The 53,969-nt window shown below is 56.2% G+C and carries 47 protein-coding genes and 5 pseudogenes; 3 read left to right on the top strand and 49 right to left on the bottom strand.

Going from position 1 to position 53,969, the window contains the following annotated elements; genetic code table 11:
- Nucleotides 1-25: 25 nt before the first annotated feature.
- From AC27IT_RS24380 to AC27IT_RS24310, 15 genes are all read right to left on the bottom strand, one after another.
- A complete protein-coding gene (locus tag AC27IT_RS24380) occupies nucleotides 26-658 on the bottom strand; it encodes a hypothetical protein (protein WP_283858119.1) in 633 nt (210 codons plus the stop codon).
- Nucleotides 655-1,170, bottom strand: a complete 516-nt coding sequence (locus AC27IT_RS24375) for a hypothetical protein (protein WP_197186449.1) — start codon at nucleotides 1,168-1,170, stop codon at nucleotides 655-657. The genes AC27IT_RS24380 and AC27IT_RS24375 overlap by 4 nt, the downstream gene beginning before the upstream one ends.
- 13 nt (nucleotides 1,171-1,183) lie before the next feature.
- Complete coding sequence (locus AC27IT_RS24370) at nucleotides 1,184-2,284, bottom strand: pentapeptide repeat-containing protein (RefSeq protein ID WP_283858120.1); 1,101 nt, start codon at nucleotides 2,282-2,284, stop codon at nucleotides 1,184-1,186.
- A gap of 15 nt (nucleotides 2,285-2,299) precedes the next feature.
- Complete coding sequence (locus tag AC27IT_RS24365) at nucleotides 2,300-3,775, bottom strand: contractile injection system protein, VgrG/Pvc8 family (protein ID WP_283858121.1); 1,476 nt, start codon at nucleotides 3,773-3,775, stop codon at nucleotides 2,300-2,302.
- A gap of 46 nt (nucleotides 3,776-3,821) precedes the next feature.
- Entirely contained in the window at nucleotides 3,822-4,598 is a 777-nt protein-coding gene (locus tag AC27IT_RS24360) for a hypothetical protein (protein ID WP_025844505.1), read from the bottom strand.
- A gap of 38 nt (nucleotides 4,599-4,636) precedes the next feature.
- Nucleotides 4,637-7,291 carry an acetate and sugar kinases/Hsc70/actin family protein gene (locus tag AC27IT_RS24355; protein WP_025844506.1) on the bottom strand — a complete coding sequence of 885 codons (2,655 nt, stop codon included), beginning with the start codon at nucleotides 7,289-7,291 and terminating at the stop codon, nucleotides 4,637-4,639.
- A gap of 51 nt (nucleotides 7,292-7,342) precedes the next feature.
- Nucleotides 7,343-8,038, bottom strand: a complete 696-nt coding sequence (locus tag AC27IT_RS24350; RefSeq protein WP_035986449.1) for a hypothetical protein — start codon at nucleotides 8,036-8,038, stop codon at nucleotides 7,343-7,345.
- Nucleotides 8,029-9,306, bottom strand: coding sequence for a normocyte-binding protein (locus AC27IT_RS24345; protein WP_487092142.1), 1,278 nt, complete (start codon nucleotides 9,304-9,306; stop codon nucleotides 8,029-8,031). Before AC27IT_RS24345 ends, AC27IT_RS24350 begins: the two co-directional genes overlap by 10 nt.
- Entirely contained in the window at nucleotides 9,306-11,252 is a 1,947-nt protein-coding gene (locus tag AC27IT_RS24340; RefSeq protein ID WP_283858122.1) for a PP2C family protein-serine/threonine phosphatase, read from the bottom strand. Before AC27IT_RS24340 ends, AC27IT_RS24345 begins: the two co-directional genes overlap by 1 nt.
- 57 nt (nucleotides 11,253-11,309) lie before the next feature.
- Nucleotides 11,310-12,149: a PP2C family protein-serine/threonine phosphatase gene (locus tag AC27IT_RS24335; RefSeq protein WP_487092141.1), complete on the bottom strand. Its 840-nt coding sequence runs from the start codon at nucleotides 12,147-12,149 to the stop codon at nucleotides 11,310-11,312.
- A gap of 5 nt (nucleotides 12,150-12,154) precedes the next feature.
- Nucleotides 12,155-12,688, bottom strand: a complete 534-nt coding sequence (locus AC27IT_RS24330) for an FHA domain-containing protein (protein WP_025844513.1) — start codon at nucleotides 12,686-12,688, stop codon at nucleotides 12,155-12,157.
- 41 nt (nucleotides 12,689-12,729) lie between these two features.
- The gene (locus tag AC27IT_RS24325; protein ID WP_025844514.1) at nucleotides 12,730-13,287 is read right to left on the bottom strand and encodes an FHA domain-containing protein; all 558 of its coding nucleotides are present in this window, start codon (nucleotides 13,285-13,287) and stop codon (nucleotides 12,730-12,732) included.
- A 232-nt stretch (nucleotides 13,288-13,519) separates the two neighbouring features.
- On the bottom strand, nucleotides 13,520-13,984 hold the full coding sequence (locus AC27IT_RS24320; protein WP_340673886.1) for a DnaJ domain-containing protein: 465 nt from the start codon (nucleotides 13,982-13,984) through the stop codon (nucleotides 13,520-13,522).
- A gap of 82 nt (nucleotides 13,985-14,066) precedes the next feature.
- Nucleotides 14,067-14,492, bottom strand: a complete 426-nt coding sequence (locus AC27IT_RS24315; protein ID WP_025844518.1) for a hypothetical protein — start codon at nucleotides 14,490-14,492, stop codon at nucleotides 14,067-14,069.
- A gap of 144 nt (nucleotides 14,493-14,636) precedes the next feature.
- A complete protein-coding gene (locus AC27IT_RS24310) occupies nucleotides 14,637-16,805 on the bottom strand; it encodes a transcriptional regulator (RefSeq protein ID WP_283858124.1) in 2,169 nt (722 codons plus the stop codon).
- Nucleotides 16,806-17,354: 549 nt separating this feature from the next.
- Here AC27IT_RS24310 and AC27IT_RS24305 point away from each other — a divergent pair.
- Nucleotides 17,355-19,415 (top strand): vWA domain-containing protein, encoded by a 2,061-nt coding sequence (locus AC27IT_RS24305; RefSeq protein ID WP_025844521.1) that lies wholly within the window; start codon nucleotides 17,355-17,357, stop codon nucleotides 19,413-19,415.
- A gap of 9 nt (nucleotides 19,416-19,424) precedes the next feature.
- Here AC27IT_RS24305 and AC27IT_RS24300 read toward each other — a convergent pair whose 3' ends face one another.
- From AC27IT_RS24300 to AC27IT_RS24285, 4 genes and pseudogenes are all read right to left on the bottom strand, one after another.
- On the bottom strand, nucleotides 19,425-20,348 hold the full coding sequence (locus tag AC27IT_RS24300) for a serine/threonine protein kinase (RefSeq protein ID WP_025844522.1): 924 nt from the start codon (nucleotides 20,346-20,348) through the stop codon (nucleotides 19,425-19,427).
- Nucleotides 20,349-20,441: 93 nt separating this feature from the next.
- A complete protein-coding gene (locus tag AC27IT_RS24295; protein ID WP_051556832.1) occupies nucleotides 20,442-20,687 on the bottom strand; it encodes an isocitrate lyase/phosphoenolpyruvate mutase family protein in 246 nt (81 codons plus the stop codon).
- On the bottom strand, nucleotides 20,671-20,976 hold the full coding sequence (locus tag AC27IT_RS24290; RefSeq protein WP_420913692.1) for an isocitrate lyase/phosphoenolpyruvate mutase family protein: 306 nt from the start codon (nucleotides 20,974-20,976) through the stop codon (nucleotides 20,671-20,673). Before AC27IT_RS24290 ends, AC27IT_RS24295 begins: the two co-directional genes overlap by 17 nt.
- 14 nt (nucleotides 20,977-20,990) lie before the next feature.
- Nucleotides 20,991-21,710, bottom strand: a pseudogene (locus tag AC27IT_RS24285) (MFS transporter); the annotation flags it as partial.
- Between the two features lie 74 nt (nucleotides 21,711-21,784).
- Here AC27IT_RS24285 and AC27IT_RS24280 point away from each other — a divergent pair.
- Together AC27IT_RS24280 and AC27IT_RS24275 are read left to right on the top strand one after the other, a co-directional pair.
- A pseudogene (locus AC27IT_RS24280) lies at nucleotides 21,785-22,090 on the top strand (SgrR family transcriptional regulator); the annotation flags it as partial.
- Nucleotides 22,091-22,346: 256 nt separating this feature from the next.
- Complete coding sequence (locus AC27IT_RS24275; protein WP_487092140.1) at nucleotides 22,347-23,687, top strand: ABC transporter substrate-binding protein; 1,341 nt, start codon at nucleotides 22,347-22,349, stop codon at nucleotides 23,685-23,687.
- Nucleotides 23,688-23,763: 76 nt separating this feature from the next.
- Here the strand turns inward: AC27IT_RS24275 and nagA are convergent, their stop codons facing one another.
- The 30 genes and pseudogenes from nagA to AC27IT_RS24125 form a co-directional block, all read right to left on the bottom strand.
- Nucleotides 23,764-24,933 (bottom strand): N-acetylglucosamine-6-phosphate deacetylase, encoded by a 1,170-nt coding sequence (gene nagA, locus AC27IT_RS24270; protein WP_005831523.1) that lies wholly within the window; start codon nucleotides 24,931-24,933, stop codon nucleotides 23,764-23,766.
- Between the two features lie 49 nt (nucleotides 24,934-24,982).
- On the bottom strand, nucleotides 24,983-26,053 hold the full coding sequence (locus AC27IT_RS24265) for an NAD(P)H-dependent flavin oxidoreductase (protein ID WP_005831521.1): 1,071 nt from the start codon (nucleotides 26,051-26,053) through the stop codon (nucleotides 24,983-24,985).
- Between the two features lie 31 nt (nucleotides 26,054-26,084).
- On the bottom strand, nucleotides 26,085-27,125 hold the full coding sequence (locus AC27IT_RS24260; protein WP_025844532.1) for a VOC family protein: 1,041 nt from the start codon (nucleotides 27,123-27,125) through the stop codon (nucleotides 26,085-26,087).
- Between the two features lie 366 nt (nucleotides 27,126-27,491).
- Nucleotides 27,492-27,899, bottom strand: a pseudogene (locus tag AC27IT_RS24255) (ATP-binding cassette domain-containing protein); the annotation flags it as partial.
- A gap of 38 nt (nucleotides 27,900-27,937) precedes the next feature.
- Complete coding sequence (locus tag AC27IT_RS24250) at nucleotides 27,938-28,969, bottom strand: FecCD family ABC transporter permease (RefSeq protein ID WP_005831516.1); 1,032 nt, start codon at nucleotides 28,967-28,969, stop codon at nucleotides 27,938-27,940.
- A gap of 2 nt (nucleotides 28,970-28,971) precedes the next feature.
- Nucleotides 28,972-30,027, bottom strand: a complete 1,056-nt coding sequence (locus tag AC27IT_RS24245) for a FecCD family ABC transporter permease (protein WP_007785882.1) — start codon at nucleotides 30,025-30,027, stop codon at nucleotides 28,972-28,974.
- Between the two features lie 178 nt (nucleotides 30,028-30,205).
- The gene (locus tag AC27IT_RS24240; protein WP_327945339.1) at nucleotides 30,206-30,574 is read right to left on the bottom strand and encodes an ABC transporter substrate-binding protein; all 369 of its coding nucleotides are present in this window, start codon (nucleotides 30,572-30,574) and stop codon (nucleotides 30,206-30,208) included.
- A gap of 11 nt (nucleotides 30,575-30,585) precedes the next feature.
- The gene (locus tag AC27IT_RS24235) at nucleotides 30,586-30,882 is read right to left on the bottom strand and encodes a hypothetical protein (protein ID WP_005831508.1); all 297 of its coding nucleotides are present in this window, start codon (nucleotides 30,880-30,882) and stop codon (nucleotides 30,586-30,588) included.
- 208 nt (nucleotides 30,883-31,090) lie between these two features.
- Entirely contained in the window at nucleotides 31,091-32,101 is a 1,011-nt protein-coding gene (locus AC27IT_RS24230; RefSeq protein ID WP_487092139.1) for an ABC transporter substrate-binding protein, read from the bottom strand.
- Between the two features lie 242 nt (nucleotides 32,102-32,343).
- The gene (locus AC27IT_RS24225) at nucleotides 32,344-33,135 is read right to left on the bottom strand and encodes a DeoR/GlpR family DNA-binding transcription regulator (protein ID WP_025844541.1); all 792 of its coding nucleotides are present in this window, start codon (nucleotides 33,133-33,135) and stop codon (nucleotides 32,344-32,346) included.
- A gap of 259 nt (nucleotides 33,136-33,394) precedes the next feature.
- Nucleotides 33,395-33,532, bottom strand: a pseudogene (locus tag AC27IT_RS24220) (2-aminoethylphosphonate--pyruvate transaminase); the annotation flags it as partial.
- Between the two features lie 47 nt (nucleotides 33,533-33,579).
- The gene (locus AC27IT_RS24215; protein ID WP_025844545.1) at nucleotides 33,580-33,945 is read right to left on the bottom strand and encodes a hypothetical protein; all 366 of its coding nucleotides are present in this window, start codon (nucleotides 33,943-33,945) and stop codon (nucleotides 33,580-33,582) included.
- Complete coding sequence (locus AC27IT_RS24210; protein WP_487092137.1) at nucleotides 33,942-34,841, bottom strand: TOBE domain-containing protein; 900 nt, start codon at nucleotides 34,839-34,841, stop codon at nucleotides 33,942-33,944. Before AC27IT_RS24210 ends, AC27IT_RS24215 begins: the two co-directional genes overlap by 4 nt.
- Nucleotides 34,842-35,207: 366 nt before the next feature.
- Nucleotides 35,208-35,531 (bottom strand): antibiotic biosynthesis monooxygenase family protein, encoded by a 324-nt coding sequence (locus tag AC27IT_RS24205; RefSeq protein WP_025844549.1) that lies wholly within the window; start codon nucleotides 35,529-35,531, stop codon nucleotides 35,208-35,210.
- Nucleotides 35,528-36,238 (bottom strand): aspartate/glutamate racemase family protein, encoded by a 711-nt coding sequence (locus AC27IT_RS24200; protein ID WP_487092136.1) that lies wholly within the window; start codon nucleotides 36,236-36,238, stop codon nucleotides 35,528-35,530. Before AC27IT_RS24200 ends, AC27IT_RS24205 begins: the two co-directional genes overlap by 4 nt.
- A gap of 222 nt (nucleotides 36,239-36,460) precedes the next feature.
- Entirely contained in the window at nucleotides 36,461-37,363 is a 903-nt protein-coding gene (locus AC27IT_RS24195) for a sugar nucleotide-binding protein (protein ID WP_005828541.1), read from the bottom strand.
- Nucleotides 37,364-37,764: 401 nt separating this feature from the next.
- Nucleotides 37,765-38,712, bottom strand: coding sequence for a hypothetical protein (locus tag AC27IT_RS24190; protein WP_340673877.1), 948 nt, complete (start codon nucleotides 38,710-38,712; stop codon nucleotides 37,765-37,767).
- 79 nt (nucleotides 38,713-38,791) lie between these two features.
- Nucleotides 38,792-39,349 carry a nitroreductase family protein gene (locus AC27IT_RS24185; RefSeq protein WP_005828545.1) on the bottom strand — a complete coding sequence of 186 codons (558 nt, stop codon included), beginning with the start codon at nucleotides 39,347-39,349 and terminating at the stop codon, nucleotides 38,792-38,794.
- Between the two features lie 196 nt (nucleotides 39,350-39,545).
- Nucleotides 39,546-39,800, bottom strand: coding sequence for a hypothetical protein (locus AC27IT_RS24180; protein WP_005828547.1), 255 nt, complete (start codon nucleotides 39,798-39,800; stop codon nucleotides 39,546-39,548).
- Nucleotides 39,797-40,099: a GntR family transcriptional regulator gene (locus tag AC27IT_RS24175; RefSeq protein ID WP_283858134.1), complete on the bottom strand. Its 303-nt coding sequence runs from the start codon at nucleotides 40,097-40,099 to the stop codon at nucleotides 39,797-39,799. The genes AC27IT_RS24180 and AC27IT_RS24175 overlap by 4 nt, the downstream gene beginning before the upstream one ends.
- A 291-nt stretch (nucleotides 40,100-40,390) precedes the next feature.
- Nucleotides 40,391-41,128, bottom strand: a complete 738-nt coding sequence (locus tag AC27IT_RS24170; protein ID WP_005828552.1) for a PIG-L deacetylase family protein — start codon at nucleotides 41,126-41,128, stop codon at nucleotides 40,391-40,393.
- Between the two features lie 10 nt (nucleotides 41,129-41,138).
- Nucleotides 41,139-42,149 carry an N-acetylglucosamine kinase gene (locus AC27IT_RS24165; RefSeq protein WP_025844559.1) on the bottom strand — a complete coding sequence of 337 codons (1,011 nt, stop codon included), beginning with the start codon at nucleotides 42,147-42,149 and terminating at the stop codon, nucleotides 41,139-41,141.
- Nucleotides 42,149-43,657: an argininosuccinate lyase gene (gene argH, locus AC27IT_RS24160; RefSeq protein ID WP_005828556.1), complete on the bottom strand. Its 1,509-nt coding sequence runs from the start codon at nucleotides 43,655-43,657 to the stop codon at nucleotides 42,149-42,151. The genes AC27IT_RS24165 and argH overlap by 1 nt, the downstream gene beginning before the upstream one ends.
- A gap of 196 nt (nucleotides 43,658-43,853) precedes the next feature.
- Nucleotides 43,854-46,385 (bottom strand): NEW3 domain-containing protein, encoded by a 2,532-nt coding sequence (locus AC27IT_RS24155; protein ID WP_025844563.1) that lies wholly within the window; start codon nucleotides 46,383-46,385, stop codon nucleotides 43,854-43,856.
- Nucleotides 46,386-46,519: 134 nt separating this feature from the next.
- Nucleotides 46,520-48,182: pseudogene (locus AC27IT_RS24150) on the bottom strand (PIG-L family deacetylase).
- A gap of 270 nt (nucleotides 48,183-48,452) precedes the next feature.
- Nucleotides 48,453-50,180, bottom strand: coding sequence for an ABC transporter permease (locus tag AC27IT_RS24145; RefSeq protein ID WP_005828560.1), 1,728 nt, complete (start codon nucleotides 50,178-50,180; stop codon nucleotides 48,453-48,455).
- A gap of 14 nt (nucleotides 50,181-50,194) precedes the next feature.
- The gene (locus tag AC27IT_RS24140) at nucleotides 50,195-51,271 is read right to left on the bottom strand and encodes an ABC transporter ATP-binding protein (RefSeq protein WP_005828562.1); all 1,077 of its coding nucleotides are present in this window, start codon (nucleotides 51,269-51,271) and stop codon (nucleotides 50,195-50,197) included.
- Nucleotides 51,272-51,365: 94 nt separating this feature from the next.
- Nucleotides 51,366-52,496, bottom strand: coding sequence for an extracellular solute-binding protein (locus AC27IT_RS24135; RefSeq protein WP_007785871.1), 1,131 nt, complete (start codon nucleotides 52,494-52,496; stop codon nucleotides 51,366-51,368).
- A gap of 23 nt (nucleotides 52,497-52,519) precedes the next feature.
- Nucleotides 52,520-53,704: an ROK family transcriptional regulator gene (locus AC27IT_RS24130; protein WP_005828564.1), complete on the bottom strand. Its 1,185-nt coding sequence runs from the start codon at nucleotides 53,702-53,704 to the stop codon at nucleotides 52,520-52,522.
- 25 nt (nucleotides 53,705-53,729) lie between these two features.
- Nucleotides 53,730-53,969: hypothetical protein (locus tag AC27IT_RS24125; RefSeq protein WP_487092135.1), on the bottom strand; the 240-nt coding region annotated here is incomplete at its 5' end.

Genomic DNA, 53,969 nt, shown 5'->3' with positions numbered 1-53,969 from the left:
CCTTTCCCAATCAAGGACAAAAAGCTTACGCGCCCTCATTTACCCGAAGCGTCCGGATCAATGCGTTCGCCAAAGGCTGCCATAGCCACACTTCCCTTGCCGGAAAAACCATGCTGCCAAAAAAGGCTCTCCCCATTACCGAGGTCGCAAACATGATCTGATAATAGGCGCCGTCCGCCATCGGAACGACGTATTCGCAGATCGCTACCCGCAGCCCCTCATGCTCCCACAAATCGTTTTTCACGATTTGCAAGCCTGGCGTCTTCTTTTTGATCTGTGCCGTCATCGCTTGCAAAAAACTTTCGGCTTCGTTCATCGACAGCGGGTGAGCCATATGGTTAAGTCCCAGCAAAATCGTGCCTTCTTCATCCTGGCAAGCCAACTGCTCGTGTGGCTGAGCTGCACTGCTCTGGCTCATCAGCCCCTTTGGAATGAGTTGAAGCGAGCAAGGGAGAATCAGACGTACACGCTCGTCGAAAAACATTCTCTCGGCAAATTCGAGCGTGCAGCCATCGTATTCCATGCTGCCAAGCTCCGCTGCCGCCAAGCACTCTTCCCAGGTCAACTGCGGTTTTTGCTGATTCATTTCCTCCAGTTGCTGCCTAATCTGAATCTCATTCCACACGTCCAAAATTTTTTCGTCCCAGTAAGTTGTCATATCTCCCTCCCTGGCTCGATCTCCACTTTTTGCAGGACGAATCCAGTCAAGCCTCTACGCAGAAAACTTTCCGCCGCATCCAGACTCACCACAATGTACGGCTCCAAAATGCCTTGTACGGAAAAGAAATGGTGCTTCTTTGCCTTTTCATAGTCCAGCACCATCCTCTTCAACGCTCCATTCTGGTGAAACTCGCTGCTTTTGGCCAGGACGTCTACAGCGGGAACCTGCATGAGCCAGTACACATTCCGGTCGTTTTGTTGTCGGTCAATCAAATCGACACGCTTCCAGCGAATGCCCAGATTGTATTTTGCGGTAATGGATTTCATCCGGTCAGACAGCATAACTATCGGCCTTTCCAGCCAATCCGGGTAAGCCAAGACTCCCTCTGCCTGAACTTCCAAAACAGTTATAGGCAAAAGCGCCTCCATTCCCCCTTCCAGGGAAAGTCCAGAAGGCTGCACCTTCCGCGAGATACGCCTGTCTTCCGTGAGCAAATAGTAATCCCGCACAGTGATCGCCTCCTTACTCCGCTGTCCAGCGAATTTCTTTGCGTTGCGCTTCGGTCAAATCAAAACGATCCTGATCTCGTTCCAAGAACATCGCCTGTCGCAAATTTGCTCCGTAGAAGCTTGCCTTGTACAAGCGGGCATGGCGGAAATCCGCTCCCTCCAAATTCGCCTCATCAAAGCGAATCCCGAGCAAGCCGGGCTGTCGGTACAGCCTGTCATCGCTTGCCTGTTCATCCGCATAGGAAAAATGAACCCCGCGCAAATCACTTCGGCGAAAATCAGCATCGCACAGCAACGAATGGCGAAAGTCCGCGTTTGCCAAGCTACTGCCGCCCCAGCGCGTACCGATCAGCACACAATGCCGGAACTCGCTATTCCCCAGATCACTTCTGCTAAAATCGGTGTACCGCAAGTCCATCTCGTTTGCTTTGAGTTGTCGCAGGCGCATGTTGGCAAATGTTTCGTGCGTGCAAAACGAGCCTTTCGTCTGCTCCAGCAGCCTTCGCGCTTCCTGTTCTTCTCGCGGGAGACGGTCTTCCACATACACAGGCTCGCTGATGTCCTTAAACTCCCCCACGCGGATTTGGAAGCGCTGCGCTTTGTTCAATTGCTGATACTCCGGCAGCTTTACCACTTCCGGGATAGACAGACGGACAAGGGCGGTCACGAACTGGGCAAAAAAATCCAGTTCTTTGAGAATCAGCCGCTCCACATCTGGCGTATCCAGCACACCGATATACTTTTTGCGCTGCTCGTCCAAAAGCTGCAAAAGCGAAGGAATCCCTTGAAAAGCCCACCCTGCGTCGTAGCTGCCAAAGCACTCCACAGCTTCCCAGTACCATTTGTCCGTGTATGCCTCGATCAAATAATAGTTGGATCCGTCCAGCACCGCTGTGCGCAACAAAGAATAGTGGAGAAATCCGATGGCTGACATGGCGCCATGCTCCTGCATGGTTTTGATCTTGATGGCAATCTGCCGTATCGACTGTACAAAATCTTCGACGAGCCTCTCCTTGTTTTCCAGAAAAAAGGACTCGAGCGCCGCAACTCGTTCTTCCAATGCCGGCAAGCAAACATGCTCGTACAGGTGGCGGAGTGCCTCCTCTTTTTTCATGGCTGCATAAGCCCCCTAGTTCATCTTGATTTCCGAGCCTTTCAGTTCAATTTTGTCTTCCAGCGTAATCGTGTTACCTTTTCCGATAAGCTCTATTTTTTGGGCGTCGATGTGTATCGTGTTTCCGGACATGCTGATCTCTTGTCCAGCGGTAATGTTCACGTTTTGGTTGCTCACAATGGAGATCCCGTGCTGATCGCTGATCGTAATCGACATCTCGCCAGCGGAAATGACGATTTTATCTGGCGCGAGCATGATCTCTTTTCCATATTTCGTGCGAAACGTCTTGATCGCCGGATCTTTCATTCGATCGTTTCCACCGCCCCCTGCGACGGCAGCCCCTCCACCTGAACTGCCTGACTTTTTGGCGGCCGACGGTTTGGCATCCGGAATTTCTTTCAAAACAGAGCTGATGGCAATGCCGTCCTCTTCCTTTTTGCTCGGGAAATAAATCCGGATTTGATCGTTAACCTCTGGCATGACATACCAGCCAGTCTGGTTTTCGGACGTATAAATCGTCGAATACGGAAACCAATACGCCGTGCTCTGATCCTGCTGGTCATCCATGTCCAGCTTTGCCCGCACGTTGTCATTTTGTATCTGGATGACACGCCCCTGGATAGAAGCGCCGATGATTGCGTGATTGTACAATTTCTTCCGGTACAAGCCTTTGCGTGGAAAAAGCTTGTAGGTGTGCGTCAAGAGGCCGTCCTCGATTTCCGACACAGCTTCACCGACCACGAGCCGCCTGTTCTTGAACTGCACTTCATTTCCTACCTCCAGAACTTGCTCGCTCTCCACTTCATACACGGTATAGTCCTGCTCGTTGATTCCGGGAATTTTGTTCTCGGCATCACTTTGGTACTCGCCGACGCGCTTATGTACGGTGTAGTGGGCTGCCGTCAGCTTGCCTTTGTCCTGGCCACTGGGAAGGCCGAAGAAAAATTTGGGCAGAGGAAAAATAGTAGTAGGAACTAACCCTGTATAAAAACGCGAGGCCATCCTTTTGAGAAATTGCCAGTCTGTTTCCTCGTACTGCATGATAAATGTGCCAAGTGTTTTGCCGTTAGTAACCGAGTCGATAAAATCCGCTTTTCCATACGTGGACAGCACAGTCTTCACCAGATTGGCATACGTCATCGCCGGATTTTGAAAGGAGCGCTTTTTCGTTTTCACATCCAGCAAATAGGTGTAAGAAACAGCTTCGACCGACAAATAATAAACACCGCGGCTCGCTTTGACATTGACTCGCAGCACAATTCCCTCAAACCATGCTTTTGGCTTCCCTGTCTCGTCCGTTAAAGCGATTTTGATCGGTGTTTGCGAACTGGTCTGATTCACATAGCTGTCCTTTAGCTCTTCCGGAATGATGCCCGTGAACCAGAGTCGCGCGTGCTCATTCATTTTTTTCACGACTTTCAACGTTTGCAAATGAGTCAGCTCATATGGCGTCACCTGGATGTTTTTATAGGTAAAAAGCTGGTTGCTCATCGAATCCCCTCCTGTCTGGCTATACGTCCAATCTGTCCTGGCCTGCTTAATCCACAATCACCCGCTGCCGCCCAGACGCCCTCCACTCCTGTCTCGGCTTCTCGCCGTTCTTCGCTTCCTCCAAAATCCGTCCCAGGCATTTGACCATCTGCAGGGGGGAGCCGGGGCGATGGTTGCTTCCCAAACGGCTGCTTATATAATGAAGAATCAGGTTGCGTTCGACTCGTTCCGCATTGATCCCTTGCATGGCGAAGGCGAGGTCGTAGGCGTTTGTCGTCCCGGTTTTCAGCAGTTCGTAGGAAAAGTAGCGCAGGATCGCCGGGGCAAGCGTCGGCTGCTCGTAGCCTGCGTGCTCTGCGTGGGCGAAAATCCACGTGTTGTATTCGGTTGTCAAATCGAGAAAATACGGGTAGTCCGCGCGCAGCTTGGCTCCTTCCTTGAGCTTGAAGCGGCCCAGCTCGCGCTCATCCTCGCCAATCGTCGTCTCCGGGTCGAGCACGTAGGACGTCTCGTAGGAAAAAAAGTCGGTCAACGTCGCCTGCTCGGCAAAGCGGATTTTCAGCACCGTCTCGTGGCCTGTCGCCGTGTAGGGCAGGCGTTCTTCGCGCTCGAACAAATACACGCGGCCGCGATGCTTGACGATGCCCTTGCCGACGATGAGATGCCGGTCGTCTACCGTGACGTCCATGCCGGAAATAATGCCGTCGCTGTACATCTGAAAATGCAAGTCGACAAAATGTCTGGGGTAATCCCGCAAATTTTCAAGCATCTCCCGCTTGAGAATCCGCCCCTTGTGAAATTGGGGATGGAGATGGGAAAACACCGCTGTTCCCCCCTTTTTCGTTCGATATAGCTGCCTCTTTATTTCATCCCGTCAAAAAAATCGAGCTCAGACAGGTCGCTTTCAAACGCACAGAACACTTTTTTGCCCAGCAGCAACTGCTCGTTTTGCCGCGCGACCGGAAGCACATGGAAGCCCCATTCGCTGCCGCCGGAAAAGACGAAAAACTTGACTTCCCCGTTTTGGATGGAGTCGGTTTCCTCCTGCGGAATATGGCTGCCGTACTTGGCCCGGATGTCTTCGTAGAGCACGGGCTTGTAATGGGTCCGGTCGTCTGTGTACAAATAGCGCTTGCGCAAAAGTCCGTCGCTTTCCTTGAGGAAAAACTCCACCTCGCTGACTCCGAACGGGCGCGAGATGGCTCCGTGCACCTGGCTCAGCTTTTCCTGGCTGCGGATCAGCACCCGCTCCTGCCTGTTGTGGGTAAAAGCCGTCACGGAATACGGAACGACAGGCGCGTGATTGGTAATGTGCGCTTCGATGAAGCCGGCCTTTTTCGCGCTCTGGTAGCGCAACGCTCCGCGCAGGCAGGACAGCTTCAAGTCCGGCACTTTGCCCGTCTCCTCTGACCTTTGGCGAAACTCGATGCTGCGTCCCGGCACGAACTCTTTCAATGCTTCGCGGAACACGTCAATCCGGCACGACTGCCCGGTCAGCTTGATGATCGAGAAGTCCGCCAGCCTTCCTTCCTGGTAAAAGTCGTCCAGAAAGACGCGCAAAATCTCGTAAATGTCCGCCTTAATCAAATGATTGATCTCTTTGCTGTTGAACACGACGTCGGGAAAGTCGTACACATCGCGGAAGCGGCCGTCCTCGCGAATGGACAGCACCCACCGCTCCACTGCGGTCAGTTTCAAATCCTGCTCCTGGCGCTGCTCGCCTTCTGTTGTGAAGCGGTTGCGCAAAATGCCTGTCTGGCGGAAAAACTCTTTTTTCATCTGCTCGGCGAGGTCCCACAAAAAATGAAAGTTGTTGCGGACGCGTTGGTAGTCGTCGCGGCTCTTGTTCTCGTAGGCTTTGTAGCAGGTGGGCAAAATCGCTTCTGCCTCCCGGTACTTCTCTTCAAACCGTTCATAGACAGAGTCGACGCCGAACTCGTCCACATGCCGGAAAATTTCCGAGCCGGGAATGTCGATGAGTTGGTCGATGTCGGTCGTGTGGCGGCCTTTGCTGTAGTAGTCCGCAAAGACGATTTTCATGAACTGCATGATCCGGTAGGTGATGTTGTTGCCGCCAAAGTTCGTATCGCCGTTTTCGTAGGTCGTGCTGATGTCGATGCGATACGAAATGTGTCCGTCCTCGATGCGAAAGCGGCACGACGACAAGTCTGTCGTTCCTCCGCCGCAGTCGATGACGAGCGCCTGGTACGTCTCGCCGTCGAGGAAGCTGTCTTTGTCGATCTGATCGGCAATCGTGTTGAACAGCACGGCCATTCCTTCATCGAGCGCGTCTTCTGTTTCGATGCGATACTCCGGCAAAATCTCGGTAAACATCTCGATAAACTGTGTTTTCAACTTGACCGGACTGGTGATGTGCAGGTGGCGAAAACGGCATTTGAATTGATGCTCCGCCATCTGGATGACGTGGAGCAAATAGTGGCGCAAAATGTCGCTGCGCTTGACCATCGCGGTATTGCCCTGGCCGTCCATGACCTCTTCCAGCTTGTGATAGCTGTTCACCCAGCGTTTGATGCCCATGAACACAGTCGCGTGCGAGCTGTATCCGTTCTTTTTCATTTGGCGCAGCGCTTCATAGCCGATGTGGAAGCGGACGTCATGCGGCGAGGAGCAGTCGGCCACGCTGACGACTGTCGGCAGCACCTCGATCCATTCCTCCGCCTTTTGCGTCGTGTCCGGAAACGAGACGTAGTTGATCGCATTCAGCTTGATCCGGCCGTTCAGCAAATCGTTGCGGGAAGGGGCGGTGACGTACTGGTGGTCCAAAAAAGCGCCGGCGGTCGTCGAAGAGGTGCCAAAATCAATCGCCAACACCGCGTCCGTCTCTTCCAGCTCCCGGATTTCCAGGTCGGCGACAGGCACTTTGTAATAGTGCAGATTGGTCGGCGGCATCGGCTTGTCTTCGCTGTACGCTTTGTACAAGTAGTCCGAGTCCTGCTTGCGGAAAAAAAGCAGACTGTAGCTCTGGTTCACCGTTTTTCGCAACGGGATGTCCTTGTGCGCAAGCAGCCAGTAGTGGCCTGGCTTGTCGCCGTCTTTTCGCAACTGCAAAATTCCGCACAGCTCCATGTAGTCATTGACCAACAGGACATTTGACTCGGCCAGACCTTGGGCCGACTCCACCCGATAACCGTCCTGTCTGTTGACAGCCAGCCCGGCATACAACGTCATCCTGGCCGGAATTTTGATGGAGTCCGCCCCAGGCAGCGGCGTGTGCAAATACGTGTGCAAAGCCGCTTCGATCCGCTCAAAGCCACCCGTCACATCGGACTCGATGAACAGGCTTTCTTCGGCGCTGCGGAATCGCAGGATCGTGCGCAGCAGCCCTTCCCGGTCGAGATTGTTCACAACGGAGCCAACCAGCTTTTCCTTGTAGCAAATGTTGCGCAACTGAAAAGTCGTCATCTCCATCAGCTCATCCCGCGTATAGGTCGTTTCGCTCTGCTGGACGTCGCGGCTGCCTTTTTGGAGATAAAGCTTGTACGACATTTTACTCATGACAACGTTCCTCCCACGTCCACATGGCTTTCTCTCAAACTCTCGTGCAGTCTAGTACAGGGCGATGCTATCAATCTGCATGGTTTCCTCGACATCGAGGATGCCGAAGTGGTTGCGCCAATAGATTTCCGTCTGGAAGCGGACGGGCAGGAAAATATCTTGAATCAGCGCGAGCTTGGCGCGTGCCGCCGCTGTCTCCGCCTGCCCGACGTAGAGCAGCAGCTCGTCTTTTTCCTCGCAGTTGGCGTAGATGGTCGAGTAGGGAAAAATTTTGCGCATCGTGTCCTTGAGCAGATACACCGCTTCTCCCGTCTCATACAGCCGCAGCAGGTTGCCTGCGATGATTTCCTGTTCCTCCTGAGTGAACAGCCGGATATGTTCCGCCGCCTGTCTGCCGAACAGCCCCGCCTCCAGATCGCGCAAAACAAAACGGATGTAATATTCTCGCTTGTTCATCCCTTGCGTCAGGTCGATATCGGCCAGCAGGTGCATGACGATGTCAAACAAAACCTGGCGCAGCTCGGGCTCGCCCGTGTAGTTGACGTCAAACAGCTCGCGAAAAATTTCGTCAAAGCGGTAAAACGGGTTCACCTCGACCGTCTTGTCCACCGTTTTCGCGTTGATGGCCTCCTGGCTCAGCTCCATGTAAGGCGAGTACACTTTCGCCGCTTTGAACTGCAACTCTCCTTTGGCGATTCCGGCACGCCTGGCCTTGATGACCAGATCCCAGATGTAGTTCACGCCCATTCTCCTTCGCACTTGTATTCCGGGAAGTACATTTGAATCTCGGAGACGAGAAAGCTCATCATGTCTTCCAAAATAAAGCTGTCTGCCCCGCGCTTGCGGAAGCCGAGATGCATGATTTTTTTGTCGTGCTCCACGCGGACGTTGTCGCTGATGAACGGGTTCATCTCGTACGTAGCGGGGGTGTGCCGGCCTTTTTCGCGAATCTCCACACGCACAAGCTCCAGTTGCTCCGCCGCTTCAAACGAATGGACGATGCGGATGATCTCGCCCTTGGCCCGCACCGGCATTCCTTGCTTGCGCGCGAAGCTGCCCACAAAGCTGCTTTTTCTGCGGTTGGACACCAGCTCATAGTGCAGGCGGGACGTGGGAGTCGCGACAGGCTGGGTGATTTTGCAGACGTGCCAGATACCCGACTTTTCCTGGGGAGAAACGATGGTCAGCTCTTCCGCCGAACGTTTGATGTAACGGATCAACGCTTCGTCCCCGTCCACCAAATAGCCGTGCTGGCTCCCCGTCTTGCGCAGCGACAGCACATGTTCGAAGTTCACCCGGTCGGTTGCGGGCACGGGAAAGCCGATGTTTTTCAAGGCGAGTCGCTCGATGTTCCAAAGCGGGATGACATCGAGCTTTTTGTACGGCTCCCAGTCTTCGAGGTGAACTGTCACCTCCACGATCTCCTCGCCTTCGCCAAGCGCCTCCTCGCACGAGACGAGAACGACGTCGAAAAACTTGTTCGCGTACGGATGATTCACGGTTTTCCACGGCATGCCGTTTTTTTGAAATAGGTTGTACAGCTTTTCCAGTTCGTTGACGTACAGCTTGTTTGGCTGCAACCGCACCTCGATCGGGCAGGAACGCTCTGCCGTCGCCAAGCGCCCTTTGAATGTGCGGTTGCTGTTTGCTAGCGCCTGAATCCGGCTGTACTCGCACTCCAGAAAAATCGTCATGAGCACCGCTGCTTCCTGGCGGGCGAGGCGCTCGAACAACTCTTTGCGATCGAACAGCTTTTTTTGCTCGTCGCCGGGAATCATCGGGTACAAATAGTCGTGGATCGGATCGAAATCGTCGCGATGGCAGAGCGTCACGTAAATATCGTGCTTGTCTTCCTTGTCCTCAAACTCGGAAAAGACGCGCTGCTCCAGCTTCTTTTGCATCTCCTCCTGGTATTCCACGAGATGCAAAAAGACGCTGTTCATCATCTGCTTCAGCATCCTGCGCTGTTCCAGATCCTCCATTTTGTTCAAACGGTCCAGTACGATTTCTTTCATCATGGCGCGGTGGCAGCCTCCTTTTGCGCCGGATTGGCTGTTGGTTCAGCGGACTTGCTTCCGGCTGGCTGGGCGGGGGGCGCTGCCGGAGCGGAGTTGGCGGCATGCCCCGGATTGGTCATGGGTGACGGAACGGCGAGGGCCGGATTTGTTGCCGGAGCTGAGCTAGTACCATGCCCCGGATTAGACACTGGCGGCTGAACTGCGGGGACCGGATTTGCTGCCGGAGCTGAACTTGTCCCCTGCCCGGGATTAGCCGCAGGCGGCTGAACAGCAGGTGCCGGATTTGCTGCCGGAACAGAGCTGGCGGCCGCATTGCCCGAGTGGACCGCTGGCGCTGGTGGCGAAACAGCCTGCGGAGCACTTTGGCTCGCCGGCGGTTCGGCGGCTGCGGCTGGAACTGCAGCAGGCGGGTTCAGCTTTTCTTCTGCTTTGGTCACCTTGCGCTCCATCGCCAGTACTTTTTCCAGCACGCCGATTTCCTGGTACACCTCCTGCGCCATCGTGTACGATTCGATCGCTCCGGCAAAATCGCCCGAGGCGTAGCTGTCGTCGCCTTTTTTCTCCAGCTTGTCGGCCGACAGCATTTTTTGCTCCTTGTCGATGCCCGTCCGTTTCGACTCGACCTCGTCCAGCTTGGCCCGAATTTCTTTTTCCCCCGAGAGGAACGACGACTCCAAGGCCAGCTTTCTCGCTTTTTGGTAAAAGGCCGCCGCTCCCTCGTAATCTTGCGCCTCAAGCAGCAGGTCGCCTTCCTTCTTCCATTGCAGGACGAGCAAATACGATTCCGCCTTTTCCTTTTTGGCCGCAATCTCCGGCTCGTTAAAATCGTCGCGGCCTTTCATTTCCTTCAGCGCCTTGTCGTACTTTTCCAGCGCCTTCGCGTACTGCTCGTCCTTCATCGCCGTATCCCCGTCCACGATGAGCTGGGTAATGCGCTGCTTTTTGTTCAGAAGCGCGGCGTGAACCTTGTCCTTGACGATGTTCGCGGCATTTCGCGCCTCGCTGTATTCCTTCAGCGCCTTTGGGTAGTCGCTTTCCTCGATGTACGCATCCCCGTTTTGCTCGTGCTCGAACATGCCTGTCGCCGCGTCTGCGATTCTCTCCGCTTCCTTCATCTTGAACAGGAGCGCGCCGCCCCCGGTCAAGGCGAGCAGCAGGACAATGATCGCTACCCGCTTGATGATCCGCCATTTTTTCTGCGGGTCAATCTTGAATATTTTGTTCGCGAAAATGGCAGCGGCCGTGTAGTTGTTCACCACCCGCTGCTGCTTGCCCAACAGCACGTCCTCCAGCGTATCGGTCAGCGCAGCCGGGTCTTTTGCCTCCTGCAGCGCGTCCTGCATCTCTGCCGAACCGACTCCCTCCCACAAGCCGGGTGTCGTCAACAGCAAGACATCGCCGTCGTACAGCGGCAGCTTTTTCGAGATGTACGGGCGAAACTCGCCCGGCGTGCCCATATAGCTCAGCAGATTGTGGCGCTCTTCGTGATGGTCGAGCACGTCTTCTGCGATTTCTTCGCTATCTGCCATCTGCTGGGACAAACTCTGGTCCTTGCTGCGCAGATGCAGCCGCCCGTTGCGAAACAAGTACAGCCGCGTATGGCCCGCCACCCCGTAAACCACGCGGGCGTAGTCGGTGACGACGAGCGTCAGGCTGGCTTTCAGCCGCACCCGATGGCTTTCCTCTTTCAGCACGCGATGCGCCTCGTGCAAATAGCGGCTGATGCGATAGCGGGAGAGAGACGGCTTTTGCATAAAGTGTCCCAGCACGCTTTTGACTGCCAGCTCGGCACTCTCCACCTCCTGATCGTTGTCCAGGCCGCGGGCGATTACCCAGCAGGCGATATCATCCAGCTCGGTGTAGGCAAAGTAATCCTTGTTGCGCACATGCGTGCCTGACTCGGACAGAAACCCGGTTACAAAATCACTGTTGTCCCTTCTCATCCTTAACTACCCGCTCCCCCTTCTCGTCCGGATGCCGGATGCCAGCCGCCTGTGCCTTCACCAGCCCTTTTCCAAGATCAGGACCGTCGCGTTGTCCTGGTTGACTCTATGCTTGCTCTCCACCGCCTCGATGATCTGCTCGGCTGCATCGTGAGGGGGGATTTTCTGGAACAAAATTCGCTCCAGCTCTACCTCTGTCAACGTATCGTAGACGCCGTCACTGACCATAAGCACCTTGTCTCCCTTCTCCAGCGGGAACGGCTCGCGGCCAATTTCGATGTTTTGGAAGCCTTCGTAGCCAAGGTAGTTAATGAGCTGCTTTTTTTGCGGATGGCTGATCGCCTCGTTCTTGCTGATCTCTCCGGCGAGAAAGCGCTCCTCCAACACCGATTCGTAAATGTCCTTCTGGTTGATCGGGATAAATTCGCCCTTGCGAAAAACCGTCAAAATACTGTCGCCGACCGCTCCCCAGTGCAGCATGCCTTCGTGAACCACAGCCGCAACCAGCGTGGTCCCGCCGCGGCTTCCTTTTAGCGCCTGCAAAATTTCTGCATTCGCAAGCGAGGCGGCTCGGGAAAAGTAAAGCGAGAGGTGGCGCGGGTGATCGAGCTTGGAAAACTCGCGGATGAACGTGTTGACCGCAAGCGTCGAAGCCAGCCTGCCGTTGGCAAGGCCGCTGATCCCGTCTGCGAGCACGGCGATCGTGCCGTGCGAAGTCGTCGCCGTGGCGAAATAGTCGTCCTGCTCCTCTCTTCTGCCGATCGTCTGTCCATTGCCGATCTGCATGGCCGGATGCTTTTCCTGCCGGATGATCGCGGCGCGGAGCCGAAACAGCAAAGCGATGGCGACGATCACGGCAAGCACTACGAGATAAGGAATGGCCTCCTGTACAAACATGCCCATCATTCCTTGCCTTTGCCTGCGTTGTCCCACTCGAAGTGGACGCCGCACAGCGGGATGAAAATAAACGTGCTGCCGCCGAGCTGGATGACGTCATAGGCGGTCAGCTCGACAGGCGTGTAGACCGCTTCGTTGTTGTGGTAAGCCAGGCCCGATGCGTCGCCGGGGAGCAAGTAAAAATTGCGTTTTTTCGGATCGTAGACGATCACGGCGTGGTTTCTGCGGGAAATTTTGTTGTCTCCGATAATGCGGATGTGCATATCCTCGGCGCGACCGATGAAGTTTTTTTCTGCCATGATGCGGTAATCCTGGCCTTGCTGCGGGCCTTCGATACATACGAGCCAGCCCGTGACAGGCTCGATTCCTTCCGTCTCGCCCAAATAAGGCATGGTCTTGTCGTCGTCTTCTGCGCTTCGGGCTTGCGGCCTGCCCTCGGACTTCGCCGCTGGCTCCACCACCAGGCTGCAGTAGGGGCATGTGCTGCCGTGTTTTCTGCTGCTAAACATGTGTCCATTCGCGCATCTTGTCAAACTCATTGTGATCGTCCCCCGTTTCTTGTCTCTCCAGCTACTCGCCCCTACTTCAGCAGCAAGCGTGTATTTGCGATGTAAATGATGTCGCCCGCCTGCACCTTGTGCGGCTGCTCGATTTCCAGCCTGTTTTTCTCGCGGCTGTTCGGCTGCTTGATTCCGGTGCCGTTGCGGGAATGGATGTCCTCAATGAACCAGTTCCCGGACGCGTGGTTGAGCACAGCGTGCTGCTTGCTGATGAGAGCCGCGTACTCGGCGTCGGACAGGTCGATGTCCACTTCGTTCTGGCTCGTGCTTTTGCCGATCAACAGCGACGTCGCTCCCTGAATAAACCATTCCTTCACACTCTCGCCTTCCTCATCCAACAGCACGAGCTTGGAAATGCCCGCATCCTTTTTTTCCTCCGCCTCGTCTGGGCTTCCGACCTTGACGATGAACACGCCGAACAGGAAGAGGCCAAAGGCGATTCCGGTAAAAATTTTCAGAGCGTTGCTGTCCGTATAGCCAAAAACATAAATAAGTGCACCTATCGACAAACATGCAATGAACAGCTCGATCAGCTTCACTCTGCCTGATTTTTGGTAAGGCTTGCTTTTCTTTGCCATTTTCGCTACCCCCTTTACGCAAAAAGTGCCCCAAGCTTTGGGAGAATGGGTTTTTGCTGACATCCATCCAAAGAAAGGAGCAGGTTGCTGCTTCTATGTCCATAAAAGAGCTGCCATCCGATCTGTCCTCGATCCGGTTTTCTTCGTTTGCTGTCAGGATGTCGCCCGTTTTTTCCCTTTTCGGTATGCCGCCTGTTTTGGTGCGCCCGCCAGCTCCTGCGTGGCCGGGGCTTCATTTTTTCTTCATGCGGAAAAACTGCTCGAATAGGTCCGTCGTATCCAACGGATTTTTTTTGCCGGCATTCATGCCCTTCTGGCTGACTTCTCCCGTCTTCGGGTGAAAGCCAAAAAACCGTTCAAATGCACTTTCCAGATTTTCCATCGTCACGCCCTGATTGGCCCGCTCTTGCGCTGTCGTTCTCTGCGCACGTGCTCCCGCCTTGCCGGTGCCGCTTTTTTGCCGGGCTTGCCCTTTGCCTTGCACATAGGCTTCGTAGCGCGCGTCGTAGGCTTGCCGCGCGGACTCATCCTGCAGCGTCTGGTACGCCTCGGTAATATCCTTAAAAAGCTGTTCGGATTCCTTGCTTCCCGCGTTGACATCGGGATGGTGTTTTTTCGCCAGATGTCGGTACGCTTTCTTGATGTCGTTTGGGGAAGCTGTTTTCGCAAGCCCCAGAATCTCGTAATAATTTTTCATCCTCGCACCCCTGTCTGGCTTTTTGGGAAAACCGTACCTTGAACACGGCTTTCAAGGTACGGCTGATGTTTCGGTGCAAAAACTAGACAGCGTAGCCGCCTTCGATTTTGGCGAACTCGGTCTTGTCTTTCTTTTGCTTGATGAAAATGCTGAAGGTTCCTACGCCTTCTGTATCGCCGAAGCTCTCGGTGTAGTCCACGACGAAAGCGTTCGGGAAGTAGATTTTGCGGATCACCTGATCGGCAGCGATGACTTCCAGCGTCACTTTGCGGTAGCAGTCAGCTTTTTCTGCCGGAACCAACGACCACAGAGCCAGCTTCATCGTATCGTCAGCGCTGTCGCCGTCTGTGGCGGTGATGATTTTGCCAGTCAGACGCAGCGTTGCCCCTACGTCTGTGGAACGAGCGTTGGAATCATCCGGAGTATCCGTGTCGTACTTGACGGTCTGGATGTTGTCCATCCCCAGCTCAATTGTTTCAGAACCTTCTACTTTGAGTCGAAAACCCATGAAAAATACCTCCTTGGCATATATGTGTGCTCTCGAATGACCAGATGGGCTTCGAGGCTTATGTGTAAGGGTGCGCTTTGGAAAACACACCTCTAGCCACCTGCGCAGTGTGCGGAACCATTTCATAAAAGCTCTCCCGAAAGCCTACGCTTTGACGGGCGTCGTGCCTTTGGTGATCGTGACCTCCAGATTCTTCACGTTGCCATTGAAGATCAGGTCGATGTGGCACAGATTGCTCTTGTCGTCGATGATGTAGCTCATGTCGTCGCCATCCTGAATGATGGAGTTGACAAAGCCGCGCGTGCTGAGCCATTTGCTCTTTTGGCTGCTCGGGTTGTTGCTGAAAAACTTGACGATGTTGTCGTGCTTGAAATCGCCGGTCTGGAAGCGGAGAATCCGCTCGATGTAAGTGCTGACCAGCGTTTTGTAGATAGGGTCGAAGCCATCCTCGGCCATCGCCAGGCTGCGCGCCTTGTACACCGTGATTCGTTTGATGTCCTTGCCCTGGATTTGCGCGTTTTCCGAAGAAAAGACAAAGCCGAAGTTTTTGCGGTTGATCGAATCCTTGATGTTGTTCGTAAAGCCGGAAATTTCCTTGGCCATCGTCGTGACGGCGCGCAGGCCGTTTTCGCCTGCCTCGATGTCGAAGCGCACGCCCGGATATTCGCGGCTGACCACTTTGAATGCTTCGCGCAAATACTCGGGACATTGATACGCAGCCACAATCCCGGCGGCTACGTAGCTGGCTCCGACGTACACGCCCTCGATCCACAGCTTCAGGATGTCTTCTTTTTCCTGGGACAGCTTCACGCCGTCTTCGGTTTGCAGCATCCGGCTGTCGATGACCACCCCGGATTTGTCCTTGGGAATAATCGTAAAGTTCGGAATGCACGGAATCGCAAACTCGCTGAACTCTTTGCGGACCAGGACACCGCACTTGTCGATGTACTTGTCGATGCCGGCGGTCGCCATGCTGTTGAAGGTCGTTTCTTCGCCTGTGCTGAAGCTGAAGAAAATCTGGACCTTGAAGTCTTTGACCACTTGCAGCAGCATCGTCAGCGACTCCATCGTGTTGCCGTCCTGCTTGACGATTTTTTCGTTGCCGCGGAAGCGCTCGCGCGTCACCTTGGCTTTCGCTCCCGCCTCCATGTCGATCGACGGCACGATTCCGAACCAGATCGTATCGGTGAAATCGTTTTTCGCGTTGACGGTGTTCAAGTACGTCTCCAGGCGCGGGATGTTGCTGCTTTTCACCAGCATGTCCAGCTTGGTGTTGGTGATGAGCATCGCCGGCTGCATACCTTTGTTCTTGGTCACGTACTGGTCGAAGAACATCTTCACGCCGAGAATTTTCTCGACCAGCGGCTTGACGGTTTTCACGAAGTCGTCCTTCGCGTTTTTGTAAAACTCGAGGTACGTGTTGTAGTTTTGCACCTCTGTTTCGATGTCGATTTCGTTATGAACGGCAGGCAGCGGGCAGAAGGTGCGCACCACGAGGTCTTTGACGTAGGAGGACGGTGTTTCGCTAATCGACTCGTAATCGTCCGCGAATACGCCCATCAGGCCGCTGCCGCTGTTTTCGTCGAGCACCATCAGCTCGCGGCTGTCGCTCTTCGGCGCTTCGATGATTTTCAGCTCGCCGTTTTCCCCAATCGTCAGCATCCCGATCTGAATCGCTTCGGACTGGTTTTCCTCCTGCGCTCCGCCGAGCAGCAGGCGGGTTTTGATATCTTCAATGGCTAGCGGAAGCATCGCCATGACGTTGTTGTAGTTTTTGCTGGCGTCTTCGAACATGATGTTCAGCTTGTCGCCAAGGTCCAGCTTTTTCGGATCGCCTTCGTCCAGCTTTTCGTACTGGCCGTACAGGTAGTGAATTTCCTTGCGCACCTGGCGGATGTCGTCCATCACTTTTTTCGGGGAAATCATGTCCAGCAGATTTTCGAATTTAAAGTCGACGTTCGTGATTCCTTGGCTGCGCTTCGTATCAATCAGCGTGAACAGCATTTTCAAAAAGTCGTTGCTCTGGTCGATCTTGATCTCGGAGATCGCATCATCCGCAATGCCGTCGGGCTTTTTCAAGGTGTACATCACCTTTTGGTTCACGGCGTTGTAGAACGAGTAAACCGTAGGAGAGAACTTGTCCAAAAATTCGTCAAAGCTTCGCACGAGCAAATGCTCGTTGATCTCCTTGATCTTGTCGTCGCTCAGGCTGTCGATGCCCTTGACGTCACCTACGAGCGTAATCAGATCGAGCTTTTCCGGGTTAATCTCTTCGAACAGCATGGTTCTGTTGGTCTGGTTAATAATGTCCATAAATGACCCCTTCCTTCTGTCTTTCGTAAATGCTTGGTCCTAACGCGGGAGTGTATGAGTGCTACTTACCAACCAAATTACATTTTGTTACATAAATTCCAATAAAACCAAAATCTTGCTTCTAAATTAAACTCCTTCGCCATATTTTGTCAATCAATCGCCAATTACGACAATTTTCCTATACGGAAAAAGACCATTCCCAGTATTTAGACCCATTTTATTCCACTCGTCTTCCTTTTTCTGGTTTGGCGCTTTATGCTGAATCCAGAGAGCCTTCCTGCCTACTTTTCCCGATAAAATCAGCACCGCGCCTTACTTTGTCCCTACACCGCAAAGCCGAGCCGACCAACGATGGATACGCCTCTCGCCCAAACTGATGACAAGGATAGACAGATTTATACTTATTTTTACATAAAAGGATATAATTTCACTTTATATACCTCGGCAAAACAGCTCCCGCAGTTTAGTCGTACATTCATTTATAGGCAAATAGTCCTGTTGCGGCTAAATGTGAACATTTTGCAAACTTTTACAAAAAAGGGTGAAAACATGGACAAAAAAATGGCACGCTCCACCTCTCTCCTGCCGTTTTTCAAGCTGGGGATTTTGGGCTTGATCGTTCCTTTCCTTCTCTTTCTCTCGCCGCTTCCTGTCTGGGCAACGGGAACCGGCGAGGCGGGCATCGACGCGGTCTTTGTCATCGACACGAGCAACTCGATGAACCAGACAGACCCGGGCAAAACAGCAGCCGAGGTCATCAGCATGTTCATCGACATGAGCGAGGCGACCCGGACAAGAATCGGCTTCGTCGCTTACAGCGACCGAATCGTGCAGGCGCAGCCGCTCACCAGCATGGCGGAGAGCAGACAGCGCGAACAGTTGAAAAGCAAGATTCACGGATTGCGCTATGCGGGGTATTCGGATTTGGGGCTTGGTTTGCGAAAAGGGGAAGAAATGATCGCCAGTGCGAACGATTCGTCGCGAAAGCCGTTTTTGATTTTGCTCTCGGACGGGGGGACGGACTTGCGGCAAAAGGCGAACGGGCGCAGCGTGGCGGCATCCAACAAGGACGTGGAATCCGTCATCGCAAAAGCGAAGGCTGCGGGCTATCCGATCTACACCATCGGGCTGAACAGCGATGGCTCCGTACAGAAGGAACAGTTGAAAAAAATGGCGGAGGCAACAGGGGGAACTTCCTTCGTCACCCATAGCACGGATGATTTGCCGGAAGTTTTCAACCAGATTTTTGCGAAGCACATCCAGTCGCAGCTCGTATCCGTCGCGGCGATGACCGCGACTGGCAGCTTGCAGGAGGTCACCGTAACCATTCCGAACTCCAGCATGCAGGAAGCAAACATCGTGCTGTTGTCCAACGAGCCGCTGCTGGAATCACAGGTGTACTATCAATCGAAAAACGTGCATTTTATCCAATCGAAAAAATATTCGCTGATGAAAATCGAGCAGCCGAAAAAGGGCGACTATCTGGTCAAATTCAGAGGGCGGCCGGGGGATTTGGTCAAGGTCAATCTGCTCGGCAACTACAGCCTGAAAGCGGACGTCCAGGTTGCTCCCGAGCCTGTGAGCAAAGGGAATCCGACGACGTTCACGGCCTATCTGACCCACCGGGAAAACAATCAGCGGCTGGAAGATACCGATGTCTACTCCCAGATGCAGGCGGAGTTGATCGTGACGGATCTCGCGGGAAAACAGACGGCAAACATGCCGCTGAAAAAGGAGGGCACCCGCTTTTCGGCTGACTACGTCTTCCCGCATTCGGGACAGTACGAGTGGAAAATTTTCATGAGCGGCCCTGATTTTTACCGGGAGACGGCCGCCACTACGTTTGAGATTGCCAACCTCGCGCCCGTCGCCGTGTCGAAAAACGAGCTGACTGTAGAAAAGGAAGACGGCGAGCAGACGATTGACCTGTCCGCCTACTTTACCGATGCCAATCAGGACAAGCTGACGTTTGCCCTCGCCTCTGCCGCTTCTGCCGACGCGTTTGACGCGAGCATTCAGGGCAGCGGTCTGAAGCTGTCGCCGAAAAAAAGCGGGACTTCCGAAATCGCGATCACAGCCACCGATCCCGAGGGAGCAAGCGTGACAGGCTCGCTGTTCATCACCGTGCACTCCGTGTGGGATCGCTACATCACCATGGGACTGATCGTGCTCGCTCTGGCGGCGATCGCTGCTGGCGCTTACTGGTTCCTGCGCCCCAAGCCGAATTTTGTCGGACGTCTGGAAGGGTATTTCCTGCACACCGCAAGCGGCAACGACATTCCCGTGAAGTTTTGGCCGCTCGCCGCTTTTGGCCAAAAACAGCGGATCACGCTGCACGAGCTGTTCACGAGCCTCGACGTCAACGAGCATTTGCCGGAAGCGCAAAAAATCTACTTCCAGCCAGGAAAAAACCAGACGCTCATCATGACGAGCCACAGCCAGTGCACCCTGCAAAAAGGCAAGGACATTTTGCCGCGCCATAAAAAAGTGGTTCTCCACTACAACGACAAAGTGTACGTGACGTTTGAGGACCGCGTGACCGAGATTGAACTTCGCTTCAAAGAAAGCAAACCCAGCTCCGGACAGGCCGGGAGCTGGGAATCGGCGTAACGAAAACGATTAGTTTTTCCCCGCAAGGAAGGGGAGCGGCAAGCGCACCTTGCCCGTTTGCAACAGATGCTCCGCACGGACGGCTGCTTCCAGCACCCGCAGTGAGGGGCATCTTTTTTTCGGCTCGACGGCCATCCCCCAGGAGATGACATTCGCCAACAGCCGCGGCACAGCGGCATTCAGCTCGCGAACGGAAGGCAGCCGATCCTCAATCACCCGCGTAGCCACATCGGCAGGGCGCTGCCCCGTCAGGCAAAAATAGAGCGTGGCTGACAGGCTGTACACGTCCGAGAAGACGCCTTGCCGGGACTTGCCGGAATAAAATTCGAGCGGAGAGTACCCTTCCGTCGTCACGATCTGCCGCGGAGCGTGCATGTCGAAGCGAATTGCCGAACCGAAGTCGATCAGCATCGGCTTTCCTTCGTCCGTGACGATGATGTTTTGCGGCTTGATATCGCGGTGGATGATTCCTTGCTTGTGCAAGTAGTCCAGGCCAAAGATCAGCGGAAGCACGATCGTGTGCAAAAAGCTCCCCAGCTCCAGCTCTTGCTGCTTTTGCAAGTATTGATCGAGCGTCTTGCCCTTGCAAAACTCAATGACCAGATAGGCTGTCCCATTTTCGGCAAAATGGTCGACATAAGAAGCGATATGCTCGTGGCGAAGCTCCTGCAAAATCGCCGCTTCCTGCCAAAAGCTCTCCAGCAGCGCCGCAAAACGGCCTTTTGCCGACGGGGTGCGGCAGATGACGCTGCGGCGATCCAAGTCTCGCATTGCCAGCGATCGCGGAAAAAACTCCTTGAGAATCCGCGTCTTTTTCGCCCGCATCTCGCAGGCGACGTACACGTTGGACAGCTCGCTCGTGGAGATGGCTTTTTTGATCCGGTAGGCTCCTTGCAAAATCGTGCCTTTTTTCAGGCATCTCTCTTTGTCCATCAGCCTTGTTGTCCACTCCTTTCTGGCATCTTGTTCGCTCTCCAGAAACGATACCAAATACCGGGGGAGGATGGCAATATGTGGGGATTTTCCTTACCTGGCGCCCGCTTCGTACAGCAGGGCGGAGTCCCGATCTGCCTCGGCAAACGGCGCCTCCCGTTGAAAATATGTATCAATGCGCGCATTCACGTAAAAATCAGCGAAGCCGCGGCTGTCGAGAGCGGTCCTTACCATCTGCAAAAGCTTGGCGTGCTCCCGGATGTCGGCAAGCCCTGTGCCTTGTTTGAGGGAGTCTTCGATGTTGATTCCGGCGACGCCCAGGTCAGCCGTCCGCAGCACGTTCTCGACGATCTGTGCGGGTGTTGCCGCATAAGCCAGCTTCGATGTCCGCCGAAACAGGAATGTTCACGTGATCCACAATGAGCTTGATGATCGACAGATGCAGCCCGAAATCGATGTTTTCCCCGTCCTTGTAGCCGAGCGAGGCCGCGATTCCCCAGCTCGTCGTCCCGATTGCCTGAAAACCGCTTTGCTCAAGTGTGCGTGCAGAGAGGACATCCCAGGCATTGCCCAAAAACAACAGTTCGTCTGCATGGTGAAGCGCGTGAAAGTGCTGAATGTGTTGCATACTGACACCCCTTTTCAAATGATGGCTTGCGCCTCTTGCTCGCAGCCCTTGCTTTTTGGTTCCTTGCTGTTCATTTGCCGCTGTTCCCACAGTCTCTGGCCGCGCTGGAAGAACGGCAAGGCGAGGAAGGTCAGCAGCATGAGGATGGCGAAAAGGACCGGGCCCTGGCCGAAGCCCAATTGCTGCAGCAGCAAGCCGCCGATCCACGCGCAGACGCTCTGGCCGAGAAAGGCGAAGCCGCTTGCTCCGTAATAGGTTCCGCGCAAATGCTCGGGCGCGATCTCCCCGATCAGCACATCCCCGACGACGAAGCACAAAATTTCCCTGATCGTAAAGACGACCATCGACACTGCCAGCCAGAACAAGCTGGTGAAGAGTCCGAATCCGAACAGGCCAAGGCCGAACAGCAAGCATCCGAGCTTCAGGGCAGTCATGGCCGAGTAGCGCTTCATCAGCCTGGCGAGCGGATATTGGAAGACGAGGACGGACACGGTGTTCATCACGAACAGGAACGAGTACGCCTCGATCCGGTCGTGGCCGATGTACTGCGCAAGCGTCGTATCCAGGTGCGAGTAGGCTCCGGCTACAAACAGGTTGCCGAGCAGCAAGTAGAGGAACACTTTGTCGGTGAAGACGATCCGCGCCATTTCGCGCATCGTTACAGAGGTCGAACGCTCGCGCAGCTCTTGCTTGAACAGGAGCATGAACACGACCAGGACGGCCGCGTACACCGCTTCCCCATTCCTGTTTTTGGTCTGTCGTGTTATCTTCAGTATATTGATCCGACAGAGGGTAAAAAGGGTAAGCTTTGCGTGAGTTCTGTCACCTTTTTGCACAGGAAGGGGGGCTTTGTATCGTTACCGTTCTTTATTTTTTAAAGCTGCGCCAGTTTTTTCAACAAGAAGCAACGGCAAAGCCGTTCCCCGTCACGAATGAAAAGCTGAGCGGGCTTTGGCACTGCACGCCTCGCAACGCCAAGCTGATCGTGCGCAAGCTGGCTGAATTAAACTGGATCGAGTGGCAGTCCGGCCGCGGCCGTGGCCATGCCTCCGTCCTGACGTTTGTCGCCGATGCCGATGCGATTTTGCTGCAGGAAGGGAAGCAGCGCATGGAGCAAGGCAACGTCAAGGAAGCGATGGAACTATTGAACCGCTTCGGCAAGCCTGCCGTCAAAGAACAGTTCATGGAATGGCTGTCAGCAGGACTCGGGTATTGCACGTCGAACGAGGCGAACCGCTATCAGGACGTGTTGCGCTTCCCCGTCTACCGCACGATTGTCACGCTGGCCCCCGGAAAGCTGTATTACCACTTCGACGCGCATTTGGTCGGACAGTTGTTCAATACGCTCGTTCAGTACGACGCGGACAGCCGTGCGATTCATCCGAGCACTCGCCCATTCCTGGGAGCACAGCGCCGACCACCGGGAATGGACGTTTCACTTGAAGAAAAACGTCCTTTTTCATCACGGCCGGGAGTTGTCCGCGCGCGATGTCGTGTTTTCCCTGGAACGGCTGCGCGCAAACCCGGACCTGCACGAAGCGAGCTGGATGTTCCGGGGAATCGAACAGATAGAGGCGGTCGATGCCAGAACGGTGCGGATCGTGCTGCAGGAGCCGAATTACTTGTTTTTGCGCCTGCTTGCGGCCCCTCCTGCCAGCATCGTTCCAGAGGAGATCGTCCAGGAGGCGGCGGAGACGTTTGGGAAAAATCCGGTTGGCACCGGCCCGTTCCAACTGGTCCGCCTCGACGAAGGGATTTGTATTTTGGAGGCGTTCCCGGCTCATTTTCAGGGCAGACCGCAGCTCGACCGCGTGGAAATTCTGCTGTTCCCCGACCTGGAAACAGGCAGCCTGCGGGAGCCGGACTGGACCGCTGTCATGATGTCGCACGAAGCGGCGGCGAAGGCGGAGGCATTGCGGGAGGCAGCCGTTCGCGCCAGCAGCGACTGGTGTGATCTGGAGACGCTGTTTTCCTGCTGCAACCTGCTCATCTTCAACCAGCGGCTGACAGGCCCGCAAAACCACCCGAAGTTTCGCCAGGCGCTCGATCTGTTGATCGATCGCGAGCTGATGGTGGCGGAATTGGGCGGAGATCGCATCTATCCGGCCAAAGGCTTTCGCCCGTACTCCCCCGCTCTGGCGACTTTGGCTGCGGACAGCGCTCCCCGTCAAAATCGCGCGGACATTGCCGCATTGCTGGCAGAAAGCGGTTATCAGGGAGAGACTTTGCGGCTCGTGACGACATCCTACCATGAGCCGGACGCCCGCTGGATTCAGGCGCGCTGCCAGTCCTGCGGCATCCCGGTCGAAGTCGCCATCCGCGAACCGTTCGAATTTGCGGACCACGGGACTCTGCCCGCGCATGACTGTCTGCTTTTCGGAAATGCTTTAAGCCAGGATGAAATCAGTGAACTAGAAATGTACATGCAAAAAAACTACTTCCTGCCCGCCTTCGATGCCGCCCTGGCCGAGACGATCGACAAAGAGCTGTCTGCCCTCTTCCGGGAGGCTGACGAGTCTGTGCGGCGGCAACAGCTCGCACGAGTGGAAGCGCTCATCAAGGAACACCATGCCGTGCTGTACCTCGTGCAGAAAAAAACGCAAACCTCCTATCACAAATCGGTTCGCGGCGTCTCCATCCATCCGTCCGGCTGGCTCGACTTTCAAAAAATCTGGTTTGGCCCCAATGCCTTGCAGCCAACAAAAGCGTAAGCGTCGTCCCCCAAGCAAAAAGCAGTCCGAGCTGTGAAGCTGACAGCTCGAACTGCTTTTTTTCACCCTTGCCTTTTCAATTGGAGCGCGCGTACACGTTCTTTCCGGCAACGAATGTCATCGCCACGTCAAAATTTTCATCCAGCACCGCAATGTCCGCATCGTAGCCGGCTGCCAGGCGGCCTTTTCGCTCGCCGTAGCCGAGAATCGAGGCAGGCGTATGGGAGGCCATCTCTACCGCTTCCGGCAGCGGCACGCCGCTGAGCGTCACCATGTTGCCGACTGCCCTGTTCAACGTCAGGATGCTTCCAGCGAGCGTCCCGTCGGCCAGCTTGGCCTGATTTTCACGGACGCGCACCTCTTGCCCGCCGAGATCGTACGTTCCTTCGCCCAGCGCCGCCGCCCGCATGGAGTCGCTGACCAGCGCGAGCCGCTCTGCCGTTTTCACCCGGTACAAAATGCGCATCACCGCCGGATGAACGTGAATGCCGTCTGCAATCAGCTCGGTGCTCAGATGCTCGTGATACATCGCCGCTCCGACGACGCCCGGCTCCCGGTGATGCAGTCCGGTCATGGCGTTGAAGCAGTGCGTGAAATGGCGCACGCCTGCGTCGACCGCTTCAGCCGCCTGGGCAAACGTCGCTCCGGTATGCCCTGCCGAGACGATCACGCCCTGTTCCTTCAGCCAGGCAATCGCTTCGAGCGCCTCCGGCTGCTCCGGCGCGATCGTCACGACCTTCATCAGACCTTGCGCCAGTTCGTACAGCCGCTGTACGGCTTCCAGCTTGGGCAGCGCGATGTTTTCTTCCTTTTGTGCCCCTTTGTAGCGCGGGTTGATCCACGGCCCTTCCAGATGAATGCCGATCACCTGCGCCCCCAAAAGCCCCTGCCTGCTGACCTGCGCGATGTTTTCCAGCACAGGCTCCAGTTCCTCGTAAGGCGCTGTCATCGTCGTCGCCAAAAACGAGGTCACGCCATACCGCGCCAGCGCCGTGGAAATCGCCTGCAAAGATTCAGGCGTGCCGTCCATCGTATCGTGTCCGTCAATGCCGTGCATGTGCATATCTACGAAGCCAGGGCAAATCCAGCCTGTCCCTGTTGCCACCACCTCTGTCGGCAACGGCTTGGCGTAGCCCGCTGCGTCCCCGGCATACACAATCGTTCCGTCCGCCACTACGACCAAGCCGTCTGCGATTGCTTGCCCCTCTGCGATGATTTTCCCTTTGAGAGCGTACTCCTGTTTCATGTTGCTTTCCTCCGTCACGGCACTGCCGTAGTCTGTTGATCGGGCTGCTCTACACGAGGCTGCCGCATACCCGCTTCGTTTCCTCCACCAACTGCAAGACGAGCTCGCCCGCTCCCAGCTCTCTACCAAGTGGCGCTGCCTGCCCGGCCCACATCGACATGTACGCTGTTTGCTGCTGTTTGCCGGAAGCGGCGCGAATGTCCTTGGTCAGCGCATTTTGCACCGGATAGGTCGGCAGTTCGTGCTCCAGCGGCGCCATTTTTCGCATGAAGTCGTTCTGGATGCCTCTCGCCCATTTTCCGGAAAAGGCACGCGTCAACACGAGGCTCTCGTCGCTCGTCTCCCGGATGGCTTGCTTGTGCAAAGGATGCGCTCCGCTTTCCGCACACGTCAAAAACGCCGTTCCGAGCTGTGCCGCCTGCGCTCCCAGCGCGAAAGCGGCGGCGATGCCCCGTCCGTCCATGATCCCGCCTGCCGCGATGACAGGAATTTTCACCCGATCCACAATCTGCGGCACCAATGCCATCGTGCCGATCAGATTGTTGGGAGCGTCCGGCAAAAACGAGCCGCGATGCCCGCCCGCTTCACTGCCCTGCGCTGCAATCATGTCCACTCCGCAAGCTTCGAGAGCTACTGCCTCGCGCACCGTCGTAGCCGTCCCGATGACCGTCACCCCTTTTTGCTTCAACGCCTGGAGCGAGCGCGCATCGAGCATGCCAAACGTAAAGCTGAAGACCGCAGGCACTTCTTCCAGCACGACGGCCAACTGCTCGGCAAAATTTTCGGCGAAGCTCGTGACCTCAGGATTTTCCGGGATGTCCAGCTCGCGCCGCACCTCGTTGAGCGCCGCAGCCACATTCGCCGCGATCGGCTGCTCCTGGTCGAAGTCTTCCGGGATGAACAGATTGACGCCAAAAGGCTTGTCTGTCCGCTCGCGAATGGCGTGTATCGCTTCGCGGATTTGCTGCGGACTCATGTAGGCCGCTCCGAGCGTGCCCAGTCCGCCTGCTTCCGAGACGGCTGCGACCAGTGCCGGCGTAGTTGCTCCCCCCGCCATCGGCGCCTGGATGATCGGCCATTTGATTTGCAGACGTGACGTAACCGGATTTCCTTTCCACATGCTTCATCCACTCCCTTTGTCTGTTGCTTTTTTACTTGCGAGACCAGCCCTCGCTTTGCAGCCGTTCGAGAAAATGCGCCAGCACACGGGCAGTCAGTCCCCAGATGACTCGTCCGTCCAGCTCGTAAAACAGATGCTCGACCGTGCCTGTGCGCCACGGATACCGTTTGCCGCCGGGAATCAGATGGTAAGGAAAGTCTTCCTCCGGCTCGGTGACAAGCGCTGAGGTGTACGTGGAAGGCTCGGCGGCAGCCAGCCGCTCAAGCGCGATGACGAACACCTCGCCGACCTCGTCGGGATTCGGCTTCATGTCCGCGATCCCCTCCACGTAGCCTACAAACGGGTAAATAGCGGCATGTCCCGGCCCGATCAGCCGATCCAGCTCGCCGACGTAGTGAATCTTCTCTAACGGCACGCCCAGCTCCTCGCTCGTCTCCCGGCGCGCCGTCGCCCACCTCGACGCGTCGCCTTCCTCTGCGCGGCCGCCGGGAAAACAAATTTCGTTCGCCTGTCTGCGCATCGTGCTGGCCCGCTTTTCAAACAAGACCCCGAGCTTGCCGTCGTCCATTTTCACCAACGGGAGCAAAATGCCAAACACCCCTGCTTGCTGTGCGCCCATGATCCCCGGCTCGCGCTGCTTGAGCACGTCGGAAATTGCCTGGACGGCCGCTTCCTTCGCCAACAGATCAGCAGCTTGCGCATACTCCGCCACTTCAATGAGGTTTTGATCCGGGTCGCGCACGTAGACAGAGCGAATCGGTCCGGTAGCCCCCGTCCGCTGTACAGGCCCCGCCTCGATCTCGACTCCACATGCGGTTATTTTCTCGATGACTTGTTCCAGTGGCACTGCTGCGATCAGGCATATGTCGGCAGAGCCAGGTTGCGGGTGCCGCGCTTTCGGCTCAAATTCGCGTCCTGCCAGATGAAGGTTGATTTTTTGCTGTCCAAAGTGCAATGCCCGCCTGCCATTGTCAAAAGTTACAACCTGCATGCCAAGCACGCGCTCGTAAAACTGGCAGGTTGCTTCCAGATCACGGACAGTCAAAACCAGATGGTCCAGTCGGTCGATCACGCTCATCACTCCTTCCTGTCCCGTCCCTGAACGATTGCTGGCTCCCCTCTTCTTGCCGTTAGCCAAGCTGTCTGAAAAATTTCTGCTACCACCATTATACAGCCAAACTGCGCATTACCAACCGCGAAAGGAGAGACTGGCGGTTTCTTTTGCACAGAACAGCCCGGCGTAACGGGCCGAAACGCTTGTCCTACCAGGCGGGGCCAACCGACTGGACACGGCGCAGTCGCCCATCAAAAAAGCGAGCGCACCTCCCGAAACCACTGGTTCGAAAGATACGCTCGCCACTTTTTTCGGCCTTATTCGTTTTCGCTCGTTTTCGCTGGAGAGCGAAGCTGCCGCGCCCAGGTGTACGCAGTTGCCCGCTTACGAGCCGAACTGCGCCTGGTGCAGCCTGCTGTACACGCCTTTCGTCTGCAAAAGCTCGTCGTGATGCCCTTGCTCGACAATTCCTTGGTCGGCGACGACAATGATCCGGTCTGCGTTTTTGATCGTCGCCAGGCGGTGAGCGATCACGAGCGTTGTACGCCCTTGGGAAAGCTCCGCCAAAGCCTGCTGAATCGCCGCTTCCGTCTCGGTGTCGAGAGCGGAGGTCGCTTCATCGAGAATGAGTATCGGAGGGTTTTTCAAAAACATCCGCGCGATGGACAGACGCTGCTTTTGACTGCCGGACAGCTTGACTCCCCGCTCCCCGATCAGCGTGTCCAGCCCGTCCGGCATGGAACGGATCATCTCTTCCAACTGCGCTCGTCTGGCCGCCTCCCACAGTTCCTCATATCTCTCCCCCCGCAGTGACAGACTCTCTCTTTTCTCTACGCCTTCGAACGGGCAAGCAAGTACAAGAAGTACGGAGCCCCGATGACAGCGACCACGATCCCGGTCGGAATCTCGGACGGCTGCAAAATCCAGCGTCCGATCGTGTCGGCGACGATGACCAGAAGCGCCCCTGTCAACGCAGAAGTAGGCAGCAGCATCTCGTGCTTCGGCCCGACAAGCCTGCGGGCGAGGTGCGGGCCAATCAGGCCGACGAAGCCGATACCGCCGCTGACCGCTACGCACGATGCGGCAAGTCCGACCGAAGCGGCCAACAGCTTGAGCTGCTCTCTCGCCACCGGAGCGCCAAGGCCGATCGACAGCTCCTCTCCCAGATTGAGGACGTTCATCACCCGCGCCTTGTAAAAGACGAAAGGCAGCAGGACGACGATCCACGGCAAGAGCGACAGGACGAACTTCCAGTTGGTCCCCCAGATGCTTCCGGCAAGCCAGGTGGCTACGAACTGGTATTTGTCCGGGCTCAGCTTGAGCGTCAGCACGATCATCGCCGCGCTCATGCCCGCAGCTACCGCGATCCCGGTCAGCAAGATGCGAATCGGCGACAAGCCTTTGTGCCGCTGATAGGAAAGAACGAAAATCAGTGCCGCCGTCAGGCTCGCGCCCACCAAAGCCAATACCGGCAGCAAAAATACAGGCGCGGCAGCCGTCGACGGATAGAACGAAATGAACAGCATGACCATCAAGCCCGCGCCGGAGTTGATCCCCAAAATCCCCGGGTCGGCCAAAGCGTTGCGGGAAATCCCTTGAATGATGCAGCCGGAAACCGCCAGACCAGCGCCGATCAAAATCGAAATGACGATGCGCGGCAAACGGAAATCAAACAAAATCAGGTTTTGCTTCTCTGTCCCCGCCCCGAACAAGGTCATGAGCAGATCCATAGGCGACAGACGGATGTATCCCGTGTTCATGCTGATGATGAAAGCGATCAGGATGAGCACGGACAAAATGGTCATGACGAGGATGCCCCTGCTGCGCTTGCGGGCATCGAAATGAGCCGTAGCTGGTTGCATATCTACATCTCCCTTCTTTCTTTACGTGCGAGGTAAAGGAAGAACGGAACGCCAATTAGCGCAATAAGTGCTCCCAGAGGTGTTTCGTACGGCGGATTCACCATTCGCGCGGCCAGGTCGGCAAAGACGACGAGCAAGGCGCCCAAAACGGCCGAGCATGGAATAATCCAGCGATAGTCGACCCCGACGAGATAGCGGGTCAAGTGAGGAATAATCAGGCCGACAAAGCCAACCGCGCCTACAACCGCAACGGCCGAGCCTGCCAAAATCAAAACGATGACGGTACCCGCCAGCTTGACAAGCGCCGTTCGCTGCCCCAGCCCTTTGGCGATCTCCTCGCCGAGACTGAGCATCGTAATCGAACGGGACAAAACAATCGCCCCCAGGATGGCAGCCGCAATCCAGGGGAACATCACTTTCAACTGGAACCATTTCGTTCCGGCTACCCCGCCTGCGTACCAGAAAGCCAGGTCTTGGCCGATTTTAAAGTACAGCGCAATCCCTTCGCTGAGCGCGGACAAAAGCGCGCTGAGCGCCGCCCCGGCAAGCACGAGCCGCACAGGGGTCAGCCCGCCTTTGGCCATCGAGCCGATCCCGTAAACCAATCCTGCCCCGACGCCTGCGCCCAAAAAGCCGTACAAAATCAAGTACATGAACGGCAATCCCGGAAAAAACGCGAAGCAGAGCGCAATCACGAAGCCCGCCCCGGCATTTAGCCCGAGCAAGCCGGAGTCTGCCAGCGGGTTGCGCGTCATCCCTTGCATGATCGCGCCAGCAACAGCGAAGCTGGCTCCGACCATCGCGCCCCCGAGTAAGCGGGGAAGACGTATCTCCTGAATAATCTGGTGCTGAGTAATATCTGGATTAAAATGAAAAATGGCATCCCAAACGACAGAAAACCGGATGTCTGCTGCCCCGAATGATACGGACAGAAACATGCCGAATATCAATGCAAAGACCCCGCCCGTCAGGATCAGCGTTGCTGCCCACGGACGCGAACGAAACTGTTCCGCTTTCGATTGGGCTCCTTGTTTCAGAGATTGTACCTGTTGACCCATGCTAGCCACCTTTTCCATTCATTATGTAAATGCACTGAACGACGCTTTCTCCTTCCCTTCCGGCAAAAATCTGAAATTGATTCTTATTATCATAGTAGGATTTTAGGCGATTGACGAAAAAGGTGTCAATGGACAAAAGAGAGGTCTTTTTTGTACGATTGAAACATTTCCCAACTCTCTAGGCCAACACGCTGAGAATCTCGTCAATTTTTTTCCCGTTGGCAATGATTCCGTGATTCATCCAGGTGATGAAATCGACCTCGTACGCACAGTTGTTGCGTACGGCTCGCAGAGACTGCCAGACAGGTTGGTCGATCAGCCGCTTTTCCGCGCCTTCGTCCGCTTCGTGCCACTTGTCGAACGAGTAAAAAATGTGGTCGGCGTCAAGCGAGGCGAGCCACTCCCGCGACACCCCTGCCCTTGCTTCGGCGATTGAAAGCGCTTTGACCAGCGGGTGCGGCTGCATGCGCAAATCCTCAAACATCACGGGAGCCGTGTACGTCTTCTCCACGATGGTCTTGTTTGGCAAAATGCGCAAAAACGCCACCGTCTGTCCTTTCAGACTGCGGGACAGCTTGTTTTGGGCGGCAAACGATAGTATTCGAGTTCCCGCTCAGCGGCGCAAATTTGCACACGCTGGCCCGGCGCGGCGATCCAGCAGCTTTCTTTTCCAAGGCGAAAGCGGGATTGGTCGACTTGCAGGACGCCTAGTCCATCCGTGGTCACGATCATGGTAAAATCATTCGATTCCGTGCTGTCCTGGCAAGAATGCGATGCAAGAACCCCTCGTTCCATGCCCGTCAGCACGCAAATCGCTGATGGGTACAGTTGTTTCTTCGTCCCGTTAGTGTGCATATCCTCACCCATCACATGAGAATGATTATCATTATATATTATACGGGGACAAACTGGATTTGCCAAGCAAAAGAGCAGGTTCGGCTACGGCGAATGCCGCTTGTGGAAAATGGAAAAAAGCGAAGAAGGCGGCCCGGGACGCAGTTTCATCTGCCCCGGGCCACCCTCTTTCTGCCTGGCTCCCAGCTCGCCTAGACGACGGCTGGCTTTACTTGACGAACGTGTTGATAAGATCGTCTGCTTTCATCATATTGGCAATGATCGCGCCAGATTGCCAGTGCGTCCGGTTCATCTGGTACACATGCCCTTTTTTCACCGCCGGGACGGATTGCCAGAGCGGGTCCTGGAGAATTTTCAGCGCCTCTTTGTTTTCCGGGGAATCCCAGCCGCCGTTGGACGGGAAAATGATGATGTGCTCGGCATTGATCGACGGAATCGCTTCCTCGCTCAGCACCACGTGTGTATCCTGGTTTTTCGCAGCTTCATAAGGCTGCAGCCCCAGCTCTTTGTAGAGGACGCCCGTGTACACGTTGCCTTCGCCAAACAGGGCCAGCGTCGGCTTGTCCCCCACGTTCAGGCGAATGACGGCAACCGTTTCCTTGCCGATTGCCTTTACCAGCTTCGCCCGGGTGTCAGCCATTTTTTGCTCGTACTTTTTCACAGCCTCGTCGGCTTTTTCCGGGATGCCCAACAGGTCGGCGATCTTTTTCAGGCGGCCAATCGTGTCGTTGCGCAGCTCGTCCGGCAGTTTATAGGTAGGCGCTACCTTGCTGTACTGCTCGTATTTCTCTTTATCCGCGCCTCCGTCGACGATAATCAGGTGAGGGTTGGCGGCAATCAGCGCCTCCATGCTGCCTGTAATGTCAAACGGCGGCACATCCAGGCCAAGGTAATCTTGTTTGCCCCATGCCGGGTGGTACCATTGGACGATCGGCGTCACGCCCAGGGCCAGCAAAAAGTCTTCCTGATAAATGGCCGCCACTCGCTGCGGATGAGCCGGAATCGTGACGTCACCGTACGCATCTTGGACGACTCTCGTTTCTGCCGATGCTTCCTTGCTGGCCGCTGGCTGTTGCTCGGCTGGCTGCTGCCCGCTGTCTGTGCCTGTGCCTGCAGCCTGCTGTTCCGGCGCTTTTTCCCCGCACGCGGCGAGTCCTGCCATTGCGATCAGCAAAACTGCCAGCCACGCGAATACGATTTTCCGACGATTTCTCCCCATGTTTTACCCTCTCTTCTTTTGCTGCTGATGAGCTTATGATGATTATCATTCTCACAAGCTTTTTCATCATCTTATGTGCTTCCATGAGGACAAACAATGCACGTTCTCCACTATTTTTTGTCCAAACTCGCGACAGCGCCCCGGCTTTCGCGCCTCTTTTTGGACAAAACGCAAAAAGCCGGATTCCCCCACGGAGCAATCCGGCCTGTTCGTGTTTCATTCGTTTTTTCGCTGGTGCCCGCCTACAGCTCTTTTGCCACCAGCCAAGTGACACCCTTCGCCTGCAACTCTTCGTTCCATTCCTCCGGGGCGGCCGCATCGCTAATGACCATGTCAATTTCCTTGAGGTCCGCCACTTTGCACAAAGTGCTGATCCCGACTTTGGAATGGTCGGCCAGCACGATGCTCTCATTGGCATTTTCGATAAAATGCTTGGCCAGCTCAGCCCGCTCCGGGTCATAGCAGGTCAGGCCCTTGTGCAGCAGCACGCCATCCATGGAAAGAAACGCTTTGTCGACGTAAAACGACTTCATCATCTTCTCGGCAAACGGACCGCCAACGCGGTAATGTTTGGCGTTCACCCTGCCGCCCAAAAAGTAGACCTCTGCGCTGAGCAGGCCGTTGTTTTGGTACTCGATGAGCAGGTTGAGCGCGGTGATCGAGCTGGTGAGGATCGTCAAATCCTTTTTGTTGACGAGAAAGCCGATCATCTGCAGGGGGGTTGTGCCTTCGTCGATGACGATTGTATCGCTGTCGTGCACCAGCTCGGCTGCCGCCCGTCCGATCCGCCGCTTTTCTTCTGCCCGCATGACTTCGCGGCTGAAGTGGGACGGTTCTGTGCGATCGACGTTCAGTTTGATCGCTCCGCCGTAGACGCGCTTGAGCTTTTTCTCCGCTTCCAGCTCTTCCAGGTAGCGGCGAATCGACTCTGAAGATACTTGGAGCCGCTCTACCAGCTCATTTGTCCTTACCTTGCCATTTGAATTGACCAACTGCAATATGATCTGCTTACGCTCTTCCCCGAACAACGACACCCGTCTTGTCCCCCTATACTGTACTTTAGGCCAGCGCAGCCGCTAACATCCGCGTCCTCAGCAAGCCTGTCTGGAATCCAGCAGTCTGCACCGCTGTTCTTGCCAAAGGGAGCAACCATTTTATTCCGTTTTTTCCCCTCTCTTGAATTGTAGTGGTGTTTGCCGCGACAATCAAGGGTTCTCCTGTTGGCATTATGTTGTTTTCGTTGGTTTTTGGGTCAAAAAAATGGGTTACAGCCAAAATCGGTTTGCTTCCACGGCTGCCAGCAACCGCTCTGTAGTCGCGGTCCCACGTGCACCAGTCGCGCAGCATCGCCTCGCGTACAGTCCGCGAGGTGGACAGCGGTCCAGGCGTAAGCAGCAAATACGGGTTGTCAGTTGTCGTTGTTTGCGTCATGCCATCTCATCCCTTCTAGTCTGTTCGTGGCAGCTTCGCCACTGAAGCTACGGATGCTCCCCGGCAGCCTGGCGCCGTTCGATTTTGTCCAGCACCTCGTCCAGACGGCCGATTTCTTCGATTACGTAGTGCGCTCCGGCTGCTTTCAGTCTGGCGGCAGCGTTGGCAAGCCGTGCTTGCGTCGTCAGCGCGGATATATACAGCGTGTTGTGCAGCGACTGGGCCAGAGCCGGGGTCGAAAAGTACGCGAAAAAGTTGTCCAGGCCGACGAACTGGCCCGTTTTGTCGTAAAACGCCTTGGCGAACAACTGGGCGAGCGGCAGCAGCACGCTGACAGACAGCCCGAGCACGACGAGCGCAATCAGCCACTTTTGCACCGCTTTGCCTTTTGGCAACAGCGCGATTCCGTTCATCCCGCTCCCCCCTGTCCAGGTGCGGCGTGTTCCTGTTCAAACGCCAGCAAGTTTTCCGGCGGGAACTTTAGCCATACGTTTTGGCCGCGGGAAAGTCCCAGCTTGCGCGCCTCGGTCGCAAGCAGATCGAGCGTCAGCAGCTCGCTGTCCGCCTGTCCCGCCTCCTGGCATTCCAGAAACAGCCGGTAGAAAGAGCCGCGAAATTCCAGCTCGGAGATGACCGCCGGGAGGGCGCACGCGGATTCGTGCGGGAGCAGCCGCACATGCTCAGGGCGGATCGCCAGCAGTCTCTCGCTGTCCGTCTGCTGCCAGGCAAAGCGGCTCGGATGAAAAAAGTTGATCGCGCCAATAAAATCGGCGACAAACGGGTTGGCAGGCTTGTTGTACACCTCTTCCGGCGCGCCCACCTGCACGACCTCGCCGTGGTTCATGACGACGATCTTGTCGGCCATGGTCAGCGCTTCCTCCTGATCGTGCGTCACCATCACCCAGCTCGCAGGCTCCTTCGTATCTTTGAACGCAGGGGAGACGCGCTCGATTCCTTTTGGCGAGTAGCCTTCCAGCATGCCTTGCTGTTCCAGCACGAGCAGGCTTGTCACCGCTGTCCCCCAGACCACGTCTGCCTGCGGGTTGTCTTTTTCCGCCAGCAGCTTCGCCGTAATGATTCCGGTCGAGTCGCGCACGATATTGACCTGTACATCGGGATACTTCGCTTTAAACGATTCCAAATACGTTTTGATCTGGTCGTCCTCCAGCGCTGTGTACACCGTAATCGCTCCCGCAGCCGATTTTTGCCCGCTCGCCTGGCTCCCTGTCGCTCCCTGTGTGTTTGCTTGGGACTGTGGGGCTTGTCCGCAGCCAACCAAAAAAGCGATCGACAAAAAGGACGCGAGCAAAGGATAATGCGTGTGGAATGTTCATTTCCTGACCTACGTCCCATCTTACGGGCGAATTGTTAACCGATTGTGAATCCAGCGTAAAAGAGTTGTTTTTGAGTGCATTTAGTTTGATTTCGTTGCGCAAACATTTTCCTGTTTCCGTCTGGCTGGCGAACGTCTCGCGCAAATGGCACGCCAACTCGATTTTCAGCACGTCTTCCGGCCAGTCGAACGACAGATGCAGCGGCTGCTCGATTTTTTCAGCCGCTTGTACAGCGTATGGATGGGAATGTGCAGCCAGTTTCAACGATAAAAGCCCCGTTCCTCTCTGAACCGAAGATGAACGAGGCCTCTCGTTTTTCGTTTTTCGCTTTTGGCGCGCGCCTACAGCGTGTAGTCGCGCTCGACCTTGCAAATGCGGGTGATGTAGTGGCCGTACCACATCTGCCTGCCTTTTTCCTGCGCCACGCGATGTTCCTCGTGCCGCTTCCAGTCGCGGATCGCGTCCAGCGACGACCAGTACGAGACGGTGATGCCGAAGCCCGATTCATCCCGCACGCTTTCCACGCCCAAAAAACCGGGCTGCCCGGCGGCCAGCTCCACCATCCGCCCTGCCATTTCGCCGTAGCCGCGATCTCCCTCCGTTCGCTGCGAGGAAAAAATGACCGCGTAGTACGGCGGCTTTGGCGTCTGCGCAAACAGGCTCATGCGCGCTCCCCCCCTCTCTGCAAAGCCGCTTCGACCGCCGCCCGCGCGTGAATGTGCGTCGTATCAAACACGGGAACAGCACAATCGTCTGCCCCAATCAACAGGCCGATCTCCGTACAGCCGAGAATGACCGCCTCCGCGCCCTGCCCGATCAGCCGGTTGATGATGGCGGTGTACGCCTGCCTCGATTCCTCGCGAATGACCCCGACACACAGCTCGCGATAAATGATCTCGTGCACGATGCCTCGCTCCTGTTCGTTTGGCAAAAGCACCTGCAGCCCGTACTTGTCGCGCAAACGTCCGGTGTAAAAATCTTCTTCCATCGTAAAGCGGGTAGCGAGCAGGGCGACCCTTTGAAGCCCTTGCTGTCTGATCGCCTCGGCGGTCGCGTCCGCGATATGGAGAAACGGCAGCGGTGTCGCCGCCTCGATGGCAGGAGCCAGCTTGTGCATCGTATTCGTGCACAAAACGATCAGCTCAGCCCCCGCCGCCTCCAGACTCTGCGCCGCCTGCGCCATGCGCTCGCCCGCTTCTGCCCAGCGTCCTTCGCGCTGCATTTCCTCGATCTCGGCAAAATCGACGGAGTAGAGGATCGTTTTGGCGGAGTGCAGCCCGCCCAGCTTTTCCTTGACCGTTTCGTTCAGCAGACGGTAGTAAACGAGCGACGACTCCCAACTCATGCCGCCGATCAGTCCGATAGTTTTCATAGCGCTACCTCCTTGTGGGCTTGGTTTATACTGGTTTCGCGAATTACGGAAACAGCTACGCATACCGATTGGTTGCGCTCGAGCAAAACCGACTACTGCTATCATCTGGTTATGTTGCAAAAGGAATTGACGAATAGCGAGCATCGGTTTGGCGGCGTTCATTTTGAGGAAATTCCGTAGCGAGTTATTTTTCCGGACGACTGCCCATAAGAAAACCGAGGTTCAACGAACAGCCCCTTCTCCCCGCAGCGGCATCCCGCTCGCCGTCCCTTCTGCGCCCACCTGCCGAAAACGCGTGTGCAAAATCTCCCGCGCCCTGCTCGTATCCAGCGAAGTGTCCAGCGGAATGCCTTTTGCCCTTGCTTCTGTATCGTCCAGGCGATCTTCTTTTACGGCAGCGGCATCAAGCCCCAGCGCGGCAGCCATTTTACGCGCAAACGAATAATAGCTTTCTTTTTGCGCAGGGCCGAGATGCAATGTCCCGACGTACGGGTTGCCCGCCAATTCCGCAATCGCTCGGCCCGCGTCCTGCACGTGGAGAAACGTCTTGTACAAATTGCCCGTGCGCACGACTTCACGGCCAGCCTCCAGCTCCTGGCGAATCGCCGCGATTCTTTTGTCCCACCTGCCACGGGAATTGCAGCCGTAGATCGGCCCAATGCGGGCGATGACGTGCTGATCGTGCCGCTCGCGGATGAGCGTCTCTCCGAACCATTTTGCATGCGAATAGCCTGCCAGCGGATTTCGCTCGTCCAACAGCACAGGCTGATCGTCCTCCGCAAAAGAGCCTGTCCCTTGCCCGAAAACGCCGTCTGTGGATAGGTAAATCAGCCTGCTCTTTGCCGGCAAACGGCCGAGCAAGGTCTCCATGCCTGCTGCGATCATGGCCTGCTCATCGGCGGTACTCATCAGCGCCCAGATGGCGACATCCGGCGCAAACTCATCGAGCAATGCCGCAAACGCCGCGGAATCGGTCACATCCATCTGCACCAGGCCAGCATCTGAAGCTGGCGAGGAACAGTACGTCCCGACGATCTCGTACGTGCCAATCCGCCGCAGCTCCTGCCAAATCTGCGCCCCCAAATAACCGCTTGCCCCCAGCAGCAAGACGCGGTGCTTGTTCATGCCAGCGCCCCTCTCTTCCTTTTCCAGTATGAGCCAAGTCTACTATACTTTTGCTGGCCGCGTGAACAAAAAAAGCCAGCCGCGTTGCGTACCATAGCACACGCCAAATCACCCCCTCGTCCGCAAAAATGGTCAAGCTCCCTACGCCACTTGTCCAAGCACCCCGCTGTCGCTCGCATAAAGTATGGTAACGAAAGAGCAAGGGGGGATTTCCAATGAGCAGCAAAAGACGGCACAACGCCAGACAACGCCGCAGGCGGACTTTCCGGCTCACGCTTCGTCCCGGCGACCGACTGATTGTAACGGTTCGCGGCGGCCGCGACGACTGATCCACTGCAAAAAAGAAAGCCATGATCTAGTTGTTTCAGATCATGGCTTTCTTCGCTTTTCGGACCGGACGGTCAAGCTTTTGCGTCTGTTTGTTGCAGTTGGGCGTGCGGCGCGTTTTTGTCCATCATGTACTTGCCGACGAAAATAGCGGCGACCATCAGGTACGAGTAGACGAACTGCATGGACGGCTCCAGCGCGAAGCCGACAGTCGGGGAGTGGATGATGCCGAACACGGACAAAATCGCCCCCGCAGCACCAGCGACAGCGCCGCGCAACGGCTTGTCCGTAATCGCAAAAATCGCGATGCAACCCCAGACCATGCTGCTGATCGGCGCGCCGTTGCCGAGGTGAACCAGGCCGTTGTAGTACACGCCTTTGTTCGCCATGACGGCAGCCCCGACCTGTGCGCCTGTCGTTCCGGCGGCAGACAGCACGTTGTTGGTCAAGGTCAGCGCCCAGTTTGCGATCCACGGGAACATGCAAGTGAAAATGACCGGAACTTCCAGCTTCGGCGTCTCGCGCACGACCTGATTCGCCGTGACGATTCCGATGTAGACGAGAATCGGCACGATCGCCGCTACCGGGATGACCGCAAGCAAAAAGGCGCCGATCCCGAACAGGGAAATAAGGAACATCGACAAGCCTGTCGCGACCGTGTAGCCGATTCCTGCGCCGAGCGACTTCCAGCCGGCATGTCCGACGTAGACCGTGACCGGGTACGGGTTGCCGCAGAAGCAGCCGATGATCGAGGAAATGCCGTTGGCGAGCATGACCTGTCTCGTCTTGTACTCGTCCCCTGCGGCATGCGCACTCTCGATGTTTTCCAGGTCAAAAATATAGTTGGCCAGCCCGAGCGGCACAGCAGAAGCCAAGTACGGCAGCGCGTGCGGAATCCCTTGAATCAGGCTGTCAATGTGCACCGTCGGCGGATTGAAGCCAAACGACTGCATGGAAGCAGCAATCGCGGCCGGATCTTGCAGGCCGAATGCCCAGGCGAGCACAGTGCCTGTCGCAAGCAAAAGGAAGCCTGTAGCTGCCTGTGGCCTTATGCATGGATCGTTTCTGTTGCCGCATGTTTTCCGGTGTATTTTACATCTTTTACAGCCAGGTCGTCTTGTCTTCCGCAGCGACGCGGCTTGTCACAGGCGCATCCGCTTCCGGATAGCCGATGAACAGCGTGCCTACGACCTTTTTGTTTTCTGGCGAGCCGAGGAATTGCATCAGACGCTCGTCACGCACCAGTCCTACGCCTCGCGTGCGCCACACCATGCCCAGCCCGAGCTCCCGGGCAGCGAGCCACATGGAATGAATCGCGCAGCACACCGCGTACTCGTTGTCTTCCGACGAAGCTTCGTCGCCCGGAATCACATCGGCTGTCACGACGATAACGAGCGGCGTTTTTTCCAAAACGGCCAAAGAATCCTGAACGAGATTCGGCTTGGTTGGAAAGCGCTCCAGCAAAAACTCCTTGGCGATCGCCTCAAACCGTTGCTTCGCCTCTCCGCGGATGACGTAAAAATGCCACGGCTGACGCAAGCGGTCATTCGGCGCCAATACGGCGCAATCCAGCAAGGCCTTGATTTTTTCAGTCTCGACTTCTTTTGGAATATAGTTGCGGACGGCTCTTCTCTCTTTGAGTGCTTCTACTACGGACACGTCTGTTTCCTCCTCGCTCTCTTTCGCTTGCACAAATTTCCCATTTCATTATATATAATGGCTCGCCGATTCGTATAGAGAGCGGAGCGAGTTGCGCCGGAAGACCTGGGAGCCTCACCTTGCATGGATTGCCCGCTCGGCCTTAGCTTCGAACTCGTCTAGCGAGCGCGGCTGGGGAGCCATCAGAACGGACGCCTCACCTTGCATGAATCGCCTGATGAGCCTTGGCCACGTCTTCTTTTTTGACGTAAATATCGTACTGCGTCCGATTGTCGCGGGGAAGCATGCCCGCACTGTCACCGAAATAATTGCTTCCGTATGAGTGCGAACGGGTCCGAAACCGCACTCCGTGGGCAGACAGCTTGTGCACGATTTGCAAATATTGCTCGTGGCCAAACGCCGTATAGATCAGGCATTTGTATTTGGAAAAGAGAGTGAGGAAAAAATTCATCGCTGCCGCTCCTTTCTTGGGTCAAGCCCTTTGCATGCAAGTTCCCTGCTTTCAAGCCCGTTGCTGCCATACTGCGAGCTTGTATAGACCGGGTTTGTCTTTTTTTCCAGTCCTGCACGTTTTTCGCTGGGCACCTTGCTGACATAGCTGCCGGAGCCGAGACGCATGACGATATACCTGTCTTCCTGAAGCAGCAAAAGCGCCTGCCGCAAAGTCATCCGGCTGATGCCACGCATGTGGGACAATTCTGATTCGGACGGAAGTTTGCTGTTTTCAGGATAAAGGCCGTTTTCGATCATGTTCAAAATTTCCCTGTACGCCTTGATATATCTCAGAACTTTTTTGTCTTTTTGCCCTTTTGTCGGATTCGCGATAAGAAGCCACCTCTTCTCTTCATCAGGCGCTCAAGCAAAATAACCTTTTCTCTCCTCATTATATGCCCGATGAAAGCAGTCTATCAAATGGCTGAGCTAGATTCGCCGTCACATGTACGGTTGAAAAAAGCGGCTGCTTCCGCCCAATGACGGAAAACAGCCGCTGGATAAACAGACATGTTCTTGCGGATTGCGGGACGAGCGGGCAAAGCCGCTCTACAGTTCCATTACCGGAATGCCATTCGTCCCCCGGACTGGCTCGATTCGCTGGCCCGCCGAGCGGACGAGCGTGTAATACTCGTAGCAGCCGATGACCGAAAAATCGCCGTCGATGACGCCCGGATAGGCGCGGTTGACGGAATAGACCTGGCTTTGGTGGGCGCGCAGCGCTTCCCCTTTTTGCGTCCGGTAGTCGGTGATGTCTACTTTGCCGGTGATGGGAACAGCAGGCTCGGGGCCGCGATCCGGGCAATGGTCGTAGTAATGCGGGATCGAGACGTAGTACAAATCCGGATATTCCCCGCAAGCAAGCTGCTCCTCTGCCTGCGCGACAGCCAGCGTCGTCGCTTTGCAGGTGACAATGTGATCGGGGTGGCCTGTCACGCCGTCTGGCGGAAACGTGATGACGACGTTAGGCTTCCACTCCACGATTGCGTCGCGAATTTTGGCGGTCAGCTCGTGCAGATCGGCATGTTGCAGGGAGCCGTCTGCATAGCGGAGCAAATCAAGGCGCTTGATGCCGAGCACTTCCGCCGCCTTTGCCAGCTCCTGCTCCCGGTGACGGGCCAGCTTTTCCCTGCATTCAATCGCAAACGGTCCGGAGCGCCCCTTGCAGCCGGACGTAATGCACAATAGGCGCGTCTCCTGGCCTTTTGCCTTGCATTTGGCCAGTGTTCCCCCGCAGGCGAACGATTCGTCATCCGGGTGGGGAAAAACGACCATCACTTTTTTCATTTCAGGCACCTCACTTGCTGCCGGATTGACGCTCCAAATACGCCAATCCTTTTGCTATGACACCGTAGATCGGGTCGTTTTGCGCGTTTTCGATGACGACCTGGGCAGCGTAGCGCTGGACGTGCTCCACGACGATTTTGCGGACGCGATCGTCGTTTTGCAGGACGCCGCCCTGCATAATCATCTGAAACGGCTTCGTCTTCATGTCCAGCGCCTCAATGACAGCGCGAGCCGCAGCAAACAACTCTTCGCCCGCCACCTGCAAAATGTGCGCTGCCACCTGATCTCCCGCGAGCGCCGCCTGGCTGACCAAAGGAGACAGCTCGCCTACTTTTTCTACGGAATAGTGCTCGCTGTAGGTCCAATTGAACAGCTCGTCGACGCGCGCAAGCCCTACGTGCGGGAGTAGCAGCTCCTTCAAAAGCGTCGGCTCGCCGCGGCCGTCTGCTGCCCGCAGCACAGCCATGATCGCCTGCTTGCCGATCCAGTAGCCGCTTCCCTCGTCGCCGACCCGATGGCCCCAGCCTCCGGCGCGTGCCGTTTCCTGCGCCTCGTTGACGCCAAAGGCGATGGAACCTGTCCCGGCGATGACGAGGATGCCCGGCTTGCCGCCAGTTGCGCCGAGCAAGGCGGCAAACCCGTCGTTTTCCACGATGAGTTGGTGGACGCGAATGCCGAGCTGATCGAGCACTTTACTCACCATTTGCGAGATCACCCGCCGATCGTGCTCCGTGTCCAGACCTGCGATCCCGAAAACGGCGCAGTCCACTTCCCATTCCAGCTCGCCTGCGCCCTGTCCCGAGACAAACGGGGGCAAGGTGCCGCGCCCTGCCGCATCCTCCATCGCCTGGCGAATCGCTGCGACCAGCTCGCGAGCAGCCGCTTCTTCTCCGATTCCTTGATAATTGCAAGAGCCAGAACGGCCTTGGCCGACTTCTCTTGCCGCTCGGTCCGCGAGCACCGCCAAGCATTTGGTGCCCCCTCCGTCCACTGCCAGAAGAGGTATTCGCACCACTGCCATTACCCCACACTCCATTCGGCTGTCATCTGGTCGAGCCTGTTCATTACATCTGTGCAGGCTTGTTTTTTCGCGACAAGCCATGCGTTTTCCTGCTGGAGAACGGCTCTGCGCTCAGCGATTTGCCGCTTGATTTCTTCCGGATTCGGGCCGCCCGGCAGCTTGCGGATCATGACAAAGTGCACCGGATCGAGTGCCAGTCGCAGCTCTTCTGCCGTAATCGACAGCTCTCGTCCAATCACGTCCACCGCCGCACGGTTGACCAGCGCAAGGCTGATCTGGTTGGCCAAAAGGTTGGCGCTGGTCGCTTCCTTGACCACGCGGCTCACGATGTGATGCGCCTTGCGGAACGAGAGGCGATCTGTGCGCACCAGTGTATCCGCAAGCTCCGTCACGGTTGCGAAGCTGCCTTTGGCTCGTTCCAGCAAAACGTCCTTGTTGACTTCCATCGTCCCGACGACGCACGCCATCAGGCGGTACATCTGCTCCAGCACGGCCATGCTTTTCCAGGCGTACGGCTGCATGTCGTCTTCGGTGTCGACGATGTCGCCAAACGGCGTGTTGTGCATCATCGTCAACACAGTCGTTGCATTTCCGGCGCTGCTGGACAACAGCGAGCGCATATGTTCAAACGAAACCGGATTGCGTTTTTGCGGCATGATCGAGCTGATCTGCACGTACGGGCTTGCGACTTTCAGCGCGCCAAACTCCTGCGTGCACCAGAGCAGCATATCCTGGACTGTGCGCCCCAGGTTGATCGCAGCCAGTTGTACCGCCGTCGCCACCTCGCCCAAGTAATCCGCGCCGCAGACGGCGTCATACGAATTTTCCACCAGTTCGTCAAAGCCGAGCAGTTCGCGCATCCGCTCGCGGCTGATGGCAAAGCCGGAGGTCGTCAGGGCGGCGGCCCCCATCGGGGAACGGTTGACTGTCTGATACGCCTGGATCAGCCGCTTGATATCGCGGCCAAGCAGGTCTGTCGCCGCCATGATGTAATGCGCCATGGTCGTTGGCTGCGCCTGCTGGGTATGCGTATAACCGATCATGACCGTCTCGGCGTGTTCTTGCGCAAAGAGGAGCAAATGCTCTTTCAGATAGAGGGCAGAAGCGATCGTCACCAGCAATTTTTCGCGCAGCACCATGCGGTAGATCGTGATCCCCATGTCATTGCGGCTGCGGGCCAGGTGCAGGTTGCCAGCCACATCAGGGGCCAGCTCCAGCAAACGGCTCTCTACCTGAAAGAACAAATCTTCAAACTGCCCGGTATAGGCCGAGCGACGCAACTCTTCCGGCTCAATCCCGCAGAGCGCGCGGGCAATCTGCTTGGCCTCGTCGTCTGTAATCAATTCCGTCTCGCGCAGCATGATTAGATGCGCCTTGTTGATCGCCATCATCGGCTGCAACAGGTGGTGTTTGGCCTCGTTGAATGCCGGCTCCAAAACCGCCTCTACGTACGTCTTCCCGGGGAAACTGGCTCCCTCCTGCAAAAATATGCGTTCTCTGTAATCCATCCTACTCGCATCTCCTTCCCTGCCGATTGTTCAGCTACTCATTTTTCTGCGACGGATTCGTGTCTCTCTGCTTGATTTCGTGTGCCTCTCGCCCTCGGCAGAGCCCATTTTTCACCTCGGGCCTAGGAGACGACCGCTCCCGGTCGTCTCGCTCTTCCCAGGCAAAGCGCTATCATTTTGGCAAAGCGGCGCGCAGCTACTGCTGCAAGCTGACCATGTTGACGAACATGCGGATCGCTCCCGGCACGAGCGAAGGAATTTCGCGGTACCAGACCAGCGAGCTGTACGTGTACGTTCCTTTTCCGTACTTGGCGGTGAGGAATGTGCCCGTAAACTCTTTTTCTCCCGGATCGCCGTTTGCGATCAGCTCGGTGTATTCCTTGCCCCACTCGGACGGGTTGTAGGCCGAGCGGTCCTGAATCCAGTTGTTCCAGTCTTCTTCGGTTATTTTATTCGGCGTGTTGAACAAGGCGTGATCCGGTGCGAGCATCGTCACCGGCGAATTTTCGTCCGTGACGCGCCACTGGATCAGCGGCGTGCCGATCTTGATCGGATACGGCGCCAGCTCCGGCTTCCACTTGTCTTCCGGCTTGTGGTATTGCACGACGAGGTTGCCGCCGTTTTCCACGTATTTCAGCAAACGGGCGTTGCTCGGAATCAGCTCTGGCCGGAAGCCGTAGGCGCGGATGCCCAGCACAATCGTGTCGTACTGGCCGAGGTCGCCGGATTCGATGTCTTTGGCCGTCAGGTTCGTCACATCGACGCCCAACTGGGACAAATACTGATCGATGTTGTCAAAGCCGCTGGAAACATACCCGACCTTGAGTCCCGCTGGAACTTTCAGGTCAAACGCCTGAACGTTGAGTGTCGCTGGCTGTACGAAATACGTCGTGCCGATGTGCGGGTAACGGATGACTTGCGCCCCGTGACGGCTTTCTTTTCCGCCGCCTGCTGCCACCGCCGTAATCGTGTAAGGAGCCGGCTTGACGGAAGCGGACGCTTTGATTGTAAAGGCTACCGACTTCGTTTCTCCTTTGGCGTCAAAGGCGAGCGGCGCCGCTTTCGGCTCAACGCTCCACCCTTCCGGCGCTTCCAGCGAAATGCTCGTCTGGGCCGCACCCGGATTGTAGTTTTTCACTGTCACTTTCACCGGAATCGGATCTTGCGGCTTCAGCGTGTTCAGCACGGTTGCGTTCGGATCGAGCGTCATGGCGAATGCCGGGAGCACCGCGACCGCATCGGCTGGCAGCACATGGCTGTTTGCTGTCGAGCCTGCAAAGCTGTAGCTGACATCCGCCGTGATGGCCGGAGCTGCGTACGGCTGGAACAACTCCGCATGGCCAGGCACCGTTACTTCATAGGTCGTTTTCACCGTCTGGTTGTAGCCGAGCGACGGGAAGCTGGTGGCGGAAAGCGCCCTCGCCTGCCAGCCTTTCGGTACGTTCAGCGCCAACTTCACGTTGTTCACCTTGGCCTGGCCGCCGTTGTACGCGCTCACTGTGACTTTTGTCGTTTGGCCTGCGACCAGCTCATTCGTCTCCGGCTTCACTTTTGTCACGAGCGAGAGCGCTTCTGCACTCGCCTTGTTCAGTTGCGCCTGCTTTACGCCCAGACGGTGGAGCAAATCCGTTTTGGCAGCGGCGGGAAGCGAGGACGACTCGACATCGCGCAGCGCTTTTTGCACGTCAGCGAGCATTTCGTGCGCTTCCTTGGCTACCGCGGCAAAGCTCGGGTAGGCGGCAATGACTTCTTCTGCGTCTTTTTGCAGCTTTTTCAATTCATTGGCGACTTTTTCGCCGCCGGACTGACTGGCCGTTTCTTTGGCCAAATCGTCGAAGGTGTAGGCGATGCCTGCGAAAAAGTCGGCTTCCTTGGCCTTCGTCTCGACGATGGACTGATCCAGCTTGTAGTAGCTGAAGCTCGGCCCTTCGTCATAGTGGCGGCCCATGCCCTGGCTCTTGTGCATGAAGCGGGACTCTTCGCCCAGTTGTACGTAGGAAGCGCCGTAAATCTCGTCGTAGGCTCCGACAGGGACACTCACGGAGTAGTCTTTTTCCTGGGCGGGCACATACAGCTTTTTCACCTGCCACGGGAACAGACCTTCTTTCAACTGCTCGGGGAAAACGTTTGGATCTGCGGCATCCTTGAATGCCCGAACGGTAATGACGTTAATCGCGCGATGATGGCCGTGAGTCGAAGGTTCGTTCAAAAATGCGGGAATCACGACATCGGGTCTCAGGGTGCGGATTTTGCGGATCAGCCTTTCGTAAGCGACATCCTCGCCCCACTTTTCCAACGTTTCGTCAGGGCTTTTGGAAAAGCCGAAGTCGAAAATGGGGTCGTCAATCTTCTCGCTGAGGTTCTCCAGATGGATGTTCGTGATTTTGGAAGCTTCCTGCAATTCGCGGGTACGAATGATCCCCAGCGCGTTGCCCAGCTCGCTGCCAATCTCGTTTTGTCCTCCTTCACCACGGTTGGCGATGACACTGGATGTGTCTACCCCTTTGCCAAGCGACAAATAGGCGAGCATGGCACTGTGCTCGTCGTCCGGATGGGCTCCGGTATTCATCGCGCTGGCAATCGTGGTGAGCGGCTTGATCGCTTTCCACAGGTCGACGACTCCCCGATCGGCGTGCGCAGTCTGCGGCGCCAGCGGGATGACCAGACTGGTGGCAAGCGCGGCCGCGGCCGCAATCGTGTAAAGCTTGGCAAGTTTCCCCTTCCTCAATGAACTCTCCTCCATTCCCTTTTACGATTGATGTCTATATCAATCATGGCGGTCTGTACGCGAGTGCTTCGTTGCTGCTGCCATGGATCGACCCACGATAGATTGGAGCTGTTCAGACGAATGGCCTTTTGGGCTTACTGCTTCTGGCTAATCATGTTGACGAACAGGCGGAACGCCCCTGGCACAAGCTGCAGAATCTCGCGGAACCAGGCGAGAGAGCTGTAGGTGTAGATGCCTTTACCATAGCGGGCGGTCAAAAAAATGCCGCGAAACTCCGGCTCGCCCGGATCGCTGGTGGCGATCAGCTCCGTGTATTCGCTGCCCCAGCGCGAAGGATTGTAAATCGAGCGCTCCTGCACCCAGCCGTCCCAGTCTGCCTGGGTGATCCGATTCGGCTCGCAAAAACAGCGGGTGTTCGGGCGCGAGCATGCGGACGTCTGACTGTTCATTGGTGACCCGCCAGTCGATCAGCGATTCGCCGATGAAGATCGGGTACGGCGCGAGGCTGGGCTTCCACTTGTCCTCGGGCTTGTGGTACTGCACGACGAGATTGCCGCCGTTTTCTACATATTGCAAGAGACGATGATTGTTCTCGATCAGCTCCCTGCGGAAGCCGTAAGCGCGAATGCCGAGCACAATCGTGTCGTAGCGGGACAAATCGCCCGACTGGATCTCGTCTGCGTCGAGGTTGAGACAATGCACGCCGACTGCGCGCAAATATTTGTCCATGCTGTCAAAGCCGCTTGCGACGTAGCCAATCCGCCGATTTTCGGGGATCGCCAAGTCGAAAGCCTGGACGGTAAGCTTCGTCGGGCGGATAAAATACGTCCGGCCGACATGCGGATACTCGATCACCTGGACGTCCCGGGCACTCTCTGCCGCGCCGTCCGGCCGGGTTACTTGCGCGAAAACTTCGTACTTGCCGTTTTCGACCTGTGGTCCCGTCTGCACCGTAAACGCAATCGTCCTCGTTTCGCCGCGAAAAGCAAACGGCACGTCGATACACTCCGGTTCTGCCGTCCAGCCTTCCGGTACGACAAGCGAGACTTTTGCCGTCGTGCTACCTGGCCGATACTGCTTCAATGTTACTTTTACCGGAATAGGCTGCTCCGTATGCAGCGTGTTGCGCACGACGGCTGAAGGAGTCAGCGTCAAGGAATAGGCGGGAGCACGGTAATTGTAGGTCGGGCCTTCATCGTAGTGGACGCCCATCCCTTGCGACTTGTGCAGGAATCTGGCCCGCTCCCCGAGCTGGACGTACGAGGAGCCGTAGTTTTGGTCGTACTCCCCGACTGGCACGGCCACCTGGTAATCTTCGTTGTCCATGACAGGCACGTACAGCTTTTTCATCTGCCAGGGCAGGATGCCCGCCTCGATATGCGCAGGAAACGTCTCAGGGTCAGCCGCTCCGTGAAACGCCCGCTGGGTCAACAAGGTGATCGCCCGGTGATGCCCGTGGGTGGTCGGTTCATTTTCAAAGCAGGCGATGACGACATCCGGGCGCAGCTCCCTGATTTTGCGGACCAGCCGCTCGTAGACGACGTCTTCGCCCCATTTGCGAAACGTTTCCTCGGCGCATTTGGAAAAGCCGAAGTCATGGATCGGATCGTCCAGCTCCTCGCTCAATATGCCGAGCGTGACGTTGCCGAGCGCGGACGCCTCTTCCAGCTCCCGCGTGCGAATGATGCCGAGCGCTACTCCTTGCTCGCAGCCGATTTCGTTTTGGCCGCCTTCCCCTCGGGTCGCAATTACGCTTGCGGGATAGACGCCTCGCCCAAGCGCCAAGTAGGCGAGCATGGCGCTATGCTCGTCGTCGGGATGCGCGCCCGTATTCATTGCGCTGGCGATCGTCGCAAGCGGCTTGATCGCTTTCCACAAATCCAAAAGTCCGTGCTCTCCCTGCATGGTCCGGGCCGATGCCGGGATGGGCAGCTTCGTCGGCTGCACCGCCGCTCCTTTTTTGTCCGTCGATTCGCTGCACTCCACGTGAAGCGCCTCCTTTTTCGCCAGGTAGCGTGTGATGCCACGAGACTTGCCACAAAAGCCGTTTGCGCACAGCGCTTTTCGCTAGATCGCTGTACCGGCCTTGTCTTTGGTCAGCTTGCTAGAGATGAACAGCACGAGGATGATGACGACGATTTGCAAAACGCCATAGGCGCAGGCAGTGCCGAATTCGAAGCTGTACATGCGCTGGAAAATGGCGACGGATAGCGGCGTCGTCCGCGGGGTAAAGATCAGGATCGAGGCGACAAATTCCCCGATACACTGCACGAACGCCAGCAGCGTTCCGGCGAGGATTCCGCCCAACGCCATCGGAAACACGACCCGCCTGAAGCTGTACCACCACGATGCGCCCAGGTTGCGCGCCGCTTCCTCGACGGACGGGTCCATCTGCATCAAGGTCGCCGAGGTGGACCGGAAGACGAGCGGCAGGTGGCGGACAAAATAAGCGAGCGGAATAATCCAGAATGTTCCGATCAAAACTTGCCCAAAGCTGAACACGGTCGGCTCGCTGAACGCCGCGATCAGGTTCACCGCGACAACTGTGCCCGGCAAAGCCCACGGCAGCATAATCAGCACATCCAGCAGCGTCTTTCCGCGGAACTTCAGGCGCACCATGGCGTAAGCCGCCGCCACGCCGAACAGGACAATCCCGATCGACGCAATCGCCGACAACTGCAAGCTGTTGACAATCGGACGCCACGTCTTGCTGTCGGTAAACAAGTCTACGTAATGCTCCAGCGTGTACTGCGGAGGCAATATTTGCACCGTCCAGGTTCCATCCACCGAAAAGGAGATGAGCACCAGCACGAGAATCGGCAGCATCAAAATGACCGTGCCGATGAAGGACAGCACAATCGTGGCGTAACGCCCGGCTTTGCTCTTGATTTCCGTCCGGTGCACGCTGACGCCTTTGCTCAAGTTTTGATAGTTGCGCGCGCCCTGATACCAGCGCATGATTAACAGAAACGCGATCGAGACGATCGACAAAATCGTCGACTGCGCCGCAGCCATGTCGAGGTCGCCATTGGTGCGGGACAAATAGATTTGCATCGTCATCGTCCGGTCGATGCCGAAGATGAGCGGTGCGGTGTACGAAGCCATGGAAATCATGAACACGAGTAGCGAAGAGGCAACCATCGCCGGCGTGAGCATCGGCAAAATGATGCGGCGCCATACGGTAAAGCGGTTGGCGCCCAGACTCGCGGCCGCTTCCTCCAAAGACGGGTCAAGCCCTTTGATCGCGGCGGTCGCGGTCATGAAAAAGTACGTGTACATCGTGAACGTATGAACGACGACGACGCCCCAGATGCCTTTGAGCGAAAACGGCACCTGGGCCAGCCCGAACAGCTCCTTGATCGCGCGCGGGAAGATGCCGCTCTCGCCGTACAAAAAAGTAAAAGACAGAACGCCGATCAACGGAGGCAAAGCCATCGGGACGAGCGCCAGCACCGAAAGAATTTTTCGCCCTGGAAACTCGTAGCGCTCCAGCAAAAACGCCATCGTCACGCCGACGATTCCGCAAGTGATGACGCTGAGCACGGAGATGTACACACTCGTCCACAGCGCCTCCAGATTGGCGGTATGCTCCAGGCTGAAGAAGCGCGTGTAGTTTTTCCACGTAATCTGCTCGTCGACATGGATGCTGGCGACGAACGTTTCAAACAACGGATAGATGACATAAGCCAGCAAAATCAAAAAGAGTGGCGAGACCAGCACATAGACGAAGGCGGGTGAAGCGGTGATCGACTTTCGTCTGACCGATGCCGGCGCTTGCTGCAATTGTGCTCTCAAAAGCTTTTTCCCCCTTATCCCGCGAAGTAGATGCTCTCCTTCGGTATGTGCAGTCCGATGGTATCGCCGCGCTGCTTGATGGGGCGTCCCAGGTTGATGGACATGCTGCGCAACTGCTCCTGCCCGACTGCCGTGACGTAATTGACACACGCCCCGGTAAACTCAGACAGGACGACAGTGCCTGCGACGATGTTCGTCCCTTCCCGCTCGCTGCTCTCCTGAACCGATTCGGGGCGGATGGATAGCGTGACCTGCTCCCCGACAGCCAGCTTGGCGCGCGGCGAAGCATTTTTTACAAGCCCGCTGAGCACTTGGCCCGAGGAAATTCGCACGTGCACTTCCTCCTGGTCGAGGCCGACCACGGTTCCTTCCCACAGATTCGTCTCCCCGATAAACGAGGCGACAAAGCGGTTCACAGGGCGGTGGTAGATCTCGTGCGGAGTGCCGACCTGCTGCACTTCCCCGCCTTGCATGACCATGATCCGGTCGGACATCGACATCGCTTCGGCCTGGTCGTGCGTGACGTAGATCGTCGTAATTCCCAGCTCCAACTGAAGCCGTTTGATCTCAAAGCGCGTCTCTTCCCTCAGCTTGGCATCCAGATTGGACAGCGGCTCATCCAACAGCAGAATCTGCGGCTCGATGACCAGCGCCCGCGCCAGTGCCACCCGTTGCTGCTGTCCGCCGGAAAGCTGGTCGATACGCCGCTCGCCATAGCCCTCCAGTCGAACGAGCTTCATGATTCGCTCTACGCGCTCTTTTGTCTCTGTCTTGCTGACGGATCTCACCTGCAAGCCGAACGCGATATTTTCGAACACGGTCATGTGCGGGAACAGCGCATAGTTTTGAAAAACCATGCCTGTGTTGCGCTTGTGCGGAGGAACGGACGTAACCTCCTGGGACCCGAAGCGAATTTGTCCTTCTGTCGGGTAGTAAAAGCCGGCAATCATCCGCAAGGTCGTCGTTTTGCCGCAACCACTCGGACCGAGGAACGTAAAAAATTCACCTGACTCGATGTGAATGTGGACGTCTTCTACTCCTTTTGCATTGCCAAACCTTTTGTGGACGTGATCGAGTGTTACGCTGCTCATCAGGTTTTGTTTCCTCCTTCGTGGCAAATCATTCTTGCTTGGCATAAGCAGCTAGACGGAAAGGAACGCTCCTTCCCGTCTAGCCGACTGCCGCTTACTTCTTGCCTTTGCCCTTGATGTTTTCGTCCCAGTGCTGCATCCACTCTTTCTCTTTGGCGGCCATGACGCCCCAATCGAGCTCCAGCGGCTTCAGCTCCAGGTTTTTCATGAAGTCTGGCAGATCGTCCTTGCTGATATCAGTGCGGGCAGGGAACTGGAAGCGCTCCTTCGCCAACTGGGAAGCAATCTCAGGACTCATCAAAAATTCCATAAAGTTTTTCGCTGCATCCAGGTTTTTCGCGCCTTTGACAAGCGCGATTCCGTCTACGAGAATCGGTGCTCCGCTCTTCGGATAGATGAAGTCGTACGGATGGTTGTTCTTTTTGCTCTGAATCAGGACGTCTTGCAAGTTCCACAAGGAGATGACGCCCTCTTGACGGTCAAGCTTCAGGTAGAGGTTTGTCGGGTCTTGCGTGTACTCTTTTGTGTTGGCGTCCAGCTTCAGCAGCCAGTCGTAGCCTTTTTCCGGCGTGTCTGGGCCTTGGCGGTAGATCATCGCGGAGTAGATCGTGCGCATCGTGCCGGACGGTAGGACGTTGCGGATGACGATTTTGTCCTTGAACTTCGGATCGAGCAGCTCATCCCAATCTTGGGGCGCTTCCTCTGGCTTGAGCGCCTGCGAGTTGTACATGATGACCTCTGGCAGCAGCATCTCGCCGTACCAGCGATCTTGCGGGTCTTTGTACAAGTCCGGAATCTTGTCGGCAAACGTCGGCTTGTACGGCGCAAGCAATCCTTCGTCAGCGGCCGTGCTCAGAGCGGATTGCGTGCCGCCCCACCAGAAGTCTGCTTGCGGATTGGCTTTTTCGGCGCGAACGCGCTCCAAAATTTGCTGCGCGCCCATCTCCAGCGTCTCCACTTCGATGTTCGGGTACTTTTCCTTGAACTTCGGCAACACGATTTCGAAAATGTTTTTATCCCGTCCGGTGTAAATGACCAGCTTTTGCGGCTCGCCGGATGGAGCCGGCGTTTCGGCCGCTGGCTGTGTGCCCGCTTGGCCGCCTGCGCCGTTGTCGGCAGGCTTTGCTTCCTGTCCTCCACCTGAGCACGCGGCCACCGTCAGCGCCAAGGAGCTGACGAATACACCTTTCATCCAAGTTTTCAGCTTGTGATTGACCTTTTTCAAAACTGACTCCCCCTTTTGTTTTCTCACTCTTTGTCAAGCAGTCGTGTGAACGGAAACGCTTCCAAGACACTGTGGACGGCGCCAATCAGACCTGCTCTCTCCCCCAGACTGGCTTTTTCGAGGCAAGGCACTTCCGGCACCCACTCGGTCAGCCACTCGTGAATCTGCTTCACCCCTTCATCATCGACGTGGACCATCTCTCCGCTCAGGATCAAAATTTCCGGGTTCAAGATGCTGATGATATTCGCCATCCCGTACGCCCAATGCCGGTACACATCCAGAAGAAGCTGCCTGGCTTCGCTGTTTTGTTTGGCGTGGAAAATGAGCTCTTCTATGACACTCGACCCTTCCTGAAGGTCAGAGAGAAATCCCTTAGCCTGGCCCTGCTGCCAAATACCCGGTATGGAATAATGCGTCTCGAACACCCCTGACGCGCCATTCGGGCGGTTATGTACCGGGCCGATTATCATGAAGCCGATCTCGCCTGCCGCTTCCCGGCTCCCCCGGTAAAACTGTCCATCCAAAATGATGCCCGCACCGATGCCTGTACCGACGTACATGTAGACGACGTTGGAGTGGCCGACGCCTGCCCCGCGAACGTATTCGCCCAGCGTCATCATGTTGACATCGTTGTCGATAATGACAGGCACGCCCAGACGCGCCTCGATGGTTTGCAAAATCGGCGACCCCATCCATCCGGTGCTCGGCGAAAAGCTGACCGTACCGCTTCCCCGCTGTGTAACCCCCTGCAAGCCGACACCCATCCCGAGCAGTCGCTCTCGCGGGATTCCGCTCTCGGCGAGCAGCCGCTCCAGACCCGCTGCCAAATCCTCAATGACGGTCTCGCCATTCGCCGGCTGCGCCAGCCGCTTGCGATGCCGGGCGAGAAACTCCCCCTTCATGTCCGCAATCGCCATGTCCAGCGTCGAGCCTTCGAAGATCGCTCCGGCAATGGCGTAAGCCTGGTAGTTGTACTCCAGCAAAATCGGCTTGCGGCCGCCTTTGGAATCGCCCATGCCCACTTCCTGCAGCAGTCCTTCCTGGATCATTTCATCGACCAGGGCAGAGACACACGGGCGGCTGAGCATGGTCTGCTTGGCAATATCGGCGCGGGAAATCTGACCGTGCTGAATGACCTGCTGCAAAACTTCTTCCTTGTTCAGTTTCTTGACGAGTTTACTGTTGCCTGTTTTTCTCGGAGCTCGCACGCCTATACAATCACCACCACAGCAGTTAGTTAAGTTTACTAACAAAGATAAGCAAATTATACCTACGCCCTTCAGAATAGTCAAACAATTTGGGCTTGTCTTTCAGATATTTTCTGGATGTTTGCTTATTACTTTTACTTTTGAGCACTTTGCATAATTCCATTTTCGAGAAAAAGACAACAGATTTATATGGCCTGTGGTTGGTTTCAATGTCGTGATGTGATGGCTTTGGAAAAATGGGCAGACCTGCAGAATTTTCGTCTAT

This window comes from Brevibacillus sp. YAE8 (assembly GCF_057543335.1).
This window is presented reverse-complemented; position numbering and strand designations above follow the sequence as displayed.

Excerpts from the sequence above, each read along its gene's own strand:
- AC27IT_RS24380 (WP_283858119.1), bottom strand. The coding sequence starts at position 658 with ATGACAACTTACTGGGACGAAAAAATTTTGGACGTGTGGAATGAGATT.
- AC27IT_RS24370 (WP_283858120.1), bottom strand. The coding sequence starts at position 2,284 with ATGAAAAAAGAGGAGGCACTCCGCCACCTGTACGAGCATGTTTGCTTG.
- AC27IT_RS24365 (WP_283858121.1), bottom strand. The coding sequence starts at position 3,775 with ATGAGCAACCAGCTTTTTACCTATAAAAACATCCAGGTGACGCCATAT.
- AC27IT_RS24355 (WP_025844506.1), bottom strand. The coding sequence starts at position 7,291 with ATGAGTAAAATGTCGTACAAGCTTTATCTCCAAAAAGGCAGCCGCGAC.
- AC27IT_RS24350 (WP_035986449.1), bottom strand. The coding sequence starts at position 8,038 with ATGGGCGTGAACTACATCTGGGATCTGGTCATCAAGGCCAGGCGTGCC.
- AC27IT_RS24345 (WP_487092142.1), bottom strand. The coding sequence starts at position 9,306 with ATGAAAGAAATCGTACTGGACCGTTTGAACAAAATGGAGGATCTGGAA.
- AC27IT_RS24340 (WP_283858122.1), bottom strand. The coding sequence starts at position 11,252 with ATGAGAAGGGACAACAGTGATTTTGTAACCGGGTTTCTGTCCGAGTCA.
- AC27IT_RS24335 (WP_487092141.1), bottom strand. The coding sequence starts at position 12,149 with ATGTTTGTACAGGAGGCCATTCCTTATCTCGTAGTGCTTGCCGTGATC.
- AC27IT_RS24330 (WP_025844513.1), bottom strand. The coding sequence starts at position 12,688 with ATGAGTTTGACAAGATGCGCGAATGGACACATGTTTAGCAGCAGAAAA.
- AC27IT_RS24325 (WP_025844514.1), bottom strand. The coding sequence starts at position 13,287 with ATGGCAAAGAAAAGCAAGCCTTACCAAAAATCAGGCAGAGTGAAGCTG.
- AC27IT_RS24320 (WP_340673886.1), bottom strand. The coding sequence starts at position 13,984 with ATGAAAAATTATTACGAGATTCTGGGGCTTGCGAAAACAGCTTCCCCA.
- AC27IT_RS24315 (WP_025844518.1), bottom strand. The coding sequence starts at position 14,492 with ATGGGTTTTCGACTCAAAGTAGAAGGTTCTGAAACAATTGAGCTGGGG.
- AC27IT_RS24310 (WP_283858124.1), bottom strand. The coding sequence starts at position 16,805 with ATGGACATTATTAACCAGACCAACAGAACCATGCTGTTCGAAGAGATT.
- AC27IT_RS24305 (WP_025844521.1), top strand. The coding sequence starts at position 17,355 with ATGGACAAAAAAATGGCACGCTCCACCTCTCTCCTGCCGTTTTTCAAG.
- AC27IT_RS24300 (WP_025844522.1), bottom strand. The coding sequence starts at position 20,348 with ATGGACAAAGAGAGATGCCTGAAAAAAGGCACGATTTTGCAAGGAGCC.
- AC27IT_RS24290 (WP_420913692.1), bottom strand. The coding sequence starts at position 20,976 with ATGCAACACATTCAGCACTTTCACGCGCTTCACCATGCAGACGAACTG.
- nagA (WP_005831523.1), bottom strand. The coding sequence starts at position 24,933 with ATGAAACAGGAGTACGCTCTCAAAGGGAAAATCATCGCAGAGGGGCAA.
- AC27IT_RS24265 (WP_005831521.1), bottom strand. The coding sequence starts at position 26,053 with ATGTGGAAAGGAAATCCGGTTACGTCACGTCTGCAAATCAAATGGCCG.
- AC27IT_RS24250 (WP_005831516.1), bottom strand. The coding sequence starts at position 28,969 with ATGCAACCAGCTACGGCTCATTTCGATGCCCGCAAGCGCAGCAGGGGC.
- AC27IT_RS24245 (WP_007785882.1), bottom strand. The coding sequence starts at position 30,027 with ATGGGTCAACAGGTACAATCTCTGAAACAAGGAGCCCAATCGAAAGCG.
- AC27IT_RS24235 (WP_005831508.1), bottom strand. The coding sequence starts at position 30,882 with ATGCACACTAACGGGACGAAGAAACAACTGTACCCATCAGCGATTTGC.
- AC27IT_RS24230 (WP_487092139.1), bottom strand. The coding sequence starts at position 32,101 with ATGGGGAGAAATCGTCGGAAAATCGTATTCGCGTGGCTGGCAGTTTTG.
- AC27IT_RS24215 (WP_025844545.1), bottom strand. The coding sequence starts at position 33,945 with ATGAACGGAATCGCGCTGTTGCCAAAAGGCAAAGCGGTGCAAAAGTGG.
- AC27IT_RS24205 (WP_025844549.1), bottom strand. The coding sequence starts at position 35,531 with ATGAGCCTGTTTGCGCAGACGCCAAAGCCGCCGTACTACGCGGTCATT.
- AC27IT_RS24200 (WP_487092136.1), bottom strand. The coding sequence starts at position 36,238 with ATGAAAACTATCGGACTGATCGGCGGCATGAGTTGGGAGTCGTCGCTC.
- AC27IT_RS24195 (WP_005828541.1), bottom strand. The coding sequence starts at position 37,363 with ATGAACAAGCACCGCGTCTTGCTGCTGGGGGCAAGCGGTTATTTGGGG.
- AC27IT_RS24180 (WP_005828547.1), bottom strand. The coding sequence starts at position 39,800 with ATGAATTTTTTCCTCACTCTCTTTTCCAAATACAAATGCCTGATCTAT.
- AC27IT_RS24175 (WP_283858134.1), bottom strand. The coding sequence starts at position 40,099 with ATGATCGAAAACGGCCTTTATCCTGAAAACAGCAAACTTCCGTCCGAA.
- AC27IT_RS24170 (WP_005828552.1), bottom strand. The coding sequence starts at position 41,128 with ATGAAAAAAGTGATGGTCGTTTTTCCCCACCCGGATGACGAATCGTTC.
- AC27IT_RS24165 (WP_025844559.1), bottom strand. The coding sequence starts at position 42,149 with ATGGCAGTGGTGCGAATACCTCTTCTGGCAGTGGACGGAGGGGGCACC.
- argH (WP_005828556.1), bottom strand. The coding sequence starts at position 43,657 with ATGGATTACAGAGAACGCATATTTTTGCAGGAGGGAGCCAGTTTCCCC.
- AC27IT_RS24140 (WP_005828562.1), bottom strand. The coding sequence starts at position 51,271 with ATGAGCAGCGTAACACTCGATCACGTCCACAAAAGGTTTGGCAATGCA.